This window comes from Thermodesulforhabdaceae bacterium (assembly GCA_037482015.1).
Classification (GTDB): domain Bacteria; phylum Desulfobacterota; class Syntrophobacteria; order Syntrophobacterales; family Thermodesulforhabdaceae; genus JAOACS01.
The window spans coordinates 230,687-288,357 of sequence record JBBFKT010000001.1 but is presented as its reverse complement, the minus strand read 5'-3'; the positions used below and the strand labels follow the sequence as shown (position 1 = coordinate 288,357).

55 protein-coding genes and 4 tRNA genes (1 of these 59 cut by a window edge) are annotated in these 57,671 nt (G+C 43.1%); 33 read left to right on the top strand and 26 right to left on the bottom strand.

From position 1 onward, the window contains the following. From cas10 to WHS38_01235, 11 genes are all read right to left on the bottom strand, one after another. Positions 1 to 2,071, bottom strand: partial view of a type III-A CRISPR-associated protein Cas10/Csm1 gene (gene cas10, locus WHS38_01285; protein ID MEJ5299602.1) — the 5' portion only. Its footprint begins 545 nt before the window's first position; only the first 2,071 of its 2,616 coding nucleotides appear in the window; it begins with the start codon at positions 2,069 to 2,071; its stop codon lies beyond the left edge, outside the window. 183 nt (positions 2,072 to 2,254) lie between these two features. Continuing rightward, positions 2,255 to 2,662 (bottom strand): HI0074 family nucleotidyltransferase substrate-binding subunit, encoded by a 408-nt coding sequence (locus WHS38_01280; protein MEJ5299601.1) that lies wholly within the window; start codon positions 2,660 to 2,662, stop codon positions 2,255 to 2,257. Then, positions 2,641 to 2,946, bottom strand: coding sequence for a nucleotidyltransferase domain-containing protein (locus WHS38_01275; protein MEJ5299600.1), 306 nt, complete (start codon positions 2,944 to 2,946; stop codon positions 2,641 to 2,643). Before WHS38_01275 ends, WHS38_01280 begins: the two co-directional genes overlap by 22 nt. A gap of 62 nt (positions 2,947 to 3,008) precedes the next feature. Continuing rightward, positions 3,009 to 3,836: a bifunctional hydroxymethylpyrimidine kinase/phosphomethylpyrimidine kinase gene (gene thiD / locus WHS38_01270; protein MEJ5299599.1), complete on the bottom strand. Its 828-nt coding sequence runs from the start codon at positions 3,834 to 3,836 to the stop codon at positions 3,009 to 3,011. Then, positions 3,833 to 4,894, bottom strand: coding sequence for a thiamine-phosphate kinase (gene thiL, locus WHS38_01265; GenBank protein MEJ5299598.1), 1,062 nt, complete (start codon positions 4,892 to 4,894; stop codon positions 3,833 to 3,835). The genes thiD and thiL overlap by 4 nt, the downstream gene beginning before the upstream one ends. Beyond that, positions 4,879 to 5,514, bottom strand: coding sequence for a thiamine phosphate synthase (gene thiE / locus WHS38_01260; GenBank protein MEJ5299597.1), 636 nt, complete (start codon positions 5,512 to 5,514; stop codon positions 4,879 to 4,881). Before thiE ends, thiL begins: the two co-directional genes overlap by 16 nt. After that, a complete protein-coding gene (locus tag WHS38_01255; protein MEJ5299596.1) occupies positions 5,511 to 6,683 on the bottom strand; it encodes a PilT/PilU family type 4a pilus ATPase in 1,173 nt (390 codons plus the stop codon). Before WHS38_01255 ends, thiE begins: the two co-directional genes overlap by 4 nt. Positions 6,684 to 6,705: 22 nt before the next feature. Continuing rightward, positions 6,706 to 7,791: a type IV pilus twitching motility protein PilT gene (locus WHS38_01250; GenBank protein MEJ5299595.1), complete on the bottom strand. Its 1,086-nt coding sequence runs from the start codon at positions 7,789 to 7,791 to the stop codon at positions 6,706 to 6,708. A 29-nt stretch (positions 7,792 to 7,820) separates the two neighbouring features. Then, positions 7,821 to 8,495, bottom strand: coding sequence for a metallophosphoesterase family protein (locus WHS38_01245; GenBank protein MEJ5299594.1), 675 nt, complete (start codon positions 8,493 to 8,495; stop codon positions 7,821 to 7,823). After that, a complete protein-coding gene (locus WHS38_01240; protein ID MEJ5299593.1) occupies positions 8,474 to 9,430 on the bottom strand; it encodes a radical SAM protein in 957 nt (318 codons plus the stop codon). The genes WHS38_01245 and WHS38_01240 overlap by 22 nt, the downstream gene beginning before the upstream one ends. 21 nt (positions 9,431 to 9,451) lie before the next feature. Continuing rightward, complete coding sequence (locus WHS38_01235; protein MEJ5299592.1) at positions 9,452 to 10,084, bottom strand: MBL fold metallo-hydrolase; 633 nt, start codon at positions 10,082 to 10,084, stop codon at positions 9,452 to 9,454. 92 nt (positions 10,085 to 10,176) lie between these two features. Here WHS38_01235 and WHS38_01230 point away from each other — a divergent pair, with 92 nt between their 5' ends. The 13 genes from WHS38_01230 to WHS38_01170 all read left to right on the top strand — a co-directional run bounded on the left by WHS38_01230 (position 10,177) and on the right by WHS38_01170 (position 25,305). Then, positions 10,177 to 13,200 (top strand): DEAD/DEAH box helicase, encoded by a 3,024-nt coding sequence (locus WHS38_01230; protein ID MEJ5299591.1) that lies wholly within the window; start codon positions 10,177 to 10,179, stop codon positions 13,198 to 13,200. Next, the gene (locus WHS38_01225) at positions 13,164 to 15,257 is read left to right on the top strand and encodes a molybdopterin-dependent oxidoreductase (protein MEJ5299590.1); all 2,094 of its coding nucleotides are present in this window, start codon (positions 13,164 to 13,166) and stop codon (positions 15,255 to 15,257) included. Before WHS38_01230 ends, WHS38_01225 begins: the two co-directional genes overlap by 37 nt. Before the next feature lie 276 nt (positions 15,258 to 15,533). Further along, on the top strand, positions 15,534 to 16,634 hold the full coding sequence (locus WHS38_01220; protein ID MEJ5299589.1) for a serine hydrolase domain-containing protein: 1,101 nt from the start codon (positions 15,534 to 15,536) through the stop codon (positions 16,632 to 16,634). Further along, complete coding sequence (locus WHS38_01215) at positions 16,621 to 18,057, top strand: Mur ligase family protein (GenBank protein MEJ5299588.1); 1,437 nt, start codon at positions 16,621 to 16,623, stop codon at positions 18,055 to 18,057. The genes WHS38_01220 and WHS38_01215 overlap by 14 nt, the downstream gene beginning before the upstream one ends. A gap of 29 nt (positions 18,058 to 18,086) precedes the next feature. Next, positions 18,087 to 18,671, top strand: coding sequence for an epoxyqueuosine reductase QueH (locus tag WHS38_01210; GenBank protein ID MEJ5299587.1), 585 nt, complete (start codon positions 18,087 to 18,089; stop codon positions 18,669 to 18,671). Positions 18,672 to 18,783: 112 nt separating this feature from the next. Then, positions 18,784 to 18,879 (top strand) — tRNA-Ser (locus WHS38_01205). A 61-nt stretch (positions 18,880 to 18,940) separates the two neighbouring features. Next, a tRNA-Ser gene (locus tag WHS38_01200) sits at positions 18,941 to 19,033 on the top strand. Between the two features lie 20 nt (positions 19,034 to 19,053). Continuing rightward, positions 19,054 to 20,742 (top strand): DNA polymerase III subunit gamma/tau, encoded by a 1,689-nt coding sequence (dnaX, locus tag WHS38_01195; GenBank protein MEJ5299586.1) that lies wholly within the window; start codon positions 19,054 to 19,056, stop codon positions 20,740 to 20,742. A gap of 14 nt (positions 20,743 to 20,756) precedes the next feature. Beyond that, a complete protein-coding gene (locus tag WHS38_01190; GenBank protein MEJ5299585.1) occupies positions 20,757 to 21,083 on the top strand; it encodes a YbaB/EbfC family nucleoid-associated protein in 327 nt (108 codons plus the stop codon). 21 nt (positions 21,084 to 21,104) lie between these two features. Beyond that, positions 21,105 to 21,725 carry a recombination mediator RecR gene (gene recR / locus WHS38_01185; GenBank protein MEJ5299584.1) on the top strand — a complete coding sequence of 207 codons (621 nt, stop codon included), beginning with the start codon at positions 21,105 to 21,107 and terminating at the stop codon, positions 21,723 to 21,725. Beyond that, the gene (locus tag WHS38_01180) at positions 21,722 to 22,036 is read left to right on the top strand and encodes a hypothetical protein (protein MEJ5299583.1); all 315 of its coding nucleotides are present in this window, start codon (positions 21,722 to 21,724) and stop codon (positions 22,034 to 22,036) included. Before recR ends, WHS38_01180 begins: the two co-directional genes overlap by 4 nt. A 77-nt stretch (positions 22,037 to 22,113) precedes the next feature. After that, positions 22,114 to 24,132 carry a PAS domain-containing protein gene (locus WHS38_01175; GenBank protein ID MEJ5299582.1) on the top strand — a complete coding sequence of 673 codons (2,019 nt, stop codon included), beginning with the start codon at positions 22,114 to 22,116 and terminating at the stop codon, positions 24,130 to 24,132. Positions 24,133 to 24,147: 15 nt separating this feature from the next. Then, a complete protein-coding gene (locus WHS38_01170) occupies positions 24,148 to 25,305 on the top strand; it encodes an HD domain-containing phosphohydrolase (GenBank protein ID MEJ5299581.1) in 1,158 nt (385 codons plus the stop codon). Between the two features lie 68 nt (positions 25,306 to 25,373). Here the strand turns inward: WHS38_01170 and lpxC are convergent, their stop codons facing one another. Next, positions 25,374 to 26,336 carry a UDP-3-O-acyl-N-acetylglucosamine deacetylase gene (lpxC, locus tag WHS38_01165; GenBank protein ID MEJ5299580.1) on the bottom strand — a complete coding sequence of 321 codons (963 nt, stop codon included), beginning with the start codon at positions 26,334 to 26,336 and terminating at the stop codon, positions 25,374 to 25,376. Positions 26,337 to 26,479: 143 nt separating this feature from the next. Between lpxC and WHS38_01160 the strand changes: the two genes are divergently transcribed. The 3 genes from WHS38_01160 (at position 26,480) to WHS38_01150 (ending at position 29,134) form a co-directional block, all read left to right on the top strand. Further along, positions 26,480 to 27,259 (top strand): ribonuclease Z, encoded by a 780-nt coding sequence (locus WHS38_01160; GenBank protein ID MEJ5299579.1) that lies wholly within the window; start codon positions 26,480 to 26,482, stop codon positions 27,257 to 27,259. A gap of 223 nt (positions 27,260 to 27,482) precedes the next feature. Next, positions 27,483 to 28,649: a hypothetical protein gene (locus WHS38_01155; protein MEJ5299578.1), complete on the top strand. Its 1,167-nt coding sequence runs from the start codon at positions 27,483 to 27,485 to the stop codon at positions 28,647 to 28,649. A 44-nt stretch (positions 28,650 to 28,693) separates the two neighbouring features. Next, positions 28,694 to 29,134, top strand: coding sequence for an archease (locus WHS38_01150; protein MEJ5299577.1), 441 nt, complete (start codon positions 28,694 to 28,696; stop codon positions 29,132 to 29,134). Between the two features lie 141 nt (positions 29,135 to 29,275). Here the strand turns inward: WHS38_01150 and WHS38_01145 are convergent, their stop codons facing one another. Both WHS38_01145 and WHS38_01140 read right to left on the bottom strand, forming a co-directional pair. Next, positions 29,276 to 29,935 (bottom strand): MazG family protein, encoded by a 660-nt coding sequence (locus tag WHS38_01145; protein MEJ5299576.1) that lies wholly within the window; start codon positions 29,933 to 29,935, stop codon positions 29,276 to 29,278. A 12-nt stretch (positions 29,936 to 29,947) separates the two neighbouring features. After that, positions 29,948 to 30,511 carry a CvpA family protein gene (locus WHS38_01140; GenBank protein MEJ5299575.1) on the bottom strand — a complete coding sequence of 188 codons (564 nt, stop codon included), beginning with the start codon at positions 30,509 to 30,511 and terminating at the stop codon, positions 29,948 to 29,950. A 108-nt stretch (positions 30,512 to 30,619) separates the two neighbouring features. Here WHS38_01140 and WHS38_01135 point away from each other — a divergent pair, with 108 nt between their 5' ends. The 3 genes from WHS38_01135 to WHS38_01125 are packed head-to-tail and all read left to right on the top strand — an operon-like array spanning position 30,620 to position 32,898. Beyond that, a complete protein-coding gene (locus tag WHS38_01135) occupies positions 30,620 to 31,348 on the top strand; it encodes an RNA pseudouridine synthase (GenBank protein ID MEJ5299574.1) in 729 nt (242 codons plus the stop codon). A gap of 52 nt (positions 31,349 to 31,400) precedes the next feature. Then, a complete protein-coding gene (locus WHS38_01130; GenBank protein ID MEJ5299573.1) occupies positions 31,401 to 31,889 on the top strand; it encodes a hypothetical protein in 489 nt (162 codons plus the stop codon). Next, positions 31,882 to 32,898, top strand: a complete 1,017-nt coding sequence (locus tag WHS38_01125; protein ID MEJ5299572.1) for a potassium channel protein — start codon at positions 31,882 to 31,884, stop codon at positions 32,896 to 32,898. Before WHS38_01130 ends, WHS38_01125 begins: the two co-directional genes overlap by 8 nt. Here WHS38_01125 and WHS38_01120 read toward each other — a convergent pair. The 3 genes from WHS38_01120 to WHS38_01110 form a co-directional block, all read right to left on the bottom strand. Beyond that, positions 32,862 to 33,896 (bottom strand): RluA family pseudouridine synthase, encoded by a 1,035-nt coding sequence (locus tag WHS38_01120; protein MEJ5299571.1) that lies wholly within the window; start codon positions 33,894 to 33,896, stop codon positions 32,862 to 32,864. The genes WHS38_01125 and WHS38_01120 overlap by 37 nt on opposite strands. Beyond that, on the bottom strand, positions 33,877 to 34,914 hold the full coding sequence (locus WHS38_01115) for a PIN domain-containing protein (protein MEJ5299570.1): 1,038 nt from the start codon (positions 34,912 to 34,914) through the stop codon (positions 33,877 to 33,879). Before WHS38_01115 ends, WHS38_01120 begins: the two co-directional genes overlap by 20 nt. An 88-nt stretch (positions 34,915 to 35,002) precedes the next feature. Further along, a complete protein-coding gene (locus WHS38_01110; GenBank protein MEJ5299569.1) occupies positions 35,003 to 35,491 on the bottom strand; it encodes a CarD family transcriptional regulator in 489 nt (162 codons plus the stop codon). A 321-nt stretch (positions 35,492 to 35,812) separates the two neighbouring features. Between WHS38_01110 and WHS38_01105 the strand changes: the two genes are divergently transcribed. The 9 genes from WHS38_01105 to WHS38_01065 all read left to right on the top strand — a co-directional run bounded on the left by WHS38_01105 (position 35,813) and on the right by WHS38_01065 (position 45,569). Beyond that, complete coding sequence (locus tag WHS38_01105; GenBank protein MEJ5299568.1) at positions 35,813 to 36,238, top strand: hypothetical protein; 426 nt, start codon at positions 35,813 to 35,815, stop codon at positions 36,236 to 36,238. A gap of 68 nt (positions 36,239 to 36,306) precedes the next feature. Further along, positions 36,307 to 36,705 carry a response regulator gene (locus tag WHS38_01100; GenBank protein MEJ5299567.1) on the top strand — a complete coding sequence of 133 codons (399 nt, stop codon included), beginning with the start codon at positions 36,307 to 36,309 and terminating at the stop codon, positions 36,703 to 36,705. Positions 36,706 to 36,979: 274 nt separating this feature from the next. Then, the gene (locus WHS38_01095; protein MEJ5299566.1) at positions 36,980 to 38,263 is read left to right on the top strand and encodes a sulfite exporter TauE/SafE family protein; all 1,284 of its coding nucleotides are present in this window, start codon (positions 36,980 to 36,982) and stop codon (positions 38,261 to 38,263) included. Between the two features lie 3 nt (positions 38,264 to 38,266). After that, positions 38,267 to 38,971: a hypothetical protein gene (locus tag WHS38_01090; GenBank protein MEJ5299565.1), complete on the top strand. Its 705-nt coding sequence runs from the start codon at positions 38,267 to 38,269 to the stop codon at positions 38,969 to 38,971. A 611-nt stretch (positions 38,972 to 39,582) separates the two neighbouring features. After that, the gene (locus WHS38_01085; GenBank protein MEJ5299564.1) at positions 39,583 to 42,015 is read left to right on the top strand and encodes a vitamin B12-dependent ribonucleotide reductase; all 2,433 of its coding nucleotides are present in this window, start codon (positions 39,583 to 39,585) and stop codon (positions 42,013 to 42,015) included. A gap of 50 nt (positions 42,016 to 42,065) precedes the next feature. Next, positions 42,066 to 42,746: an endonuclease V gene (locus WHS38_01080; GenBank protein MEJ5299563.1), complete on the top strand. Its 681-nt coding sequence runs from the start codon at positions 42,066 to 42,068 to the stop codon at positions 42,744 to 42,746. A 411-nt stretch (positions 42,747 to 43,157) separates the two neighbouring features. Further along, on the top strand, positions 43,158 to 44,600 hold the full coding sequence (locus WHS38_01075; GenBank protein MEJ5299562.1) for a DegQ family serine endoprotease: 1,443 nt from the start codon (positions 43,158 to 43,160) through the stop codon (positions 44,598 to 44,600). Between the two features lie 22 nt (positions 44,601 to 44,622). Continuing rightward, complete coding sequence (locus tag WHS38_01070; GenBank protein MEJ5299561.1) at positions 44,623 to 45,210, top strand: chalcone isomerase family protein; 588 nt, start codon at positions 44,623 to 44,625, stop codon at positions 45,208 to 45,210. After that, positions 45,207 to 45,569: an HNH endonuclease gene (locus WHS38_01065; GenBank protein ID MEJ5299560.1), complete on the top strand. Its 363-nt coding sequence runs from the start codon at positions 45,207 to 45,209 to the stop codon at positions 45,567 to 45,569. The genes WHS38_01070 and WHS38_01065 overlap by 4 nt, the downstream gene beginning before the upstream one ends. Before the next feature lie 236 nt (positions 45,570 to 45,805). On the opposite strand, the gene WHS38_01060 is transcribed toward WHS38_01065, so the two are convergent. Then, positions 45,806 to 46,252 carry a DsrE/DsrF/DrsH-like family protein gene (locus tag WHS38_01060; GenBank protein MEJ5299559.1) on the bottom strand — a complete coding sequence of 149 codons (447 nt, stop codon included), beginning with the start codon at positions 46,250 to 46,252 and terminating at the stop codon, positions 45,806 to 45,808. 167 nt (positions 46,253 to 46,419) lie between these two features. Between WHS38_01060 and WHS38_01055 the strand changes: the two genes are divergently transcribed. The 5 genes from WHS38_01055 to alaS all read left to right on the top strand — a co-directional run bounded on the left by WHS38_01055 (position 46,420) and on the right by alaS (position 51,843). Then, entirely contained in the window at positions 46,420 to 46,911 is a 492-nt protein-coding gene (locus WHS38_01055; GenBank protein ID MEJ5299558.1) for a hypothetical protein, read from the top strand. Further along, complete coding sequence (locus tag WHS38_01050; protein MEJ5299557.1) at positions 46,908 to 47,411, top strand: CinA family protein; 504 nt, start codon at positions 46,908 to 46,910, stop codon at positions 47,409 to 47,411. Before WHS38_01055 ends, WHS38_01050 begins: the two co-directional genes overlap by 4 nt. Further along, a complete protein-coding gene (gene thpR, locus WHS38_01045; protein ID MEJ5299556.1) occupies positions 47,408 to 47,998 on the top strand; it encodes an RNA 2',3'-cyclic phosphodiesterase in 591 nt (196 codons plus the stop codon). The genes WHS38_01050 and thpR overlap by 4 nt, the downstream gene beginning before the upstream one ends. 98 nt (positions 47,999 to 48,096) lie before the next feature. Beyond that, positions 48,097 to 49,149 carry a recombinase RecA gene (gene recA, locus WHS38_01040; protein ID MEJ5299555.1) on the top strand — a complete coding sequence of 351 codons (1,053 nt, stop codon included), beginning with the start codon at positions 48,097 to 48,099 and terminating at the stop codon, positions 49,147 to 49,149. 21 nt (positions 49,150 to 49,170) lie between these two features. Continuing rightward, positions 49,171 to 51,843 carry an alanine--tRNA ligase gene (gene alaS / locus WHS38_01035; GenBank protein ID MEJ5299554.1) on the top strand — a complete coding sequence of 891 codons (2,673 nt, stop codon included), beginning with the start codon at positions 49,171 to 49,173 and terminating at the stop codon, positions 51,841 to 51,843. Positions 51,844 to 52,110: 267 nt separating this feature from the next. Here the strand turns inward: alaS and WHS38_01030 are convergent, their stop codons facing one another. From WHS38_01030 to WHS38_00995, 8 genes are all read right to left on the bottom strand, one after another. Then, positions 52,111 to 52,878 carry an amidohydrolase family protein gene (locus tag WHS38_01030; protein MEJ5299553.1) on the bottom strand — a complete coding sequence of 256 codons (768 nt, stop codon included), beginning with the start codon at positions 52,876 to 52,878 and terminating at the stop codon, positions 52,111 to 52,113. Further along, complete coding sequence (locus WHS38_01025) at positions 52,875 to 53,405, bottom strand: DUF6691 family protein (GenBank protein ID MEJ5299552.1); 531 nt, start codon at positions 53,403 to 53,405, stop codon at positions 52,875 to 52,877. The genes WHS38_01030 and WHS38_01025 overlap by 4 nt, the downstream gene beginning before the upstream one ends. A gap of 2 nt (positions 53,406 to 53,407) precedes the next feature. Beyond that, positions 53,408 to 53,941, bottom strand: coding sequence for a YeeE/YedE thiosulfate transporter family protein (locus WHS38_01020; GenBank protein MEJ5299551.1), 534 nt, complete (start codon positions 53,939 to 53,941; stop codon positions 53,408 to 53,410). 207 nt (positions 53,942 to 54,148) lie between these two features. Continuing rightward, positions 54,149 to 54,226 (bottom strand) — tRNA-His (locus WHS38_01015). A 17-nt stretch (positions 54,227 to 54,243) separates the two neighbouring features. Continuing rightward, positions 54,244 to 54,320: transfer RNA gene (locus tag WHS38_01010), tRNA-Trp, on the bottom strand. Positions 54,321 to 54,412: 92 nt separating this feature from the next. Continuing rightward, positions 54,413 to 54,703 carry a Dabb family protein gene (locus WHS38_01005; GenBank protein ID MEJ5299550.1) on the bottom strand — a complete coding sequence of 97 codons (291 nt, stop codon included), beginning with the start codon at positions 54,701 to 54,703 and terminating at the stop codon, positions 54,413 to 54,415. Between the two features lie 18 nt (positions 54,704 to 54,721). After that, entirely contained in the window at positions 54,722 to 56,653 is a 1,932-nt protein-coding gene (gene selB, locus WHS38_01000) for a selenocysteine-specific translation elongation factor (protein ID MEJ5299549.1), read from the bottom strand. Between the two features lie 116 nt (positions 56,654 to 56,769). Further along, positions 56,770 to 57,657, bottom strand: coding sequence for an aminotransferase class IV (locus tag WHS38_00995; protein ID MEJ5299548.1), 888 nt, complete (start codon positions 57,655 to 57,657; stop codon positions 56,770 to 56,772). Between the last annotated feature and the right edge of the window lie 14 nt (positions 57,658 to 57,671).

The window sequence follows — 57,671 nt, the reverse complement described above, 5'->3', positions numbered from 1 at the left end:
CAACAATGAAGATTGCCAGATCCCTGATTTTATTCCACGGACCAATAAGGAAAAGATCATCTCCTCCGGCAAAGACAGTGTAAACATCACAAAAGGCTCCTTTTTCTTCGTTGCGTAATGCGTATGGAAGATAAAGAGCAAAAAAGTTATTCAAAACTCGGCTCAAAGTTGCCATACGAGACATAGTAAAGCGTTTTCCCCGAAAACCGCAGGAAAAAATTGCTCCCAGATTGTCCACATCGGCTTTAAGAACGCCCAGAGCGTCAATGCCGTAGAGTTTCCCATCGTCCCCAAAAGAAAGAGCTCTGCTGGCAATATGAGCAAAACTCTTGGGATCTCCTTCTCGAATCATGTCAATTAGTTCCAGTTTGGCTTCCTCAGATCTTGCTCCTGCGAGAATTCTTTCATCATGTTCATCATAGGCTTCATAAACCGGAACATAACCATTTACGGGCATAAAGGTTACATCGGTTGGAACAGTGCCATTATCGTAAATGTTCACATCCCAAAATTTCTCAACATTTAAGCCCTTGAGATCTATACTGGTGCTGCCTGGATCTACAAACTTAAGCTGATATTTTCCGAAAAGTGGGGCAACTAAATCCCCCTGTTGCGAATCAATGACCGCTACTCTGTGTTTCTTAACTATCTTCGTTCCTACGAATATATGGTCACGGCAAATTCCACAAGCTGATGCACGTTCATTGGGACGAGCTATAGCTCGGTCGTTTTCAACCTTTTCTTCGGAGGGACGCTTTCCACAGAAGGGGCATAGAGGACGATAAAGGTCGTTACGGAATCGATCGAGAAAATCCTTAAAGACGCCGCCATGTTTAGATAAATCAAAACGGCGGAATTTCTTTTCTTCCATCGCTTCAATGTGTCTTTTCCAGAAAGATTCAAACCTACCATTGAGAAGGTCAGCGGGAGAAAACCCGGTATAAGTGATGCCCAGAGCACTCTCTCCAAATGTCACATCCAGAAGCCAATCGTTAAGCTTTTGAGCAACCTTTTCGATCTTCTTGCGGCTTTCTGCAGTGTTATGAGCTATAAGATGAAATTTACCTCCTGCAGACATAACAACAGACAGAGGAGACAATTTCAAAGATTTTGCAATTTCATGAGCAGCTAGCTCTGTGAGCAAAGAAACTGAAAAAGATCTACCCCTGAGAAGCTTAGACCGACGTCCTCGTTGTTCTCCTCCGACCGAAAATATAAACGACTGAATGCCGTAAAAGTCACCCGAAACAATAAGAAATTTCCGGGGATTTCTGTCCTTTACAGCGTCTTCTCTAAGTGTATCTGTTTCTTCGTGATATCTGTAAAGAGCTACAGCCAGAGCTGCCGTTGTTCGGCTGTGATCATACAGAGAAACATCGTGAACGACATTGCCTACACGGGCTGCCGGGACATGAGAAGTAAAAGTGCGGTAGAGTGAGTCAAGATGCTGAAGCCAGAGAAGAGGTTTATTCTTATGCGCCAGTTCCGTAAAAGCCTTTGAAAAATCTGCATAAAGTTTGCGATAATCCTCGTCACTTCCTTCCGAAGAGTCCTTCTGAGGGAAAATAGTTGTGGCATCAATCGGTTTAATCTGATAACGCCACGAAAAATCGTCTCGGGAAGCATCCGCACTTGAAAAAAGCATTTCAAATACTGGAATAAGCTTCGTTTTTATTGCATCTGATACTGGTATCGCCTTCCCTTCAGTAAACTCATCCCGATCAGAACCGCTACTCAAGCGATCTGCCTCGGCAATTACCCATTGAGCTGGAGTTTCCGGTTTGTGGTGCATGGCTGCCAGGTTAATCAGGCTATCGGGAGCAACTCCTCTAACCGTCGAAGCATTTGGATTCCAAAAACCTTCTGGAATAAAATTCTTCATTGATTCCAGGAAATAGGCTGTAAAAAGAGCGTGAGAATGAGTGTAGTAACGGTTATTCCAAAAAGGTTGATATAAATCAGCATTACGCTCTCTATAGCCTTCGGGCAGGGAAACAGCATACTGAGCAAATTTTCCTACATCGTGCAGCAAGGCAGCAAGTGCTATGGTTGAACTTATCCCAACTTCCATATTTTTCTCCCCTTCATTTGGTTTCACCTCGTGCTCTCAAAAATCTTTAACGGGACAAATTTCCCCTTTTACAAAAATCGTCCTGAAAATTTTTTAGAAACTATGGATATAACGTGGAGACAAAATGGAATCTTTTTGAATTTGCTCATTACAAGGCACGATCATTAAAAGAGGAACATCACGTCACTTATATGACTCTATTTTTCCCTTAATATCTTTGAGCAGCCCCACATATTCGCCTAAACGTGAGTAGATCTCTTCCGCAATTTCTTCCAAATAAGTATGAACAGTGAGGTTTCTATCTTCAAGCATTCTAAACAGAATTTGTATCTCTTCTTCAGATATGAGCCCCAGGCTAAAAAACTCTCTTATACAGCTCCTGGGAGACCTGCAAATGATACCATCTCTCTCCAGAAAGGCCCTCAACGTTTTCCAGAAAATTTCAAATGTAAACTCAAATCTTTGAATCGACGAGTCTCGATAAAAAGAATACTCCCCCGTTAATTTATATTGCTCAGTTTTAGAAACGGATTCATCCAGCCTTGTTAGCGCTCTGGCAAAGTCGCTAATTAGCTTTTCAAGTCTACCCATACTTTGCCTTCTTTAAGAATCTCTTCCTTCATTTCCGGCGGGAGTTTTTCAAATATGACAATATCAACTTTGTAGGGAAGATTAGATTCTTCTACAATTCCTTTTAATTCTACCAGCTCACCTGTTAAATCTGCGTCTGAAATAAGTGCAAGATCTATATCAGAATAAGGTTCGTTTTGGCCTCTTGCTCTTGAGCCAAAGAGGACAATTTTTACCGATATGCCTTTCTGGCTAAAATAAGACTTCAGGAATTCTTTCAGATCCTTTTGTGTATAAATGTCCACAATCGCCTTTAATCCATTAAAGAAACTATTTCACGTCAAAAGCAAATTGCTGGCACAGATCCTCAGTAAACTTCACCTGTTCTACAGTTATAAAAATGATTAAGGGGACCATGTCCTGATCCGATGGGCAAGCCAGCTTTTATAGCATCAGTGACATAGCGCTTTGCCTTTGCTACGGCATCTTCAATTTCTTCTCCCTTTGCAAGAAACGCAGCAAGAGCTGCAGAAAAGGTGCAGCCTGTTCCATGAGTATTTCTGGATGGAATACGATCAGCCTCGAAAATTTTAAAATTTTTTCCATCGTATAACACATCCACAACCTTTTCGCTTTCCACATGTCCCCCTTTGAGAACAACATACCCGGGACCGAGCCTGTGGAGTTGTTCAGCTGCATCTTTCATGTCACTAAGTGATTTAATAACCATTCCGCTAAGGATCGCCTGAGCTTCCGGGGCGTTAGGTGTGATAGCGTAAGAAAGGGGAAAAAGTTCTTTGATAAGAGCTTCCACTGCATCGGGCTTCAAAAGCAAATCACCACTTTTCGCCACCATAACTGGATCCACAATGAATTTTTCAATCTTCCATCTTTTAACAGCTTCAGCCACAGCTTGTATTATTTCTTTTCGATCCAGCATGCCGGTCTTTGCTGAATCTGTGCCGATATCTTCCATAATGGCATCTATTTGTGCCGTAACAAACGAAGGATCGACGGCAAAAATACCCTTAACCGCCACAGTATTTTGAGCCGTTAAAGCCGTAATAACGGTTGTGGCGTAAACTCCGAGAGCAGAACAGGTTTTTAGATCAGCCTGAATGCCAGCCCCTCCGCCAGAATCTGACCCCGCAATACTCATGACTCTGGGCACAGCTTTATTGCAAATTTTCTTCACGCCTTTCCACCTCTAAAATGATCCCAACCACCTTTAGATATAAAAACTTCCGAAGGTATTGTTTTCCCATCACGGTCTCTCAAAAAAACTCTGCCCGAACCTTCTAAAAAAAAGCCTATTGAAGTAATTGGGGTTTCAGTCTCAAAACGAAAATCCTGTTCCATCAACTTAGAAACCTGCTTTTCGGGCACAGCAAAAAGCAATTCATAGTCTTCTCCACCAGTAAGAGCCCACAACAGGGGATCAACTCCCTTAATTTTCGCAATTTCTTCGCAAATCGGATCTACTGGAATTTTCGAAATATCCAGAACAACATCCAGCTGGTTTTCCCTAGCCAGGTGACCAATATCCTGAAGCAAGCCGTCACTGATATCTATCATAGCCGTTACACAGCGGGACTGAGCCAATCTTCGTCCCTCAATTATTCTAGCTTTAGGTCGAAAAAAAAGCCGCCTTGCCTGATCAATAATGTTCTTATCGATATTGGCGGCGATTTCTTTTTCCAAAACTACTTCAAGTCCCGCTCTGGCTTTACCAAGAGTTCCTGTAACAAAAACAATGTCCCCAGCTGACGCTCCTCTTCTCTTGATAAGCTGATTCTTCGGAACACTCCCCACAAGAAACAGATCTATGACCAATTCCTGCTTTGTCCGAGCGCAATTACCGCCTACGAGGTGAGCTTCCATGTGGGAAAGTGAGTCCCCAACGCCAGCATAAAATTCTTCAAGAAATTTTAATGAAGTATGGGCAGGCACATTAAGCCCTACAAGAGCCCACCTCGGCATTCCCCCCATAGCCGCCACATCGCTTGCATTAACTTCGACTATACGACATCCCAGGTCATATGGTGAAATGAGCTCAACCGGGAAGTGAACATCTCCTATCTGGGCATCACAGGTTACAAGAAGATATTCCGATGTTCCAACATCTATAACCGCCACATCGTCACCAATACCAACAATGATCCCCGAATGGGTTGATACAGGGAACTTCGAGCGTAGAATCTCAATAAATCCAAATTCGCCTACATCGGCAAGAGTCTTTACTGTTTCTTCCATAGAGCTTTAAGCCTTCGAGCCGATTCTTCAGGATTTTCTGAACCCAGTATAGCCGACACAACACATATGCCTTTTATACCAGTTCCTGCAAGCATCTCCACGTGATGCTCTTTAATGCCTCCAATAGCCACACAGGGCAGATGAGCCTTCGAAGCCAACGATGCCACTCCTTCTATACCCAAAGGAGTTTTGTGATCTGGCTTTGTGGTGGTAGCAAAAACTGGTGCAAAAGAGAGATAATCTATATCGTAGCGTTCTGCTTCCACGAGTTCCTCTTCGTTATGGACCGTAAGCCCAATGATCTTTCCGGATCCAAGAATGCGGCGGGCGATAGCAGGGGGCATATCATCCTGCCCCAAATGAACCCCATCAGCATCAACAGCCAGAGCTACATCAATTCGATCGTTCACCAGAAAGAGCGCATTGTAAGAACGGCAGATTTTCAGAAGTTCCGTAGCTTCTTCTACCATTACTCGAGTTGAAGCCAGCTTTTCCCGATACTGAACAACCGTTACACCACCTCTTAGAGCATCCTCAACGGATTTGATCAAGGATCGGTTACCTACAATGGTTCTATCAGTTACAAGGTATAAGCTCCAATCCACATCGAAAGACTTCATCGGATAATTCTCCTGGAATAATCCACATCAAGTCTAAGACCTTCAATATCAGTCGTCTTTTCGCCTCTAGCAGCCTTAATGTTATCTATACCTCGTTTTACTACAGCTCTTTGAGAAGCATAGGCTATGGCAGTTTCCTCGGTAATTAAACCATCTTTGTAGAGATCAAGAATCCAGGCGTCGAAGGTCGTCCAACCAAAGGGTCTCTTTTGCTCCATCATATCGTAGAAAGTCCTGCCTTCTGCTTCACCATGCACAATAGCTTCACGGACTCTAAGGTCAGAGCCCATGATTTCGAAAGCCGCAATCCGTCCACCTCCAACCTTCGGAAGCAGGCGCTGTGAAATGATCCATCTTAGAGATTCGGCAAGTCGGATGCGAATGAGCCTTTCTTCATCCAGTTCAAACATGCCTATGAGACGATTTACCGTGTGTCCCACATCAATTGTGTGTAAGGTGGTAAAAACGAGATGGCCTGTTTCACAGGCAGTCAGAGCAATTTCAGCCGTTTCTCTATCCCGCATTTCGCCCACAAGAATAACCTTGGGAGCCTGACGGAGAGCAGCTCGAAGGCCATTAGCATAAGTGTCGAAGTCTATTCCTAATTCGCGCTGGTTAAAGGTTGCTCTTATGGGTTTGTGCATAAATTCCACAGGATCTTCAAGAGTGATTACGTGCACCGGAAAATGAAGATTTATTTCGTGGAGAATGGTCGCCAAAGTCGTTGATTTACCACTTCCGGTTGCACCGGTTACAATCACTATGCCGTTTTTTTCCTTTGCCACTTCTTTAAGAATTGATGGAAGCCCCATCTCATCTATGGATGGAACACGAGTAGGAAGTTGTCTCATAACAACGGAAAAATGCCCCTGTTGAGAAAAAACGTTTACACGAAATCGAGCCTTACCGGGGATGGAGTATGAAAGATCAGCAGAACCATGGGTAATAAGATGCTGGATTAAACGACGATTTCCTCCAATGAGAGCCAGGGCTATTTGTTCCGTGTGATAAGGAGCAAGTTCACGTATGCCAAATTCAAGAAGGACCGGTCTGAGCACCCCATCCACTTCTGCCTGAGGAGGATGGCCAACGGTAAAGTTGATATCTGAGAGGTGAGGATAATCATCCAAAATCTTAGACAGCAAAAAATCTAGATCCTCTCTTTTCATAAGACCATTCCTCTCTTGATTTCTATACTACTTCCGTAAAATCCACAGGAGCTTCTGTCAGGAAAGGACGGAACATTTCTTTATTTGCGCACTTAAGATAAGCCTCCTGAGGAGAAATCCGTCCTGCCTGAAGATGCTCCATAATTGAATCGTCCAGGCTTTGCATACCGTATTTTTTCCCTGTCTGAATAGCTGAAAGAATATGCTGGGTCTTCTTTTCTCGAATCATGGCTCTAACACCGTGAGTAGCAACAAGTATTTCCACGGCGGCGGTACGACCAGGTTTGTCAGATCTTTTAAGAAGAGTTTGTGATACTACAGCTCTTATAGCGTCCGCTAACATTTGTCTTATCTGTTCCTGTTCATCAGTTGGAAATACTTCGATAATTCTATTCACCGTCTTGGAAGCATACTCTGTGTGAAGTGTGGAAAAGACAAGGTGACCGGTAGCAGCTGCTTCTAGAGCCAGTCTCATTGTCTCTAAATCTCTCATTTCACCAACAAGTATTATGTCCGGGTCTTCTCTAAGCGCAGCACGAAGGGCTTTAGCAAAAGATCGTGTATGAGTTCCAACTTCTCTATGACTAATTACACAGCTTTTACTTGTATGAACAAATTCTATAGGGTCTTCAATCGTTATGATATGATCTTTCCTGAGGCGGTTAGCTTCATCTATGATTGCAGCGAGAGTGGTAGATTTTCCACTACCTGTGGGACCGGTAACCAGAACAAGCCCTCGAGGAAGTAAAGCTAACCGCTTAAGTATGGGAGGCAAACCAAGCTCGTCGACCGTCTTAATCTCCTGAGGAATCTCTCTGAAGGCTGCAGCAATGCCGTCTTTATGCATGTAGTAGTTTGCTCTGTATCGTCCCAATCCCGGAATTTCATAAGCAAAGTCAACGTCACCCGTTTCTTCAAATTCCTTTATTTTCTCCTCCGGCGTTATTTCATAAAGCATAGCTCGAAGATCGTCGTTATCCAGCACCTTATATTTTACTCGTTCAAGATCGCCGTGAATTCGAAGAACCGGCTGCTGTCCCGCAACCAGATGAAGATCCGAAGCGTTATATTCATGCATAAGCTTGAAAAACGCATCAATTTTCGCCATAGCTCAATCCCCTTTCAGAAAAAATACAACTATCGCACCCAATAAAAAATCTCCTCCGGAAGCTGAATGCAGGTAAGCTTCCTGCCGTAGCCGGCTCCAGTATCAATACCAATTTTGTCTTCCATAACAAGTGGCTCATAAAAAGGAGTATGTCCAAAGATAACTTTCTTTTCTAGCCCAGAAGGTGCAAAAATAAATTCATGACGGATCCAGAGAAGATCTTCCTCTGTTTGTTCGCTTAATGGCACTCCAGGACGAATTCCTGCATGAACAAATATATATTGGTCAGTTTCCACCATACAAGGTAGAGACTCAAAAAAGTCTATATGGCTAAACGGCACGAAAACTTCATACTGCCCTTCTTCGTCCTCCTCATAGCCGTAACTTTCGAGCGTCGCCCGACCACCATTGAAAAGAAAAATTAGAGGATCTGCTCCATTAAGAAAATCCAGAAACATCTGCTCGTGGTTTCCTCTGAGACATATCACTCGATCACTCTGCCGCTGCAGCTCCAGCACCATCTCAACCACATATCTCGATCCGGGACCACGATCGATGTAGTCCCCAAGAAAAACCAACAAATCTTGAGACAAATCGCAGGGAATTTCGTTAAGCAGTTCTCTTAGTCTTCTAACCTGACCATGAATATCTCCTATAGCGAAAATGTGCCGGTAAGGGATTGTTACCGTTCTCGAAAGAGCCATCTGAGAAAGCTCCGACGATCATCAATTCTTGAAAGTCCAAATTCTTGAGCTATCTGCAAAGCTTTAAGATACTCCTCGTGTTTAAGCATCCTCAGAAGACGCATGTCTATTTCATCACGCTCCCGTCTTTCCAGGACCTCTCCCATAGGACGATACTGATTCATGATGTTAATGTAAGTATCTGGAGAAATTTCCTGAGCAACGAATCGAATAATCTCTCTTGAGTCGTCCAGACAACCGGGCATTACAAGATGTCTTACCAGAAGTCCCCGCTTAGCAATTCCATTTTCTATGATCAGGTCGCCAACCTGACGATGCATTTCCTTCAATGCCAATCTTGCTCGTTCCGGGTAATCTTCAGCATCGCACCATCTCTTGCTCAAAGAAGGATCCCAGAATTTGAAGTCCGGCATGTAGATATCCACTATACCGTCAAGAAGTTTCAGAGCCGATACTCTGTCGTAGCCGCTGGAATTATACACTAGCGGCACTTCAAGACCTTTCTCCACGGCGTAGGGAAGACTTTCAAGAATTTGAGGTATAACATGACTTGGGGTAACGAAATTTATATTATGACAGCCCATCCGCTGAAGTTCTATCATGATATCAGCAAGTTGAGGAGCAGAAACCACATAACCGTCATTCGTGTGACTTATATCGTAGTTCTGGCAAAAGATACAACCGAGGTTACAACCAGCAAAAAAAATCGTTCCTGAACCCTTCTGTCCCACAAGGGGTGATTCCTCCCCAAAATGAGGACCGTAGCTTGCTACAACAGCATATCTCCCAATCAGACATCTGCCCTGCTCATTCTTGAGCCGGTTAACCTTGCACATTCGAGGGCACAGAGTGCACTTGCTCATCCAGGAAAGAGCTCGCCTGATTCTATCCTGGAGCACCCCCTTAGCGTAAGCTTCACGGTAAAGAGGGATCATTGTCGGGAACCTTTTCAAACTTTACATTTTTTTAAGAATGACCACGGGAATCTGACCTTCGAGAGCCCTGGCAAAATTCTCGGCGTCTTTAGCGGAACCTACTATGGATCCGTAATGCATTGGCACAGCAACTTTGGGCTTGATCGCTCTGGCTGCTTCAACGGCTTCCTGAGCCGTCATCACATAGGTTCCGGATACAGGAAGAAAAGCTACGTCAACGTTTAGATTTTTCATCTCTTCGATGAAATCGGAATCTCCAGCATGATAGTAGCGAACTCCGTCCATTTCCACCAAAAAGGAAAGCATGCCAGCATTTTTAGGATGAAACTGCTTGTTAACATTATAGGCAGGATAAACTTCGATGTTAACACCCTTTACGGTTATTTTGTCCCCCGGCTTAACTACTCTGACATCACCGGAAAGCTTTGACGAAGAGGCTTTGTCGGTAACAATTACAGTATCCGGTTTTTTTATTTTGGAAACATCCTGCGGGGAGCAATGATCAAAATGTTCGTGGCTTATAAGAATTATATCGGCTTTGGGAGCAGATTCGGAAAGCTCATAAGGATCGAAAAACACGGTTTGAGACCCTTTAATGCAGATAGCATCATGCCCAAACCACATAACGTTTTTTACCAAATCTTCCGGTTTCATCTCTTGCCTCCGCGACTATTTTGGGACAAAACTGACTTTGAACAGACAAACCACAGAACAATTCTCGATAAGTATAAATGCAGGAAACAAAAATGGCAATTCAACAGTTCATTAAGAGTCTGAAAAGTCATCGAGAAACCAGATGGGAAATTGTTCATCATGCTATTCTCAAGGATCAGCCCCCAGATATAGTTCCGCTGGAAAGTGCCCTACCCAGGGAACTGAGTCAGCTTCTCAGAAAAGCTCTGTCTTCAAGAAGCCAGAGTATCAGAGTTAATACTCTCCAGGGGTTGTATCACCACCAGGCGGAAGCCCTTAAAGCAATTCGATCGGGAAAACACGTTGTTGTTTCTACTCCCATGGCAAGCGGCAAATCACTCATATACTACCTGGCTTTCGCCGAAGCTCTTTTGAAAGATCCCCAAGCAAAAGCCCTTTTTATATTTCCTATAAAGGCTCTAAGCCGCGATCAACTCGATGCAGCATCATCCTTTTTTTCAGCCCTTTTTCCCGAAAAGGGATGGTCACAAAGAACATCACCCGTGCAGGTCTATGATGGAGATACATCTACCAGGGAAAGAGCCCTGATTAGAGATGCCGTTCCACCGATCATCATCACAAATCCGGACATGCTCCATTATGCTTTCCTCCCCTATCACTCCAAGTGGCAAAATCTCTGGAAAAATCTTCGACTGGTAGTTCTTGACGAAATTCACACCTATCGGGGAGTTTTCGGAAGCCATGTAGCTCAGATTTTAAGACGCCTTCAACGTATTCAAAGGCTCTACAGTCAGACACCCAATTCTCTACAGTTCATACTTCTCTCAGCTACCATCGGAAACCCTCAGGAACTCTCTTCCCAACTCACCGGTATCCCCGAAGAAGAAATAGTGCTCGTTAACCGCTCTTCAGCCCCTCTTCCGCTCCGACATTTTGTTTTTCTAAAGAGCGATTACCCCATGGCTCTCACGGCTTCCTGGATCCTTGCTGAAGCCGTAGAAGAAAATCTCAAAACAATCGTTTTTACTCGCTCCAGACGCATGACAGAGCTTATCTTTTTGACATTTCGACAGCGCTTCCCCAAACTTGCAAAACATGTGAGTTCTTACCGAGCCGGGCTTTTGCCATCCGACCGGCGAGAAATCGAGAGAAAGCTCTCTCAGAAAAAAGGTCTTCTAGGCATTATCAGCACCAGCGCCATGGAACTTGGTGTGGATATCGGAGATCTGGATGTATGCGTGCTTGCTGGCTATCCCGGAACAATCATGAATACATGGCAGAGAGCCGGGCGAGTTGGTAGAAGCGGGCAAGAATCGGCAATCATATTGCTTCCTCAGGCTGATGCTCTGGACCAATACATCATATCCCATCCGGATCACATCTTATCAGGAAAGGCTGAAATAGCTGTTGCCGATACCAGAAATTTCCGAATCAACACTGATCACATCCTTTGCGCCGCTGCAGAATATCCTATCCAGGCTGACGAACTGGAAAGGAAACCCCACTGGTTTGAACCGCTCAGGTTTCTAAAAGCTACAGGGAGAATCGTTCAAAATGGAGGAAACGGATCATGGAGCGCCACATCCTTATACCCGCACAGACTGGTTGATATTCGCCAGACGGGAAATGGATTCACTATCCTGCTAAAAGCCGGAAGTGAGTCACCAGTTTTACTGGGGTCTATTGATGGAGTCCGAGCATTTAAAGAATGCCATCCCGGTGCGGTTTACCTTCACCTTGGAGAAACTTACGAGGTTACAGAACTTGACCTATCTTTCCGCCGCATCACAGTTCGCCCTTTTTCCGGACCTTACTTCACCATGGCTATAACCACCAAGGAAACGGAAATCCTCGAAGTCATCAGGAGCAGAAAGGTCCGTAATTTTGTCTTGAGGCTCGGTCGCTTAAAAATAACAGAACAGGTAGTAGGATACGAAAAAAAGTCAGTAAAAACTCTGGAAGTTCTGGGTCGAGAAAGTCTCGATCTTCCGCCACAGTGTTATGAGACTGTGGGGCTGTGGATCGAAATTGACCCCTGGATTCAGGAACTGGTCAAAAAAAGAGACCTTCACTTCATGGGCGGCATCCATGCTTTAGAACACGCTCTTATCAGCATGTTTCCATTGCTTATCCTCTGTGATCGCGGCGACATTGGCGGTATTGCCTATCCCTTCCACCCAAAAGTTCAAAAAAGTGCCGTTTTTATCTACGACGGATATGAAGGTGGAATCGGTATTTGCGAAAAAGCGTTTGATATGATAGAATCTTTGTTTGACAAAGTCATATGTCTTCTTGACGCTTGCGACTGTGCTGAAGGATGTCCTATGTGCATTCATTCTCCACGCTGTGGCTCAGGCAATAAACCTCTTGACAAGGAAGCAGCAAAGTTGATTTCAAGAGCTCTCTTTGAGTTTGACAAAGCTGAAGCAGAAAAAACCGATGCGAAAATTGATCCCGAGCCGTTGAATCAGCCTGAAAATTTCCGGGAACGTTCTCCTTTAGTTATTAGAGACCGACCCAACATAGCCTTTTTCGATCTTGAAACTCAATTTCTAGCACACGAAGTGGGAGGATGGAACAATGCCCATCTTATGAGAATTTCTGTGGCTGTTATCTATGACGAACTCCAGAGCAACTATCTAACCTACCGCGAAGAAGAGATAAACAAACTCATAGAAAGACTGTCCAGGTATGATCTCGTCGTGGGCTTCAATATCATCGACTTTGACTACAAAGTTCTTGCGCCTTATGCACAATCTGACCTTAAACGACACCTTCCAACCTTTGATATGCTCAAAGACATCCATCGTGTAATCGGACGCAAAATAAGCCTTGATCATCTTGCAGCTGTAAATCTAAAGGAATTCAAACTTGCTGACGGAATTCAGGCAGTGCGGTGGTTCAGAGAAGGAAAGTGGAACACTCTGGTCGATTACTGTTGTCAAGACGTTATGCTTACAAGGAAGCTCTTTTACAAAGGGATCGAAGAAAAAAAGCTCAGCTATCTTGATAAAAAAGGCGTCCTTAGAGAGATTGCGGTTTCATGGTCGTTGGATGAAATAGTAAAAAGGAGCAAATCATGCATAACAACGGAGATGCAAATATCCACGAAATAAAAACTCATTGTGGTCGAATGGATCACGGAGGATGTGGGTTAGTCGTTAAAGTTAAGGACAAAGAAATCATTAGCATAACAGGCGATCCTGAAGCGCCTTTAAGTAGAGGCTACATCTGCCCTAAAGGGATCGCTTCTTTAGAAAAACTTCGTCATCCTCAGCGACTTCGCTTTCCACTGAAGAGAATTGGGGAACGCGGAGCCAACCAATGGGAGCGTATAAGTTGGGAAGAAGCTCTAAGAGTAGTTTCGGAAAAACTTATTGAAACCAAAGAACGTTATGGCGCTCGGTCTGTGGCTTTTTGTCAGGGCATGCCCAAAGGACTCGAACATTTTGTGCTGATCCGTCTTGCAAACCTCTTTGGTTCCCCAAATGTTGTGGCTGTGCAGGACGTTTGTCATGCTCCCCGGGAAATTACCGGGCTTCACATGTGCGGATTTTATCCTGTGGTGGACTTCCGTCACAAAAGTAGTCTTGTAATTCTGTGGGGAAGTCATGCAACAGCAACCAACGAAGAAGGAGCCATTGGAAAGCTTCTACTTGATCAGCTTAAAGAAGGCACCCGCTTAATAACTATCGACCCGCGAAAAACTGATCTTGGAAAACGTTCTGATCTTCACCTTCAGCTTCGCCCTGGTTCCGATACGGCTCTGGCTCTAGGAATGCTCAATGTCATAATTGAAGAAAAACTATACGACGAATACTTCGTAGAAAACTGGACTCAAGGATTTGAAGATCTCGCAAGACACGTCAAAGCATATACTCCAGAAGAAGTATCCAGAATCACCTGGGTTCCAAAGGAACAAATAATTCAGACGGCGCGGCTTTACGCCACGTTAAGACCGGCGGCAATTCATTGGGGAAACGCCATAGAACAAACTCGTAAAAATTTCGATACTGCAAGGGCTCTTATTGCCATTATGGCAATCTCTGGCAATCTAGACAGTCCCGGCGGAAACATTCAGCCTCTCGATCCACCTATAGCTCCGTTGGGGAAGTTTGTTCGAGCATCGAAAATTCCCGAAAAGCCCAAAGAAATGATTCACGCTCATTTTGGGACCATCCCGCGGCTTATGACCGTCCCACCGGCTTTCTTCAGAAAGGCTGTGCTTGATGGCATTCCCTATAAGGTGCGAGCCGCCTATATGCAGTGCACAAATCCTCTTTTAACCTGGGCAGACAGTGAACTAACCGAAAGAACTCTGAAAAGCCTCGATTTCCTCGTAGTCTCAGATATTTTTATGACTCCGACGGCTCTTTATGCCGACATAGTCCTTCCAGTCGCAACCCAGTTCGAATTTAACGATATTGGACACTACGGCTTAGGTCACGGCTATATCCTGGCACGCCCCAAGATAGCAGATCCCCCTCCTGAATGCCTACCGGATATGGAAATTCTGAACGAACTTGGCAAGCGAATCACCGACCCATCGGAATGGTATGATAATTACGAAGGATTTCTTGAAGAAGTTCTGGCTCCGGCGGGAATGACCTATAAGGAGTTTGTAGAGCGCGGATATTTAGCAGGAGAAGAAAAATTCTTCAAATACCGAAATAGCGGCTTCAAAACTACGAGCGGCAAAGTAGAACTTGTGATGCCTCAGGCTTCCCGATGGGGTGCCGATCCTCTTCCTGATGGGAAGACTCTTCCTGACGAAACCGATGATAATTTCCCGCTCGTTCTAACCAGCGCCAAAGACAAAGTTTATCTTCATTCATCCTACCGATGGATAGAAGGTCTCCGCAAATTGAGCGATCATCCATGCGCAGAAATCCATCCCGAAACAGCTAAACGCTACGGAATAAAGGACGGTAGCGATGTATTGATTGAAACCAAACATGGAAAGATCATCCAGAAAGCAAAAATTACAGACTCCGTGCATCCATTTGTTGTTGTAGCCGCCTACGGCTGGTGGTTCCCGGAAGAAGGCGCTCATAAACACTACGAATGTAAGAAATCAAACTTTAATCTCCTGACATCCGCTTCCAACCCCGGTCAGGCTTTTGGAACCTGCGATTTAAAAGGCATTGCATGCAGAATCTCACCAATTGATTGAATAAAACAAAGATGTTTGGCTAGGAAAAGTTTGTGGCTAACTCCTGATCACCGCGTCTTATTTCTGCGACGCACCCGGTCCTGACGTATTCATGAATGCGCTGGGACTGAAGGTGCTCCGTTTTACTAACGTAGAAGAGTCCGAAAAACTGGAAGGCGTGCTTGAAACAATTCGCAGGACACTGAATGAAACTGAGCTTTCGGGAGACCACTACCTTTACCTTTTTAGACGGAATCAAAGAATTTTCCAAACACACTCTTTTAAGAAGGTTTTTCTATGAGCAATTCAAACATCCTCGACCTGCTTAAGAGTGCCGCTGAAGATCGATTATTTACTGCAGCATCAGTTATAATTTCCCGTGGGGAAGATGTTCTTTTCGAGGCGCACACAGGTTACGAAGAAGAAAACGGGCTTCCTGTCACCTGTAATCACCTTTTCGACCTTGCTTCTCTCACAAAACCCATCGTTACAGCCACAGCCTTCATGAAACTTTGCTCTGATGGTATCCTGACGCTTGATGAACCGCTCCATTACTTCTTTCCATCAAAACGGATTCATCCTGATCTCCGCAATGTGCCTTTGCGGGCGATTCTCTCTCATGCAGGTGGCTGGAAAGATTATGAGCCATTCTATTTAGCCCTTCCAGCAAACCGAGATAGAGAAACAGCTAAAAATTATATCTTGAGAGCTATTCTTGAAACACCCCCGGCATATACACCACTCAAGCAATCCTGTTATAGCGACCTGGGTTACATTTTGCTTGGCTTTATCCTTGAAGAAATTAAAGGCGTAAAACTCGATGTTCTGTGGACTGACATTTGCAGAACTCTTTGCCCAGAACCTAATTTGATCTATCTATCCAAGGAAAACCTTCAAAGTCACAGAATAGATATTTTAACGGTTTCTACGGGATGGTGTTCCTGGAGGAAGAGATGGCTCAAAGGCGAAGTTCACGATGAAAATTGCTTTGCCATGGGAGGAATTGCCGGTCATGCAGGTCTGTTTGGCACAGCTCAGGCTGTGTCAGGCTGGCTCAAAGAACTCTTCAGGACATGGAGTGGCAACTCGCCTAGACTTCCAATTAAAAAAGACATAGTGCGATCTTTTTGGGAAAGACGGAAGGAAATCCCTAACTCAACCTGGGCTCTTGGTTTCGATACGCCGTCTACGCAAAACTCCACTGCAGGACGGTTCTTTTCCCAGACCAGCGTTGGACACCTTGGTTTTACAGGCACATCCTTTTGGTTAGATCTTACCGATGGATTCTCTGTTGTTTTACTCACAAATAGAGTTTACTATCCCGGCACGAAGGACAGGATGAAGCTTTTTCGGATGGCAATTCATGACTTGGCGAGGACGGAATATGGGGGAAACTGAAAAACTATACTTCATGGGAATAGGCGGCGTAGCGATGGGAAACATGGCTGCTGCCTGTAAAGAGCTAGGTTATCAGGTGATAGGATCAGATGCGGGGCTTTATCCTCCTACAAGCACCCTGATAGAAAAACTTGGAATCCCCGTTTTCATACCCTACGATGCGGAAAACATCTCGCGAGCAAATCCAGACAGAGTCATCATTGGAAACGTAATCAGAGCAACCAATCCAGAAGTTCAGCGTATATTTGAGCATAAAATACCCTACATGAGTATCACAGACCTGATAGATAAGGTTTTTCTGTCACGACATAAAAGCCTTGTCGTGGCGGGAACTCACGGAAAAACTACCACCACAGCCCTCCTCGCCTGGACTCTTACTGAAGCAGGCTACGATCCATCGGCTCTGGTTGGAGGATTCGTTAAGCAATGGGACTGTGGCTACAGACTGGGTAACGGCGATTGGGTAGTGCTTGAAGGAGATGAATACGATACGGCTTTTTTCGATAAAACTCCCAAGTTCTGGCATTATCGTCCCTACGGGGCTATCGTTACCAGTGTAGAATTCGACCATGGAGATATTTACCCAAACCTGGAAGCTGTAAAGAATGCCTTCAAGACTTTCGCAAGTCTCATCCCACCTGAAGGATTTCTTGTAGTGAAACATGAAGACCCTCACAGAGAAGAGTTAGCAAAAGTCTGCAAAGGACGGATCATTTCATACGGAGTCGAAGATGGTGCTACCTTCAGATTGATTTCTGTCATTCCTCAACAGCAAAGCGCCATTGTGACTTATCAACGCAAAGAAGGTCGAATCGCATCCTTCAGGCTCCCCTTAATTGGAAAACATAATGCTCTCAATGCTCTTGCCGTTTCAGCCGTTTTAGAGGAACTAGGAATAGAACCCGGGAGATTTTCTGAGCTTTTTGAAAAATTTCCAGGAGTAAAGCGCCGTCAGGAAGTCATTGGAGAATGGACGGATGGAACAGGGAATATCACACTCATTGACGATTTTGCTCACCACCCAACAGCCGTTAAGGAAACTATCCATGCAGTAAAAAACCATTACATTGGACGTCGCATTGTGGTTGTATTCGAACCAAGAACAAACACGAGTAAACGAAAATTCTTTCAAGACGTTTATCCTAATGCTTTTACCGGATCTGATTTAGTTTTTTTCAAGGCGCCGGCTGACTATGAAACTATTCCATCTGAAGAAAGGATAGACATAGAAGCGATCGCATCATCTGCAAAGAATAACGGACAGACAAAAGATGCTCGCTCTTTTTTCAATACTGACGAACTGGTTGAATATCTCTCGAGAGCAATCCGCCCTGGCGACGTTGTATTATTTATGAGCAATGGATCGATGGACGGAATTCCACAAAAGACAAAAACCGTTCTGGATGAACGGCTGGGTCGTTGATCAAGAATTATAACGCAGGAGTATTCTCAATGCGCATTCTTCTCCACACCTGTTGTGGTCCCTGCACGATTTTTCCTCTGAGAAGTCTTCGGGAAAAGGGTTTTGAAGTGTTCGGTTTTTACTACAATCCGAACATTCATCCTTATCAGGAATGGCGGAAAAGACTTGAAGCTCTTCAGGAAGTAGCCAGAGTAGAAAGCGAAGATAAGCCTTTTCATCTGATTGTAAGGCATGATTATCCTCTCGAGGAATTTTTAAGAAATGTCGTCTTTCGCGAAGAAAATCGCTGTATCTACTGTTACACAATAAGACTGGAAGCCACAGCCAGAGCAGCCAGGAAAAGCGGTTTTGATGCTTTCACCACGACTCTTTTATACAGCAAAAGGCAGAGACATGAACTCATAAAGGAGATTGCTGAGAGTGTTTCCAGGCGGTTTTCCATAGCTTTTTACTATGAAGACTTCCGAAAGGGATGGAAGACAGGGCAGGAAGAAGCGATAAGGCTGGGAATTTATCGGCAACAGTATTGTGGGTGTATCTACAGCGAGAAGGAAAGATTCTACAAAAAGCCCAAATTAGAAAAAGAGTCTGATGAGATCCAATGGTTTCTGTAGCCTATGAACCGATTTTCGTTATCTGAACACACCTAAAGCCGATTTTGAAACATCCTTTTTCAACGGTTGATTCTCGGTAAACCTTGCTGTATAAAAATAGATGGTTGGTTTTGGAGAGGTACCGAAGTGGCCGTAACGGGGTCGACTCGAAATCGACTTGTCCGGTGAAGAGCCGGGCACGTGGGTTCGAATCCCACCCTCTCCGCCACCTAATTTAACAAAAAGGTTGCCTTTTTAAGCCAATTCTTTTATAGAAATATGCACTTTGCGGAGAGATGCCCGAGAGGCCGAAGGGGCACGACTGGAAATCGTGTGTCCCGCCAAAAACGGGACCGTGGGTTCGAATCCCACTCTCTCCGCCATCCCACTTTAGGACTCAATCATGTCATACCTTGTTCTCGCACGGAAATGGCGTCCTCAGAATTTCGAAGAAGTTGTTGGGCAAAACCATGTTACTAAAGTTCTTCAGAACGCTATTCGTCTTAACCGTGTCGCTCATGCTTATCTCTTTAGCGGACCAAGAGGTGTAGGAAAAACATCGGTTGCTCGAATTTTTTCCAAAGCACTAAATTGCGAAAAAGGTCCCACCCCTACCCCCTGCGGCGTTTGCTCTCAATGTATAGAAATGGCTTCCGGGAAATCTGCGGATGTGGTGGAAATAGATGGAGCCTCACATAGAGGCATAGACAACATCCGTTCCCTTCAAGAATCCATAGGATATAAGCCTATCAAGGGCAGGTTCAAAATCTACATAATTGATGAAGTTCATATGCTGACCGTGGAAGCCTTCAATGCTCTTTTGAAAACCCTTGAAGAACCTCCCCCTCACGTGCGTTTTATTTTTGCCACAACGGAAGTCCATAGAGTGCCTCAAACTGTGCTCAGTCGATGCCAGCGCTTCGATTTTCGGCGAATACCGACTAAAGACATAAGCCTTCATCTGGAGCGCATAGCTAAAGCCGAAGAGATTCCTGTTGCTTCATCGATTATAGAAGCAATAGCCGTTGAAGCTGACGGAAGTCTCCGGGATGCTGAGACGCTTCTCGAGCAAGTAATCGCCTTTCATGGGGAAGGGCTTGATGATGAAGAACTTCTAAAACTTCTTGGAATTGTTGACCGAACAAGTCTTATTAACGTTCTGAAGGCTGTCGTAAACGGTGATAGAAAAGCCTGCCTTCAACTGGTTCAAGAAATTTACGAAAGCGGCTGTGACGAAGTTAAATTTCTTAATCGCCTTCTTGACCTGGTGCATCGACTTCTTATCGTTAAAACCATGTCTGATAATCCTTCCTCTCTTACACGACGCTTTACTATATCAGATCATGAGCTTGAAATCCTCTCTAGCCTTGCAGAAAAAGTCTCTGCCGAGATTGTGGATACATACTATCAAATATTGATTCGCGGAATTGAATTAGCACGTCGATCTTCTCAACCTCATTTTGTGCTGGAGATGACGATACTCAAAATGGCTAGCGTTCCAAACGTTCTTCACATGCCTGACATAATAAAATCAGTCAAAGGGCTGATGGAAGGTAAAGTTTACCAACCACCGTTAGAAGCCCTTGATCACCGCAAGGATGCACTTCAAAAAACAACTCTGGTAGAACATCAGCCAAGCGAAAAGCCCCTCGTCAGACGTTCTCTAGACGATATCGTGGCTGAATGGGAACAATTTTTAAACTGGCTTACATTACACGATCAGATTTTAAAAGTGCAGCTTGCGAACAGCATTGCAGAAAAAGGGCAAAACTCTAGCGAATTGGTAATTTCGGTAATACCCGTTTATAGCGACATCTTAAAAACAGAATCATCTTTTGATCGTTTAAAAGGGGCTTTGCATGAATTTTTCGGAATACCTGAGCTTGTTTTAACTATAAAAGGCGACGATGAACTTGCTCAGAATGCAAAGCAAATTCAAAATAACCTGGAAATTAAGCGCATGGAAAGGGAGCTTAAGAATCACTCAATGGTTAGAGAAATTCTTGAGCTGTTCAACGGATCTATTGTAGATGTGCGCATGAATGCTTATTCTCAAGATGTCTTGGAAGGAGAAGCTGATTCTGACGGATAAGGTGAGGTGGAACTATGATTAAAGGACTGGATATAATGGGGCCCATCAAAACTCTTCAGGAAAAAATGGCGAAAGTGCAGGAAGAATTGGAACAGCGAACCGTGGAAGGATCGGCTGGCGGTGGGATGGTAACAGTTGTAGTAAATGGCAAATTGGAAGTAATAGACCTCAAAATTGATCCCCAGGTTGTAAATCCTGAAGACGTTTCTATGCTAGAGGATCTAATAATTGCCGCTGTGAATGAGGCTTTAAGGCGAGCTCAGGAAATCATGGCGGAGGAACTTTCAAAACTGGCTGGCGGACTAAACATATCTGGTCTCAAGCTCCCAGGGTTATTCTAAATTTTAAGCGAGGGTTTCGTCATGAAAGCTTATCCTGCGGTAGTTCTGGACGTCATTGACAGGATAAAGCGACTCCCGGGGTTTGGTGAAAAGAGCGCCGCACGGCTTGCTTTATATTTAATCAATGCTCCAGACAGAGAAGCAGAAGATCTTGCCGAAGCTATCCTCAGGATGAAGCGCGAACTAGCTCTTTGCAAAAAGTGCTTTCATATTGCTGAAGGAGATCTATGCACCATTTGTTCTGATCCATCCAGAAATAAAGAAGAAATCTGCGTTGTTGAAACTATCTCTGACTTGATAGCTATAGAGCAAACTGGCGCTTTCAAAGGACTTTACCATGTCCTTCATGGTGTTCTAAATCCGCTTGACAACATCGGACCAGATGAAATTCGTCTAAAGGAACTAGTAGATCGCATACAGACAGAACCGATCAAAGAGGTCATTATAGCTACAAATCCGTCAGCTCAGGGCGAAGCAACGGCTCATTACATTCTTAGGCTTATTAAAAAAGACACTGTAAAGGTTACTAGGATTGGGCTTGGCATTCCCATGGGGGGCGATATAAAATATATTGACAAAATGACAATAACCCAGGCTATGCTGGGAAGGAGGCCCTTAGATAAAGAGGAGAACAAACGGTGAGTCACACTTCCAGAATCGCAAATCTCAAACCAGAAGAAATTGAAGCGATAAAGCGTCTGGAAGAAAGCCTTGGGAATAGATTCTGCTTATTAGCGGTTGAAAAAATTGAAAGTCTTTACGTCCTTGAAGCCAAGATTGCTCCAAATGTGTGGGAACCCGTTCATAGAGTTTATCCACAGATCGAAGGACTCAAAGCTTATTATTGCTCCGAGGAAGACGCTAAATTGGCGAAGTCAAGCCTTAAAGCTTTTCTGACCGGAAAACTTAAAGGTTCTCTTGAAAAGCGCCCTATTCGTATCCGTAAAATCTAGAACTGGGTAGTGAAACCAGTTTAAACTTTTGCTTAATTATAAAAGCATCTTATCTACTACCGTGGAAAGGCAGGCCAATGCGGAATCTATATCTAATAGAAGGAGAAAAAATTGAATTAACTGATATTCTCAAAAATATTCTCCCTTCCCTAGATTTGGTTTTTTACAGGGGGTTTCTGGATTGGTCATTTATTTTCTGGGGACAAAGAATTAAACAAATCACGGGCTATGATCCACAGGAGTTTTCAACCGGAAGGAAAAATTGGAAAGATATAGTTTTTGCTGAAGATTTAGAAAAAATCATAACGATAACTAGGGAAGCCATTAAGCATAAAAAACTTCAATGCCTCCGAACATATCGCATTGTTACAGCTAGCGGCGAAATTAGATGGATAAGCGACCGTGGTTCGCTAATTTACGATTCTAATGGCGAACTTCTATGGATAGACGGAATTATTTTTGATATAACCAAAGAAAAACAACTTGAATTAACATTAGAAAAGGGAAAACAGGAATGGCAACTCACTTTCGATAGCGTTCCGAACCCGATTGTAATTGCCGAACCAAGTGAGCACTCCTGCATATACAGCCGAGTAAACAAAGCCTTTGCGGATCGGCTAGGGCTACACCCTAGAGATATTGTAAAAAAGCGTTGTAAAGATATTCTAGGAGGATCCCTTTTCAATGATTTACCGATGCTATCTAAATCTAAAGTTACTTTTGAAAGGGATGTTGAAGTTCCTGCTCTGGGAGGATATTTTCATGTCACAAATGTGCCTGTGCTGGATTCTAAAGGAAACATTGAAAAAGTCATTTGTCTGTTTACCGACATAACAAACATCAAAAAAATTGAAGAAAATCTGAAAACGCTTACCAGAGAACTTTCTTTCGTCATTGATTCGGTTTCCGTTGTGGTCATAGGAGTCAATGAACAAGGGATAGTTTACAGGTGGAATCGTGTTGCAGAAAAGATATTTATGACATCAGCATCTGATATTCTTGGCCGTCCACTTAAAGAACTCTCCTTCCCTGGAGACTTTACGAGCAGACTCATACCAGCTTACGAACAATGCTTGGAAACCAAAAGACCTGTTCAGATTGATGAAATAAGACTCTACTCAGAAGAAGAAACACGAATCTTAAATTTTTCCATTAAGCCTTTCTTCACACCTGATAATAGGCTTTGTTTTTTTATAACGGGATTTGATGTCACGAACCAAAAAAACCTTGAAATGATGCTGGTTCATTCTCAGAAACTTGAGGCTATAGGAACTCTTGCTGCCGGAATAGCTCATGAAATTAACACTCCCTGTCAATGCGTGCTCTCTAACTTGAATTTTATTCGAGAAGAAATCCATCAAATAATGGAGTTGGTCGAATGTTGCAAAAATTTAGTGAATTCGATAAAGGCTCAATGCAGTGATGATGGTCCATTGTTTTGGCTGGAAAAAATTGGAAAAATCATGAACAACCTTGACTTGCCTTTCTTAATGGAAGAAATTCCTCAGGCTCTAAGCCAGAGTCTTGATTGTCTTCAAAGAGTGATTAAAATTATAGACTCTATCCGAGAGTTTTCTCATCCGGGATCCCAGACCAAAATAGTCACAGACATTCATAAGCTTCTCGAAAGCGTAGTGACTATATCAAGAAACGAATGGAAATATGTAGCTAATGTGGAGTTCGATTTTGACCCAAGCATTCCCCCTATACTCTGCTACCCAGGCGAACTTTCACAGGTATTTCTAAACTTAATTGTTAATGCTGCTCAGGCAATAAAAGAAGCCATTGGCGATCGGCCTGAAAATAAAGGCTCAATAACTATTCGGACAAAGCGAAAAGATCCATGGTGCGTGGTAAGTGTGACCGATACGGGCACAGGGATTCCTAAGGAAATACGCCATAAAGTTTTCGAACCCTTTTTCACAACAAAACCAGTTGGTAAAGGCACAGGACAGGGGCTCGCCATAGCCCAGGCAGTTATAATGAAAAAGCATAATGGACATATTTATTTTGAAACTAAAGAAGGTAAAGGAACAACTTTCTTTGTCCTATTGCCTCTCGGTGAAATAGAAAAAAGCCATGATATTATAGGATGAGGTGGGAAAAGTCCTATGGTGCAAAAGATATTCAAAGTGTTATTCGTTGATGATGAACCAAGTGTGCTTTTAGCAATGAAAAGAGCCTTTTATAAAATTCAGAATATCAAGATCGATACAGCGGAAAGCGGGAAAGAAGGAATCGAAAAGATTAAAAAGAACGGTCCTTATGCATTAGTGATTTCTGATCTGCGAATGCCCGTTATGGATGGAATTCAATTTCTCACCAGGGTAAAGGAATTATCTCCAGACACTGTCAGAATTATGCTTACCGGCTACGCCGATATCCAGACAGCCATTGAAGCGATTAACTCTGGAAATGTCTTTAGATTTCTAACTAAACCTTGCAGTTCTGATACTCTTTTACAGGCTGTAGCTGCAGGTGTCGAACAGTATAAACTCATCAAAGCAGAAAAAGAACTATTAGAAAATACCCTGAAAGGTTGTGTAAAGACCTTAATGGAAGTATTATCGCTTTCCAATCCTGAAGCTTTTGGGCGAGCGTCGCGAGTGACCCGCTATGCACTCTGGATTGGTAGAGAACTTCAATATCAACCAATGTGGAAGCTGGAAACTGCTGCCAGGCTTTCTCAACTTGGATGCTTTATAGTTCCAGAAGAAGCCTTTATAAAAATGTATCGAGGAGAAAAACTCCAGGGTGAAGAAAAACAACTTATGGAAATGCATCCATCTATTGCCGCAGATCTAATAAGATATATTCCACGACTTGAAGAAATTGCAGAAATTATAACTTACCAAGAAAAACATTACGATGGAACTGGACTTCCTATCGATTCTGTGAAGGAAGAAGAAATCCCTATAGAATCCAGAATCCTTAAGATAGCCCTTGATTTTGATTTATTTCTTTACCGCAATCACAAACCTTACGAAGCATACGAAATAATGTCCAAACGCTCAGGAGTCTATGATCCCAAGATTCTTCCTGTTCTAAGAAAAATCGTCCATATTCAATCCGAATACGAACCGGCTCTGGTAAAAATAGAAGAACTCAAAGAAGGCATGATTATTTCCGAGGATCTCTTTACCGTCGACGGAAGACTCCTTATTCGCCAAGGGCACGAAGTATCGGCACCTCTCATAGAAAAACTAAAAAACTTCGCAAAAACCATTGGTGTGGAAGAACCCATAAAGGTTCTAAGACCACGGTCTTAGTTAAATGTATCTAGGATTAACGACACCAGCGTTTTAATTACAATGATCTAAACTTCTCTAGGGTAGTTTTAAGTAGCTTGTATCCTTACCTCGGTATGAGCATTATACAATTTGAACAACTCTTCAGGTGGGGGAGGTAAAAAGCTTGATACTAGACATTCGATTTTCTCCTGGGGGACTTCCTCTAAAAACGGCATAATTTCCTTAAGTAATTTATGATGCAAACCATGTCCGGCCTTGTGGATAACAAAATGTCCAATAATAGGTTTTCCAACAAGCATAATATCACCTAGAAGATCCAGAACCTTATGTCGAACACATTCATCAGCAAATCGAAAACCTTCTGGATTCAGAAGTAAATGCTTATCGAAGACCAGAGCATTTTCCAAAGACCCACCTAATGCAAGTCCTTGAGATCTAAGCTTTGTCACATCCTCAAGAAAACCGAAAGTTCTTGCTGGAGCAATCTCTCTCAAAAATCGTCTAGAATCAAAGGTCCACCTTATAGACTGTTTGCTAATCAAAGGGTGAGGAAACTCAATAGAATAGTCAACGGTTAGAGAGAAAGATTCAGAAGGTAAAACCATCAAATAGGCATCACCCTCTTTTAATTCTACGGATGAAGTAATAGCATAAAATCGGCGTGGAACGTTTTGAGGCACCACACCAGCTTCTAGAATCAGTCTAGCATAAGTCAAAGCGCTACCGTCAGCGATGGGTATTTCGGGACCATCAACTTCTACAAAGGCATTATCTACGCCGCAGCCTAAAAAAGCAGCCAGAAGATGCTCAACTGTTGATACCCCTGTTCCGTTAAATCCTATAGTGGTCGCCATGATAGATCGAGAAATATTTTCATAAGAAGCTTTTACCGATTCTGAAAGAAATTTTCTGGATCTTATAAATATAATCCCCGTTGAGGGTGGTGCCGGCTTAATAACAACCCGGGTTATTTTCCCGGTATGTAAACCAATACCTTCATATTTTATTTCGCGCCCCACAGTATGTTCTAGGAGTTTCCAATCTCCCACCCTTTCCTCCTTTTTATAACACCCCCGTTGATTGTAACTTTCAGATATTCCTTTTACGAAATTTTTTGTCGCAAGGTCAAGAAAAGGGTTACAATTCTAAAAATTTTTATCGTCTCTAATTACATCAAGAGTGGAGGAAACATATGAAAATAACCTTTTTAGGCGTAGGAGAAGCCTGTGACGAAAAACATCCTAACACATCAATCCTGTTAGAAATTAAAAACGCCAAGAGTGAAACTATTACGGTGCTTATGGATTGTGGATTTTCTGTGCCGTTTCAGTTCTGGAAATATATCTCCGATCCGGAAAAGCTCGACGCCGTATGGATTTCACACTTTCACGGCGATCACTTTTTTGGAACGCCTCTTCTTTTACTGCGCCTTTGGGAAATGAAAAGACAAAAACCCTTGACCATAATTGGCCAGAAAGGCATCGAGTCTGTCATTGATAAAGCTCTCGATCTTGCCTATCCCGGTTTTAGAAGTCGGTTTGCCTTTGAACTCTTTTTCGAAGAAATAAAAGAAGGCGAAGCGTATCACTTTTTTAATCTAAACTGGATAAGCGCTCCAACTGAACACAGCCAAAAAAACCTTTCCGTCGCCATTGAAACACCCGAAGGAAAAGTTTTTTATAGCGGAGATGGAAAGCCAACTAAAGAAACTGAAGAAATAGCTAAGGAAACCCTTCTTATTATTCATGAGGCATTCCACATTGAACCTTCTGTTCCAGGCCATGGCACAGTTAGGGGCGTATTAGACATGGCTGAAAGAGCCAGAGCTCATTCTGTTGCCTGTGTTCATGTTCAGCGAGACGTGAGAAGGAATTACGAAACCCAGATCAGGCAAATGCTTCTTGAAAGAAAGTCGTTGATACAGGCATTTCTTCCTGAAACCGGTGAAATTATTGAAATCGGAAAAAAGTGATGCAAAACTTTTCTAAATGGGATAAATTTCTAAGTGTCCGACCGTTAAGAAGTCCCTTGGGAGGAGAACTATTTAGGCACAAAGATAAATCGCTGTATTCCTGGGGGAAAGAGTTAATTGAGCGTTTGTGTTGCATAAATACTAGGGGGATGAATTCCCCCATGTTAATCTAAGAGTAACAATATTACGTAAGTGAAGCTTCTGAAGGTTTAAGGAGGATGATATGAACATATTCCGGCAGGAAACTCTGAAATGGCTCAAAGAAAGGGCTCCAAAAGAAGGATCTCCTGTTCTTAGCGTTTATCTCAACATTGACCCTTCCCTTCCAGCTAACGCTAAAGGGGGTTACAAAACAGTATTGGATCAGATGTTAACCAGAATCGAAAAAGAAATAGGTAACGATGGAAACTTAAAAGCTCACTTTAAAGATGACAGCCAGTGGATTCTAAAAGAGGTAGAAACTCTTATACCAGCAGGAAAAACTTTTATAGCTTTTTGCGATATATCAGAAAAATTCACTTATAAAGAGGAAATCCCTCTTCGCTTACCTAATCTAGTGTTTTATGAAGAAGCGCCCTACATAAGACCTGTTCTGGAAACTATTGATGAATACGAACGCTATATCATATGTCTCTTGGACAGCGAGAAGGCACGTCTCTTTCTTTTTTCTTTTGGGCAGATAGAAGAAATACAGGATACGGTAAGCCTTGCGCCTGTAAAGTATCGAAAAACTGTGGGAACAGATCATATGAGATCTCAAACAATCTTTCAACGTCGCGCAGAAACATGGACGAACTGGTTCCTGAAGGATACAAGCAATCGCATTTATGATTTGATAGAAGATTCCAAAGCTCAATATATTATTCTGATGGGACCAAGCGAAATCACATCGGAGCTTTTTCGTCTGCTTCCCAAGGCTCTTCAGGAAAAGGTAGTGGCAAGATTAAGAATGTCTACTAAAGCAAAGTCAGAAGAAGTGCTGGAGGTGGTCCTGCCCGTAGTAGAAGAAAGGGAGCGAGCAACCGAGCTAAGGATCGTAACAGACCTTATTACTACAGCAAACAAGATCAGCCCTTCTTCGGATAAAGCTGCGATTGGCGTAAACCCGACTCTGGATGTAATAAATCAGGGGCGAGCATATCTTCTGGTGTATCCAACAGGAACACAACTTAAAGGTTATTTCTGTCCTAAATGCGAGGTGCTCCTCGATCATCCCCCCGAAGGTGGTAAATGCCCTTATTGTTCGCAATCTCTTGAAGCGGTTGATGATCTCATTTGGTTTGCGTCAGAAAAAGTACTTGCGTCGGGAGGAAAAATCGAAGAAGTTCGCTCAGAAGACGCATGCAAACAGCTTCTTGCTAATGGCATCATTGGAGCTTTCCTTAGATAGATGAAGCCACGGCTTTTAATGTCAGTCAATGGGGGTTTTAGCCTATGCCGTATGCATACTTAGAAGATAGAGCTACGGCAGATGTTGCTTTCAAAGCATGGGGAAAAACTTTGGAAGAACTGTTTGCATCCTGCGCCGATGCTTTACTTGCTATTATGGTTTCTAAGCCGGAAAATATTTGCCCCGCTGACGAAAAAACAATTAATCTCCAGGCCGAAACGCTGGATTTCTTGCTACACCAGTTTCTTCAAGAAATCATATATCTTAAGGACGCCCAACAACTTTTTCTGAAAGTTAAAAGTATCTCCATAAAACCCATAAAAGACGATAAAGGTTTGTGGAATCTCCAAGCCATATTGATAGGGGAACCTATAGAGATTCATAAAGACGATCTTCTGGCAGATGTAAAAGGTATAACCTTTCACGACTTCTCGTTAGAAAAAAAGGGAAATCATTGGGAAGCCACGATAACTGTTGATGTGTAAAATACTTTGTCTAGGGGCGAAAGATCATCGCCCCTAAGAATTTCTATGTTTTTTCATCCCTGGCTTCATGTTGAAGATATATTAAAAAGCCATTGCGTAATAACATGTCCCTGAATTTTTTAACATCCTACTCGGTGTATATCACGGGCTATTTTCTCTCTCATCTAGACGTTTTTGCAACAAATCTTCAGGGCGAAAGCCTCTCAAGCGAGCCAACTGACAGAGATCAATCACAAGATCAGCAAAACACTGAGGAAAATCTTCCTTTGGAGCATGAAATATTTTCTCTAATTTTTTCCCAACGGAATCGCTCACTTCATATTCTAGTTCAGCGACTTCAGGATGAATCGCTTTTCTAGACAGCATGCGGTAAGCTCTCACAAGAGCCGGAAGCGTTTTCGGGATTTTTGTTTCATTTCCCCGCTTTTCTTCCCGTTTTATCTTCTCCCAGTTATCCTTAACATCTTCGGCAGAATTTACACGAAGATCCCCGAAAACATGAGGATGACGACGGATCATTTTCTCTTCAACCCGAGCACCAACATCCTCAAGTCTAAAAATTCCAGATTCTTCATAAAGGTGGACCATAAAAAGCACCATAAATAGAAGATCTCCAAGTTCTTCCATCACTTCCTCAGTAGATCCTGAACGAATAGCAGCATAGGCTTCATGAGCTTCTTCCACAATATAGGTCTTTACGGATTCGGGGGTCTGCTTGCGATCCCAGGGACATCCGTTTTCTCCTCGAAGCTTATCAATAATAGCCCATAGATTTTCAATGATTTCAGCTTTAGTCCCCATAAGCTTCTCTCCTCAGTTGGTTCCGCCTTTGGATTGTTCCTCCCAGTATTTTTTGAGAGCATTACGGCGCTTAGAAAGCTCATCGCCAAGGTGCTTTGACAAAAAAGCATACAAAGTGGCCGATGATTTGCTTACATATGGAGCCAGTAGGGACTCTCTCAGAATAGGGTTAGTTGGTTGAAGGAACAGGGTCAAACCGGAAAAAATCATACCTTGAACGGCAACGGCAAGAACTAGTCCAATGAAACCGCCGAGGAGGCGATCGAAAAACTTAAGCTTAACAGCGGCAAATAATTTGCTCAGCCAATGTCCAACACCTCCAATTACAAACCAGGATAGAAGAAAAAGAACAATAAAAGCCACAAGCTCTGGTTTGGACAGTGAAGGCACAAATGATTTAACGAGCAATGACAACTGAGGATAAAAATGGATCGCAACAAAAAAACCACCAAAAAAACCCAGAACATTAAATAAAATAACAATCCCACCTCGCCATAGTCCTCTAACAACGCAAAGTACCAGCACGGTAAGGAATATGTAATCCAGAGTATTGAGCCTATCTAACGGAACAACCATCACGAAAACTCCACAATATTTTGTGTTAGCTTTGCCAAATGCTCAGTTGTGCTATAACTTACTAAGCCGAAAAACTTCAATGAAAATCAATCACGGGAGTTACTCAAGATGGACGTTATGAAGAAGTTTATCGAAGATTTTCGTTCGGGGTTGGCAATCGTTCATGAAGACAACGATCTAATTGTGGTTTCAAAACCCTGCGGTATAGCATCAATACCGGAGAGACAACCAACAGGGAACGATCTTCTATCAATACTGTCTCGGGAGATGAACAGAAAACTTTATGTAGTCCACAGGCTCGACAAAGACGTCAGTGGCGTAATTATTTTTGCAAAAAATCCGGAAACACATAAGTTTCTTAACAGACTCTTTGAGTCCAGAATGGTTGAAAAGACCTATGTGGCTTTAGTTTACGGCTGCGTATCGGAGAAGGAAGGTTTCATCCGAGCCCCGCTAAGGAGATTTGGCTCTGGTAGAGTCGGGGTTGACTACAAAAAAGGGAAGGAAAGTCTGACATATTTTCGGGTTCTCAAGAGATATAATTTTTGCACTCTACTTTCAGTATCACCCAAAACTGGGCGAAGCCACCAAATAAGAGTCCACCTCTACCACATTGGACATCCCATAATAGGTGATCCCCTTTACGGCAAAATAAAGGCAACCCAAATGGAATCGGAGGTAGGTGCGTTGAACTACTTCAATCACCCAAGACTCATGCTTCATGCGCTTTCTTTAAGATTTACAATTGATGGAACATCCCGGCGTTTTTTTAAATCTTCCCTACCAAACGATTTTCGTTATATATTGAAAAAAATCTTGGCGTGTGGGGATATATAATTCTGTTATGTCCCTATGGATTGTAAACATTAGGCGATGGAGGAAAAAGTCCATGAAAAGGAGAATAAAAGTTCTGGGGCTTGTAATGATATGTATGGGGCTTTTCTCCTTGTCTTCTTGCTATTTTCACGGGAAAACCTTCTATGGAGGACCATACCCTAAAGCTTACGTATCAATTTTAACCAATATTAAACCCTTTGATTATCCGTGGCATAACCCACCATCGGATACAACGGGAGTTCATATTATGGCTGTAGATGGACGGGAGGTCCCAAGTTACGTTAGAGGAGGACCTATTCTTCAGGAAATTGAGGTCATGCCTGGAAAGCACCGCTTAGAATTAAGCCTCTTAAGAAGTATAGGACATGCAGGAAATATTACTTCTCACGACACCGCAACCATAGAAATTGAAACAAAACCTGACAGAACTTACCTCGTTGATGCCAGAATAGATCCAGTTTCTAATAAATGGTATCCAATAGTGGTTGACATGTATGAAGCTGGTCTCAAAGCTAGATCCTTTATAGGAGCACATGAGTAGAAGCATTGTGAGTAATCGGATTATCTTCGTTTCAGCAGTTTCCGCATCGATAGTTCTTTTCGGAACTCTCGGCTACATGTTCATAGAACAATATTCCTTTCTTGAAGGTCTCTACATGACTCTCATCACTCTTACAACTATTGGTTTTGGTGAAGTAAGACCTCTCAGCGAAAAAGGCAGGATCTTTACAATCTTCCTAATCCTTGTTGGAATAGCTTTTGTAGCCTCACAATTAGCTGCCCTTGGAAACTATATTGCTGATGGACAATTCCTTCAAATGTATCGGAGGCGTAGAATGAAGAGAAGACTCGCTCAAATTCGCAATCACTACATAATCTGCGGTTATGGACAGATGGGAAAGATTGTTGTAGCTGAACTCATAAAACATGACTTTCCGGTCGTTGTTATAGAAAAATCCGAGGAAGAAGCCATAAAACTTGAAGAGACAGGAATTCCCTATCTCCTCGGCGATGCTACGGAAGAAGAAATTCTTATTGAAGCCGGGATTAATCGAGCAAAGGGACTTGTGGCTTTAGTTAGCAAAGATACTGACAATGTCTTCATTGTTCTTACAGCAAGGGATCTTAATAAAGATCTTCTTATATGTGCTAGAGCTGGAACATCTGGAGTAGAAAAACGACTTAAGAAAGCCGGAGCAGATCGGGTAGTATCTCCCTACGCAAGTGGGGCTATCCGAATCGCACACAATATAATCCGTCCAACCGTAACTGATTTTCTGGAATTAGCCCTCTCTGGCGAAGGCATGGAACTAGGTATGGAAGAAATAAAGCTCACCGAGGGATCTTCCATCATTGGAAAGAACCTCATTGAATCCAACATAAGAAGTTCCTACAATTTGATTATCGTGGCAATAAAAAAGCTGGATGGATCAATGATTTACAACCCGGCTCCATCGGAAATACTCAACCAGGGCGATATTCTTATCGCTATTGGACCCAAGCTTAATCTTGCTCAATTCGCTACAAACATAGCTTCAAAGAGACCATAGCGAGATGAATGTGATGAAGATAGAGTTGTAACGACGGAAACCATATCTTCAGGTGGTAATGCTGAAAAAGAAAGGCGTTCTCCTGATATGGGATGATTAAAAGCAATGGAAGCGGCGTGTAGCATTTGATGATCAATATTCATCACAAGTCTTCGTAACTTCTCGTCCTTTAAATTCTTACAAAGGCTTTTATGATTACTGTAAAGTTCATCTCCAACAACAGGGTGATGAATATAACTAAAATGAACTCTTATTTGATGAGTTCTTCCTGTAACTGGTTTTGCTTCCACCAGAGAAAAAACCCCCCAACTTTCTAAGATCTTCCAATAAGTAATAGCCTCACGTCCCTTAGTTTTCGAAACAGCCATCTTCTTTCTGTTAACAGGATGGCGATCTATAAGGGTTACAATGGGCGACAATTCTGTTTTAGGAACCCCCCAGACAAAAGCTAGATACTTTTTCTCAACCGTGCGATTTTTAAATTGGTCGATCAGCTTAAAGTAGGCTTCATCCGTTTTTGCCACCACCATAACTCCTGATGTTCCTTGATCAAGTCGATGAACAATACCGGGGCGAAGGGGAGCGCCGACGGAAGCTAGTGATTCACAATGATAAAGAAGTCCATGAACAAGAGTGTAATCAGCTTGGCCTGCACCCGGATGGACAACAAGTCCCGGGGGCTTGTTAACCACAACAATCCACCTATCTTCGTAAATAATGTCCAGTGGTATAGCAACTGGTTCAATCACCGCATCGGTGGAAGGGGACAATTGAGCAAGTTCACAGCGAACCACATCGTTTATCCGCAAGATATAACCTGGTTTTTGAATGCGATCGTTTACCTTAACATAACCAGCCTGGATTAGTTTCTGAACTCTGCTTCTTGAGCATTCCACCAGTTCACTAGACAAAAACACATCCAGCCGTTGTCCAGTTCTAGACTGGTCAATAACGAAAACTCGAGTAATTGTGTCGTCTTTAGCGCTGACGTCCGTCATCTGAAGTCTTAAGAGCCGTAAAGATCATGCGACCTACAGGAGTCTGAAGCACACTCGTTACGGAAACTTCCACTTCCTGCCCCAGGTATTTGCTTGCATTTTCAACCACCACCATGGTGCCGTCCTCAAGATAAGCTATACCCTGACCGTGTTCCTTGCCTTCTCTAAGAATCTGAAGCTTCAACACTTCCCCCGGCAAAACGGTGGGTTTCATAGCGTGAGCAAGTCTATGCATGTTCAAAACCTGGATACCGTTGACTTCTGCAACTTTTGCCAAGTTTGCGTCATTTGTGAGTATCTTAGCCTGAAGCTTGAGAGCAAGGTTAACAAGCTTGGTATCTACATCACCGCCTTCCTTTATAGAGTGGCGATCAATGCGCACTTCAATTTGCTTGTTTTCCTGAAGGCGTTTAAGAATATCCAATCCACGTCGTCCCTTTGCTCTCCTGAGTTGATCCTGGCTGTCGGCGATGTGCTGAAGTTCCTGAAGGACAAAATCCGGCACCACAAGAGGTCCTTCTAAAAATCCTCCATCTACCACATCTAAAATCCGACCATCAATAATCACGCTAGTATCCAGAACTTTAGGAATACTACTGCCGCTTTTAACGACGCCCCCCTTACCAAACCATGGCAGGTTAGGAGCGACCTCGGCAAATTTGATACTTCCCAAGACTGTTCCTATGTAACCAAAAAGGCAGCAGAGAATAACATAAATACTCACCTGAACCGTTGGATTCTGAAGACTAGTAAAACTTCCGCCTATAAGCCTAGCGATAAAAAGTCCAAGGATAAGTCCTAAAGTTCCACCAAGAATCCTCTTTAGAGGAAGCCTCCTGATGACATTTTCAAGAGCTATAACGATTGAAGCTATAAGTCCAGCAATAAAAGCCCCTGCAAAAGGTGCCCATGAATATGATGCAAAGTAATCAATTTGTGCTGTAATAAAATACCCACCCACTCCACAAACAACAATTATAAATAGCTTAAGAACTGTCCAGATCCACGCAATATTCATCCTTCCTCCTATTTAATTGAAGATGACAGACATGCCATCAACGGCAGTAAAATCTTAATAAACAGCAAGAGCTTTATATCAATTGCCCTTACTTTCCCGCATCTAATAGCTGATAGATCATCTCTTCAACAGTGTCCTCAGAATTTCCTGTTACTAAAGAAATTTCTTTCACTATTAGAGACTTAGCCATATCAAGCATCTTCTTCTCTCCGAAAGAAAGGTTTTTGACAGTTTGAGTTAAGTAAAGATTCCTGAAGACTTCCGCCAATTCATAAATAGATCCAGATTTGATCTTTTCTCTATACTCTCGATAGCGCTTATTCCAACTGGAAGACACAACCGAAATTTCCCGCTTTTTTAGCACTTCAAAGATTTGAGGAATCTCTCCTTGATCCACTAAAGGCCTAATCCCTACATGGTTGGAGTTGGTAACAGGAAGGAGGATTTTCATATCGTTTTCCAAAATGCGAACCACCAGAAAAAGCCGTTCTTCTCCATCAACTGACTTAGTCTGAACGTCCTCAATCCGGCCAATTCCGTGAGCCGGATACACAACTAATTCTCCCTTTTTAAACATCTTCTACCCCTTTAGTCTTTTCAGGTTTTAAATTATAACACAATATCCATACCAGGGAAATATCAGGAAAATATTCTATGGGGCCGGCAAGAAAACAGGCAGGAACTAAATGGTGTCCGGTATTTTTACAGTTTGAAAAAATCTTTTTCATCCGTCCTATGTCAGAGACCACGGCGCACCTTGTTAATTAGAGATACCACCTTGTTATACTCATCCTGTCACAATGCATAACCCATCCCAAGTTATTATTCTTCTAGCATGGCATATTCATTGCTTAATCATTGGGTGGCATGGACAGTAGATTACAGAAGGAGACCCAGGGTGGGAAAAAGGCTTCTCGTGCTGGATAGAAACCGCAACATTAGAGCCCTACTGCAGAGAGAACTTTTGAGGGAGGGATACGAAGTGGTGCTTTTTAGAAATTATTCTGAGCTAAGAGAACATCTCAAGATCGACTCTAATTACGATCTCATCATTCTTGATACCGATTCCTTTGAAACAAGTCCTTCCCAACTTCCTTCCTGGATAGACGAAATCAAAGTTCCCGTCGTGATTCATTCGTGTCTTCCCGGTTCATGGATGGATGACCACTTTAGCGTAAACTTAAATAAGGAGCGTCAACCTGTAGTGATTGTGGCAAAAGAAAACGTGGAAGAACTAAAAAGAGTTGTGAAAAAGATAATAGCCCTATCGGAACGCCAAAGCGATCAAACCCAACTTGCAGGCGAGACAGGTAATAAACCGTGAACTTTCTAAATGAAGCTAGAAAAACCATACAATCACCCTGGAATTACTACAAAAGGAGTCAAGGTAATATGGAAGAAAACAAATGCAGAGTGCTTCTTGTGGACGATGAAGAAGAATTTTTGAGAACCCTGATCAAGCGACTTAGAAAACGAAATTTTATTGTAGATGCCGTTCCGAGTGGAGAAGATGCCCTCGCATACATCAAGGACCATCCCGTTGATGTAGTGGTGCTTGATGTCCGTATGCCCGGCATGGATGGTATTCAAACTCTCAACGCCATTAAATCAAATCACCCATTGATCGAAGTTATTATGCTCACAGGGCACGCCAATGTGGAAGTTGCTGTAAGAGGCATGGATATTGGAGCCTTCGACTATCTTATGAAACCAATGGATATTGATGATCTGGTCTACAAAATCGAGGACGCATACAAGCGGAAAAAGCTTAAAGAAAAGCTTGAGAATTAGGAGTAACAGACTGTGAAGATCAACCCTTACCCTTGTGGAAATGTAGATATCGTCTTCCTAAGAACGCCTAGCGATCTGATCTTATCTTCTTCGCTTCCTAACCCACGTGGTGTTTCTTTATGCGGATCCTCCCTGTCCATGCTAGCCCATCACCCCCCGGTAGGGACACAGCACTGCCTGTGGCCCTACCTCAATGGCAAATACACGGCTAGGTTTTATAAAGCCGTTTATTGTGAAAGAGCTATCAATCACACAATAAAGGAGGTATGGTAACATGAAAAGATTTCGAACAGTAATGATGTTTTTATCAGAAGCATCAAAAGCACACGCTAAATGGGAGATTGATACGGCAAGAACCATCCTAAGCAGCAAAAAACGGCTTTTCATCCTATTTCTCTTAATGCTTCCCGCAATCCTTTTTTCTATAGCCGTTGCAGCAGATGCTTTGCCATCCATCATTGGCGGCAAGGAAGCCTATGGACCTGCTTTCTACAGCACTAAGGTGTTCATAGTTTCAATGATTGTAGGACTTTGCGCTGGTCTTATCACCGGATGCATAGGCGCTGGTGGCGGTTTTATCATAGCCCCGGCCCTTATGACTGTTGGTGTAAAAGGTATCCTCGCGGTTGGAACAGACCTATTCCACATCTTTGCTAAAGCTATAATGGGAACTGCTGTTCATAAAAAATTGGGAAATGTTTCGGTAGGCCTCGCCATAGCTTTCCTCGTAGGGTCAATCATTGGAGCTACGGGAGGCGGGTTGTTAAACCGCACACTTTACAACATAAACCCAGTGCTGAGTGATGCATTCATCAGTTTGGTATATACAGTTCTCCTTGGCTTCCTTGGAATCTATAGCCTAATAGACTTCCTAAAGCTAAGAAAAGCTCCTGATGAAGTTGGAGCCGTCCATGGAGAAAGTCCCAAAGGAGCCGTTGCAACATCCGGGAAAGTAGGTCTTCCAGCTAAACTCCAGGCATCAAAAATCCCCCCTCTTATTCGGTTCGATGAAGATTTAGTGCCCGGTGGTAAAACCATTCCGGCTCTTTATGTAGCCATAGCCGGTCTTGTAGTAGGGCTTGCCGCGGCTATCATGGGTGTAGGCGGGGGCTTTCTTACTTTCCCAATTTTCGTATACGTCCTTGGAGTATCATCATTCACAACAGTTGGAACTGACATTCTTCAGATTATCTTCACTGCAGGATATGCTTCCATCACTCAATACGCTATTTACGGATTCGTCTTCTATACTCTCGCTATGGGTATGCTCCTTGGATCTCTTATCGGGATACAAATAGGCGCTCTTACAACCAAGGTGGTCAAAGGAATTTACATCCGTGGCTTTTATGCAGTTTCTATCCTGGCAGGTTTTCTAAACCGAGGTTTCTCATTGCCTGGAAAACTCACCAGCCTCAAAATAGTCTCTATTCCCAAGTCCACGCTGGCTGTCATCGATACACTGGGAACCTGGATTTTCTTCATAATTATCGGATTTTTCACCCTTTGGGTAATGAGCAAGTTCTTCACCAACATTCCTTCACTACGAGAGGAGGTATAAACCATGATTCGCCATACAAAAGACTTTGTTATAGGGGTAATTTTGACCCTAGGATTCTTCGTGGTGCTATGGGTAATATTCAGTCCTGTATTCGGAGGAAAGAACGGGCTTCAGGCCGCTGACGATCTTTTCAATTCCATAGCTAAAGGATCGGCATATTACATGAAGGAAATAGCGGAAAAAGCAAAAACCTTAAAAGGTCAGGAAATGTCCCTCAATGTGAAGCTTCCTTCCGAACAACTTGCTCAAAACGTTGAAAAAATACTCGTTGCCCGGAATTTCATCGTCACCAGATCCAAGGATCAAATAAAGGTTTCCGGCGATGTCGGACTTTTACTTCAATATGCCATAGATGACTCTGAGATAATGTATAACAACAAAAGCGATTCGATAAGATCTCTATATGGAATTCCAGAAAAAGAAGCCATGTTTGCCTGGTGGAATTTCCTAAAAGGAGCTCAAAAAGCTCTTATGGAACAAAAGCAATTCGCCCAGGCAAAAGTAATGAACGATGTCATAACAAAAGCTGTTGAAGTAGGATATAACTTCTACGGCATCACCGCAAAGAGCATAAAAGAAAAGGCTGGTATTGCTACATTTGCTCTTATCTTCTACGTAATTTACACAATGTGGTGGGGGTATGCTATTTACTTCTTGTTTGGAGGATTAGGTCTTGAGATGAAAGCATCCAAGAAAAAAGAAGTCTAGAGCCTATAGAGTGAGCCCCACCCCAGCCCTCCCCGTCAACGGGGAGGGGGAAGAAATCCCCCAGCCGACGGGGGATTTAGGGGCTCAACTCTCGATAGGGGCAGGTTTCAAATCTGAATCTACCGATAATTTGTTTTTCTAAGAAAAAACGCCTTTGAAAGAGATTTACTCGTAACTTAATCCTATTTTACCTTTCAAAAATCCGCTAAGCCCTCATTTACATGATAATTTTTCACTTCTAAAAAGCTGTGGCGACATAAAAAGTTACTTCTTTTATCTTTCTAACTTTCTGGAGTTCCTAGATGATTTGAAATGAAAATATTAAGTATAAAAATCACTAAAATCGTTTTTGACGGAGTCGGATTCCCTGATTTAAATATCGGAAAGCTGAGTCTAGGGTAGTAGCCTCCTGAACATCCGGGAAGAGCTTCCAAGTACTCAAATTCCATAGAGGTGGTGGTTATTCTAGCATTTAGGTAGTTTAAAAAGACGAGCGAATAGCCGCTTTGGATTAGCTTTGGTAAAAGTAATTGAAAAGGAACTATAAGCTAATTGGGGGTAAGAGACGGGGATATTAAAGCCCACTGTTACTCACCATAAGGGAGGGCAACGTGGCAGTAACGACGGCAAAAGATAGCTTGTCCACAAACACGATGACGCACAATAAATCGCTTCTGCCATCTTATCTTGAACCAATGCCGACATCTGTAAGTCTATCCTCTAACGCTCTTGTCGTGCTCAAAAAACGCTATCTAGCCAAAAACGAACAGGGTGAAATCATCGAAACGCCCGAAGAACTTTTCTGGCGTGTAGCCCGCTCCATTGCAAAAGCTGACGCCATTTATGGAAAGTCCAAAACCGAAATTGCTAAAACCGAAGCTAAATTTTATGCTTTAATGACAAAAGGCTACTTTCTTCCCAATTCTCCAACTCTTATGAATGCTGGGCGAAGCCTTGGGCAGCTTTCAGCATGCTTTGTTCTGCCTGTAGAAGATTCTATGGAGGGCATTTTTGATGCCGTAAAATGTGCCGCATTAATCCACAAATCTGGTGGTGGAACCGGTTTTAGCTTCTCTCGTCTTCGTCCCAAAGGAGATATTGTTGGTTCAACGTCCGGAGTCGCTTCAGGTCCTGTTTCCTTCATGATGGTTTTCGACACTGCTACAGAAGTTATCAAACAGGGAGGACGTCGCCGAGGTGCCAATATGGGCATCCTTCGGGTGGATCATCCAGATATTGAAGAATTTATCACCTGCAAGGAAGACAACAGCCGTTTTACCAATTTCAACATATCAGTTGCTATAACCGATGAATTCATGGCGGCATTGGAATCAGACGGCTTTTACAGCCTAGTAAACCCTAGAACTGGGGAAAGGGTAAAAGAATTAAAAGCAAGAGAAATTTTCGACCGTATTGTGGAAGCTGCCTGGCGAAATGGAGAACCCGGTGTTGTGTTCATAGATCGCGTAAATAAGTCAAATCCCACTCCACATCTAGGACAAATTGAGTCAACAAATCCATGCGGCGAACAGCCGCTTTTTCCATACGAGTCCTGCAATCTTGGGTCCATAAATCTCGCCAAAATGTGCAAGCGTAAAGGCGACAAAATGGTTGTTGATTATGATAGGTTACGTAACGTAGTCTGGGATGCGGTTCATTTCCTGGATAACGTCATCGACGTCAACAAATACCCTCTACCCGAAATCGAACGCATGACTCTTATGAATCGAAAAATTGGACTGGGGGTAATGGGCTGGGCTGATCTTCTTATTCAGCTGGAAATACCCTACGATTCTCCTGAAGCCGAAAAGCTCGCTGAAGAAGTGATGAGTTTTATTCAGACGGAGTCCAAGAAGGCTTCTGCAGAGCTAGCAAAGGAGCGAGGTAATTTCCCGAGCTATAAAGGCTCCATATGGGATAACCCTGAGACGCCTTACATGAGAAACGCTACTACTACCACCATAGCCCCAACTGGTTCCATTTCAATCATTGCAGGATGCTCCAGCGGCATTGAGCCTATATTTGCCGTAGCTTTCGTAAGAAGGGTTCTGGACGGGACGGAGCTTGTGGAGGTAAATGAACACTTCGAACGAATTGCGAAAGAGCGCGGATTTTACACCGAGGAACTCATGCGAAAAATTGCCGAAACAGGACGCCTGGAAGATGTAGAAGTGCCGGATGACACTAGACTTATCTTCAAAACAGCTCATGACATATCACCCGAATGGCACGTGCGTATTCAAGCAGCCTTTCAGCGTCACGTAGACAATGCTGTGTCGAAAACCATCAATTTCCGAAACACGGCTACAGTGGATGATGTGAGAAAAGCCTATCTTCTGGCCTACTCTCTAGGCTGTAAGGGAATTACAGTTTACAGAGATGGTAGCCGTGAACAACAGGTGCTTTCCGCGGGCAAAAAACAGGAATCAACCCCTAAAACCACAGTCCAATGTGGACCTATTCAAGTTGAACCTCGTCCCAGACCAGAGGTCACTCAAGGCGTTACAGTTAGAATCAATACAGGCTGTGGCAAACTCTACGTCACCATTAATGAAGACGAATACGGCATCTGTGAAGTGTTTGCTCAGATGGGCAAAGCTGGTGGATGCGCCTATTCTCAGATAGAAGCCACAGGAAGGCTTATTTCTCTTGCTTTGCGTTCTGGTGTAAAGGTTGAATCTATTATTAAGCAGCTAATGGGTATCCGTTGCCCTTCACCGGCTTGGCAAAATGGTAGCAGTGTATTGTCGTGCTCGGACGCTATTGCCAGAGCTCTCAGAGAATATGTAGAGGGAAAGACCAGACAAAAGATCGCAGGAATTCAAGAAGCGTCCAGTAAAATAGGCTGTCTCTCACACACTACGGTGAGCGATAGCAATATGCTTTTAGATGAAAACTCCATATCCCTGTTGACATACGAAATAATTAGTAAAGGACGATGCCCAAGCGAGCAAATGGGTGCATGTCCTGAATGCGGCGGGGCTGTCGAACACGAAGGAGGATGTATAGTTTGCAGATCCTGTGGATTCTCAAGATGTGACTAATAATGTAGGGGCAGGTTGACAAACTGCCCTTATGTAAGCGGATTTTCAAAATGCGCCTGGCGCTCGCTCTGAAACTTCAGCAAAAACTTGCTAAAAAGGTTATCATATGTCCTTTTGAAAAGCTGACATACCCAAGCGCAAAATCGCCTTCCTCACTTTTAATCGCAGCAACAGATTTGGGCATTCGCAAAGACTCTTTTACTGCGGCGATAGCCGTATATGAATTAACCATACACCCTGACAGATCGCCTAAACTGAATCTAGTTGAAGAAACTGTTCATGTAGGTGATGCCAAGTCTATTCGCTTTCCTTACGTGCCAGGTTTTCTTTCCTTCAGAGAAATTCCACCCCTTTTACAGGCATTTAAAAAACTTACCGTTTCACCCGATGTAATATTATGTGATGGGCAAGGAATCGCTCACCCTAGAAGAATTGGACTGGCAAGCCATCTCGGCGTTATCCTTAAAAAACCTTCTGTTGGATGTGCGAAAAACAAACTATGTGGAACTCACGCTTTATTACCAACCGCCAAAGGATCATGGGTCGATCTTTTGCACGAAGGGCAAACCCTAGGGGTCGTTTACAGATCCAAAACCGGTGTAAAGCCAATTTATATATCACCTGGACATCTCATAGACATCCCATCCAGCATAGCACTTGTTGAGATGTGCCTTGGAAAATACAGAATTCCGGACCCCCTGAGAAGAGCTCATGCTTTAACCAAAGCATGATTTTAAAAGTAAAGTTTTTTCCAGAATTGGTGGTTTCAAATAGCAACACCCCAAACAATAACAGATTTAATATAGAGTTTGAGTTTTGCAAACATTTAGAAACTCTGAAAAGGGTAAGACATGTATGGGCGTGGAAGTGCCTTGAGCATAACAATATAATACTCATGTGAGAGTTATACCCCACTGCTTTTTTGGACACTTTCAAAGCTAGAATAAAAAATGGGGTGGCAGACTAAGGCTGTAGGGTGTTAGCAGTTGAAAAATATCTTGCCTTTTATGCTCTCTAAACCTAAAACGTAGCCTGGCAGGCTCTTAAGCCTGCTCTACCGCGAGGCTCGCGGGAATGGGAAGTGGGTGCCTAAAGCTATTAAATTACTAATTCGGGCACAAACCTTTGAAGGAGGTTGGTAAATGATAAAAAAAGTTTTGGTAGGAATGTGTATAGGGATTCTGACATGGATCCTACCGCTTAAAGGCAATTGTTCCTGGCCCTTTGCCGGCGGCTCACAGGCTCCAGCTTCTTTTGCTGACCTAGTAGAAAAAGTTAGAAAGTCAGTTGTTAACATATCCACTACCCAGGTAATTAAAGACCATCCTCTTCAGCCTTTTTTTGGTCCCGACTCACCGTTTAGAGATTTCTTTGGTGATGATTTTTTCAAACGATTTTTTGGGGATATGCCAAAACAAACTTTCAAAACCCACTCTCTAGGCTCAGGTTTTGTAATAAGTTCTGAAGGTTATATTTTAACCAACAATCACGTTGTTGAAAAAGCTCAGGAAATAAAAATAAAGCTAGAAAACGGCAAAGAGTATGAAGCAAAGGTTGTGGGTAAAGATCCAAAAACAGATATTGCCCTTTTGCAAGTAAAACCCGACAAGGATTTTCCAGAACCGGCTGTTTTAGGCGATTCAAATACTATTCGAGTAGGGGATTGGGTTATCGCGGTTGGAAACCCCTTTGGGTTGGGGCATACGGTAACTGCGGGTATCATCAGTGCGAAAGGACGTATAATTGGAGCAGGCCCCTATGATGATTTCATCCAAACCGATGCTGCTATCAATCCTGGAAATAGCGGCGGACCTCTTTTCAACATGAAAGGAGAAGTTATAGGCATAAACACTGCCATTGTTGCTAGAGGTCAAGGAATTGGCTTTGCTATCCCGATTAATATGGCCAAAGACCTTCTCCCGCAACTTAAAAAGGGAAAGGTTATCCGAGGCTGGATAGGCGTTATGATCCAGGATGTTACACCCGAAATCGCCAAATCCTTTGGCCTTGAAACCCCTAAAGGAGCTCTCGTTGCTGACGTAATTTCCAACGGACCAGCAGATAAGGCTGGTATTCAAAGAGGTGACATAATAACAAACTACAATGGTAACGAAGTTGAGGACTACCACGCCTTTTCGAGAATGGTGGCCAACACTCCACCTGGCACAAAGGTGAAGATACAGTTGGTAAGGGATAAACAGATTAAAACTGTCGAAGTCACAATTGGAACGATGCCCGAGGGTGAAGTCAAACTTTCTGAAAAGGAATCCCCCCTGGGAGACAAGGTAAAAGGATGGGGAATTTCTGTGCAAAATATTACTCCAGAAATTGCCAGACAATTTGGATGGAATGAATTAGAAACAGGCGTTGTAGTTACAGGAATTGAAGAAGGAAGTCCGGCCGAAGAATCTAAGCTAAGACCTGGGGATCTCATCAAAGAAATAAATCGACGTAAGATTCAAAATGTGCGTGATTTTAAACAGGCTATCGATAGTGCTAAAAAGACAGAAAGTCTTGTGTTGCTTGTCAAGAGAGGAGATCACACTTTCTATGTAGTATTACCACCTTTTGAGTCACAAAAATAAAAAGTCAAGGAGGGCAAAACCTATGAAAAGAGTAATTGACGTTCAAATTGTTCTTACGATTATCATCGGAACACTACTTTTCGCCTTTTCACTGGCAGTAGCTAAAGAATTTAAAGGTGTAAATTTTCCTGACTCCATAAAAATAGGAAATGAGACATGCCTGCTTAACGGAGTCGGCATAAGAAAAAAGATGATGATCGAAGGATACTACGCAGGCTTATACATCAAAACCCCCAGTAAAAACGCTAAGGAAGTTATATCATCCGACGAACCTAAGGCCGTTTTGATTCATGTGGTTTATAAGGAAATCCCCGCCGACAAGTGGCAAGAAGGTTGGAAAGAAGGTTTTGCCATTACGGCACCTCAGGCACAAGGTGAACTTAAAAAGCAAATCGAACAATTTATTGGATTCTTTAATGAACCAATAAAAAAGGGAGAGCAGATTTTAATAAGTTATGATCCCGCGAAAGGAACCGAGATTATAATAAAAGGGAAATCCAAGGGAGTATTACTAGGAAAAGAATTTATGCAAGCTCTATGGGGCATATGGTTTGGAGATAAACCCGCCTCAGCAGAGTTAAAAGCTGGTATGTTAGGTGAGTCGAAATGAGTGAATATTACTTTCTTGTAAGTGTTACACCCGAGTTTATAAAAAAGGAAAAAGAAAAGGCTAGAGCTTTAAGAAAGACAAGATGGTGGCAGCGCAAGATATCTAAAGGACATTGCTACTACTGCGGTGCCGCTGTCCCACCAAATGAATTGACGATGGATCACATTGTCCCATTAGTTAGGGGAGGACGTTCAACCAAGTCCAATATTGTGCCAGCCTGCAAAAGCTGTAACAACAAAAAGAAATATTGGTTACCCTGTGAATGGGAAGATTATTTGTCAAACACAACGCAAGCGAAAAAGGTTCATGAAAATGGAACGGCTCAAGATAGGGCAGGTCAATCACGAGAAATGTCGTGATTGCGATTATGCAGTGTATTGTTATACTAAACCATCTCTATGGGTTTTTAGAACTCAGGAGGAAATGGAGAAAAAAATAGCATATATGAAATTGTGCCCTATAAAAAAGGATCTTTGCTCTGATTGCGATCAAGAAGATTCTGATGACATCAGTAATTTATCAAAGAAATCATCAGTTTGAGACAGGACATGGGCGAGCATCAGACTCGCTCATGTCCCTGTCCCTTAGTGAATCATTAAATAAACATGTTAATTTGACACTTACTTGCGTGTTTTAAATATTCTTCGGCAGTTTGAATACTTACTCCATCAATAAAATCACTTTCTTTTAACTCCATCATATCAACCGTCATCTTACAAGCAACAAACTTAACACCTTCCATCTGAGCCATTTCAATTAACTCTTCAAGAGATGGTATGCCTGCTGCATCCATTTTTTTCTTCATCATCTTGGTAGCTATAGCTGCCATGCCTGGAATGGCTCCCATAAAACCAGGGGGAATAAATTTACATTTTTTAGCACCATTTTTTTTGATTACATTAATACCCATGAAAGTAAAAAAGACGGTAGCGTCCATACCAAGACGACGAGCATTAATTGAAAGAATAAGAGGAGGAATTGCACCGTCATAGGTATCTCTCGCACAAATGAAAGTGCACCCTGTTTTTTCTTTTTCTTCCATAATATACCCCCTCCTGATTGTAAAATTTTTACCGTCAGCCTATTAATTAAACCAAGTATCTGTGTCAACAAATTTTTCTATGGAAAATCTTAAAAAACAATTCTATATTAAACTTGTTGATAAATGGTTATGATAAAAACCAAACATCATAAGGAGGGCAAGACACTATGGATACTCAAGAAATGGTAACTAAGCTTTTATACGAGTTTAAAATTACTATCAGTTCAAGAGACCTAGAATCGATAAACTCTTTTGCAGGGGAAATTTTACAAAAAGCTACTAAACTTGGAGTTGATAGCGTAAGTGTTAGTATAAATACACTTACAAAAGAGACCACAATTAAAAAGGGATCTGAATTAAAGCCGCTAGAACTTAAGCAACAGATGCCCCAGAAAAGAGCCAAAAGACAGAGGGCTCGTGTTGCAGATGGAACTAGCGAAATGAAAGTCGCCATTCAGAAATTTTTTGAAGAAAAAGGAAAATCAGAAAGAAAAGAACTAATGGATTTTCTTAAGGAGCGATTTAAGGATCTGTATAAAGAAACAACCATCACACAGAAAGCCGATATGATTATAAGAGAATTCTTGCAAAAAGGCATTCTTGCTAAAAGTTCCCGCGGGATTTTTGAAATAGCCACAACTGGCGGTGCAACTGTTTGATAATTGAAAAAAGTCATATGGAGACACTTTCCACACTAGTAGGAAAAATTGGAAATTTGCTAAAAGCCAGGGGATGGAAGCTTTGTATAGCCGAGTCGTGCACAGGAGGGTTGCTTGGAGGATTTATTACATCCATTTCTGGAGCATCTGATTATTTTGACCGAGGTTTTATAACTTACAGTAATGAAGCCAAAATTGAGCTTCTTGGCGTATCAGCTCAAGCCATTGAGACTTTCGGAGCTGTAAGCGATGTAGTGGCTCGAGAAATGGCTGAGGGAGCTCTAAAGCATTCACGAGCCAATGTAAGCATTAGCATAACAGGAATAGCTGGCCCCACAGGGGGCACCCCCCATAAACCTGTGGGCACTGTTTATATCGCCTGTGCAATTCCAGAAGGCGTTAAGGTTAAACACTTTAAATTTGACGGAAACCGCGAAGAAATTCGCCGCCAATCGGTTGAAGCAGCATTGGTGCTACTATGGGAAGAAATTCAAACATGATACGAACTTTTATAGCCATTGACCTTCCGGAAAGCGTCAAGAAAGATCTAAAAACTCTCCAAAATTCTCTAATACCTTCTGCCACCAAAGAAATTCGATGGGTAAACCCGGAAGGTATTCACCTTACTCTGAAGTTTCTTGGCGACGTGGAGTTAAATCGCATATCGGAAATTGAAGCGGTTATCGCCGATATTTCAAAGCAACATAAACCTTTCGAACTTACGCCTCAGGGTTGTGGAGTTTTCCCTTCCTGGAAATCTATAAGGGTTATATGGGTAGGGCTGGTAGGCGATTTAGATCCTCTCAAGGCTCTTTATGCAGAAATTGAAGAAAGACTTGAACACCTTGGATTTGCCAGAGAAAATCGGGAATTTACCCCACATCTCACGATAGGAAGGGCCAAAAACATTTCTCGAAGTGAAAAACTTAGCCAGACACTAGCTAAGTTTACAACTTTCAAATCATCCCCATTTGTCGTTGATGAAATTGTCCTTTTTAAGAGCACGCTCACTCCTTCCAGAGCAATTTACCAAAAACTTTCATCCGCTAGTTTCGATCTCCCAAGCTCGCATGACAAAAATATTTGAACAGATTCCCCCATCCTTGTCATAGAAACAAATAGATGGTAGAGTAAGGCGGGCTATTTGTGCAGACTAACCTGAATCCTGGGAGGCATTAATAAAACATGTCAGACGATCGGCAGAAAGTCATTGACGCAGCCTTGTCGCAGATAGAAAAACAATACGGCAAGGGCACAATCATGCGCCTTGGTGAAAAAGCCCATGACGCGAGCATTTCTGTAATACCAACCGGAGCGCTTTCTCTGGATCTTGCTCTGGGAACTGGTGGAGTTCCTCGAGGACGCATTGTAGAAATCTATGGACCAGAATCTTCAGGAAAAACTACCCTTGCTCTTCACATCATAGCGGAAGCCCAAAAACAGGGTGGGGTCGCAGCTTTTGTTGACGCCGAGCATGCGCTTGACGTTAATTATGCTAAACGGCTTGGAGTAAATGTTGAGGATCTCCTCATCAGCCAGCCCGACTATGGAGAACAGGCTCTTGAGATAGCAGAGATACTTGTCAGAAGCAATGCCATAGATGTCATCGTAATAGATTCGGTGGCAGCTCTTGTTCCGCAAGCAGAAATAGAAGGCGATATGGGCGAGAGCCATGTTGGGCTTCAAGCACGACTCATGAGTCAAGCTCTAAGAAAACTAGTGGCATCAATTAACCGTTCAAAAACCTGTGTGGTCTTCATAAATCAAATACGGCAAAAAATCGGGGTAACCTATGGTCCTTCTGAAACCACCACTGGAGGAAACGCTCTAAAATTCTACGCATCAATTCGGCTTGATATCAGACGTGTAGGATCCGTAAAGGAAGGAAATGATATTATTGGAAACAGAGTCCGAGTTAAGGTAGCTAAAAACAAACTTGCACCTCCATTTAGAGAAACAGAATTTGATATTCTCTTTCAGGAAGGCATATCAAAAGAAGCTGACATACTTGACCTTGCAACCAGTCTCGGCATAGTTAATAAATCAGGCGCATGGTATTCCTATGGTGAAACCAGACTCGGCCAGGGTCGTGAAAATGCTCGAAAGTTCTTAAAAGAGCGTAAAGACATTCTTGAAGAAATTGAAGGCAAGGTTCGATCCATACGATCGCTTCCGTCAGCTTTTACAATCATAGGTAGCACGAGTTCAAACAGTCTGGAAGCCGTTGAAGAGGAGTAAAACCACGTCAGAGGGATGGGCATGGAAAGAAAAAAGGCGAGGAAAATTCGAGCAGAATTTTTGGATTTTTTCAGGGAGAGAGGACACACGGTTGTAAAGAGTTCCTCACTTATCCCAAAAGATGACCCAACTCTTCTTTTTACAAATGCCGGCATGGTGCAGTTCAAAAGATGTTTTTTGGGCGAAGAGAAACGCTCTTACACCAGAGCAACATCCAGCCAAAAATGTATGAGAGCGGGTGGGAAACACAACGACCTTGAAAATGTTGGTTATACAGCTCGCCACCATACTTTTTTTGAGATGCTTGGGAACTTCTCTTTTGGAGACTACTTCAAAAAAGAAGCTATAGAATTTGCCTGGCATTTCCTCACAGAAAATCTTGGACTTCCAAAAGACAAACTATATGCCACAGTGCACGAAGGCGATCAGATTATGGGTATAGGTCCCGATGAAGAAGCTCGTAAACTGTGGGCTCGTTATCTTCCCGAAAACAGGATCCTCGCCTTTCCTACAAAAGATAACTTCTGGATGATGGGTGATACTGGACCGTGCGGTCCCTGCTCAGAAATCATCATAGATCAGGGTGAAGCCTACGGTTGTGGCAATCCGGATTGCAAGCCCGGCTGTGATTGCGACCGCTATCTTGAATTGTGGAACCTTGTTTTCATGCAATTTAATCGAAAATCAGACGGCTCCCTAGAACCTTTACCCAAACCCAGCATAGATACCGGTATGGGACTTGAGCGAATAGCCGCCGTGGTGCAAGGTATGCCGTCTAACTACGATACCGACCTTTTTGCCCCTATCATGGCCAGGATTGAAGAAATAAGCGGACATGCCTATGGAACCGATAAGCGCCACGATGTTTCTATAAAGGTTATCGCTGATCATGCTCGAGCTGCCACTTTTCTGATAAACGATGGAGTCCTTCCATCTAACGAAGGTCGGGGTTATGTTTTACGTAGAGTCATCCGCCGAGCTCTAAGGCATGGACGATTCCTGGGACTTGACAGACCGTTCCTTTACGATGTCGCCCCGGCTGTAGCAGAAACTATGGCTGATGCGTATCCCGAAGTTGTGGAAAATCTTTCTTACATTCAGGAAGTTATCTCCCACGAAGAAAAAAGATTCAGTGAGACTCTAGACTTTGGACTAAAACTCCTTCACCAAGAAATTGAACGCCTACAGGATGCCGGACAAAAAGAAATCCCCGGGGAACTTGTTTTCAAACTATACGATACTTACGGATTCCCAACCGATATAGTAACCGACATGGCAAAACAACTGAACTTCTCTGTAAACCTTGCACGTTACGAAGAACTTATGACTATTCAGCGAGAGCAATCCAGAAAATCGTGGAAGGGGAGCGGAGAACAGTTACCCGCTGAGGCTTACAGAGAATTTGTTACCGAACATGGATCAACGATCTTCCTTGGTTACACAACCACTAAAGCCCGAAGCCGCATTATGGCTATCGTCTGCAATGGACAAATGATTGAAGAAGCTTCAGCCGGCGAACAGGTTGAAATTGTAACTCGGGAAACCCCCTTTTATGGAGAATCGGGCGGACAGGTTGGAGACAGAGGAACTATTGGAGGACCAAAAGGCATCGTTGACGTAAACGACACGAAAAAGCTACCGGGTGATTTAATTGTTCACATTGCTCAAATTCGAGAAGGTCAGATAAAAGTTGGAGATGAAGTTGATCTTATCGTTTATGAAGATTTGCGCCGTGATACGGCTCGACACCATACTGCAACTCACATTCTACATGCCGTGCTAAGAAAAGTGTTGGGAGATCACGTCCGCCAGGCTGGATCTTTGGTTGCGCCGGAACGATTCCGGTTCGACTTTACCCATTTTAAGGCTCTCACGGAAGAAGAACTTCAATTAATTGAAGATCTCGTAAATGAAGAAATCCAAAGAGATAGACCTGTCAGCGTTAGAGAAATGGCATTCGATGAGGCACTTTCGTCAGGAGCTATTGCACTTTTTGAGGAAAAGTATGGTGATCGTGTAAGACTTGTGGAAATTGCCGAACTAAGCAAAGAACTCTGCGGCGGCACACATACAGGCAGGACATCTGACATAGGCATGTTCTTTATTCTAGAAGAAACAAGCGTTGCTGCGGGGGTTCGGAGAATAGAAGCAGTCGCAGGTAGAAGGGCCATCGAAACTGCTAGAAACTGGAGAAAACTTCTTAAAGAAACCGCAAATCTTGTAAAAAGCAGGTTAGATGATGTACCCAGTCGTATCGAAAAGCTCATGGAACATCAAAAGCTACTTGAAAAGGAAATAGAACGTCTAAAGCAAAGCCTTATTGCAACTAAATCTCAAGATATTCTAGAGCAGCCTCAGCAGATCGGAAACATTACAGCTATCATTGCCGAAGTGGATGTTGAAGATCCCAAAAGACTACGCGAAATATACGATAGATTTAAAGAAAAATATCTAGAAAGAAGCGTGCTTGTATTGGGAAGCCGTCATGAAGGAAAGGCACTGCTTCTGGTGGGGGTTTCACAAGACTTTACTAAAACATGCCACGCTGGAAACATGATAAAGGAACTTGCTGAAATTGTTGGAGGGCGCGGTGGAGGACGAGCTGATATGGCACAGGCCGGGGGAACTCAACCTGAAAAACTCCCCGATGCCTTAGAAAAAGCTAAAGAACTTATAGCCAATATGGCGCGATAGAAACGAAGATGTTATAAAAACTTCCCTTATGGAGTGGCGAAACACAGGAAAGGCAGGGACGAAACTTAGCTTGGAAGACATTCCCAGATTCAGGTAGCTAAAAAATTACCTCAATATATAATTCACCACATAACGGTAAGGGCGACGCATGCGTCGCCCCTACAATTTATTACGGAGTTTTTTAGAACTCTCTCGCGATAGAAACTGGAAGGGGCGAAACTATTCGCCCCTTCCCTTTCCCACCAACCAAGTTGCTCAGTAAAGTCTTTATTCTCGAACTTGCCTTAACAAATTCAAGACATTCTCACGCACTATCTTATCCTTTTCTAATTCAGAAATGGGAAGGTCCATTATCTTACGAAGTTCCCTTTTTGGATTCCCGAAAGGAAAATCCGATCCAAAAAGAAGTCTCTCTACGCCGTAATTTCTTACGTAATCTTCAATGGTGAATCTATCGGCAAGAGCTGTATCGGCGTAAACATTAGGGAGATCCCATAATCCTTCGCTTTTTATCCTGCCGTAACCTCCATTAAGCAGCCCAAGATGAGGAATAATAACCTTCACTCCTGCGGCACGTTCCCGAACAAAAGCCACTGTTTCGGTAAATTCTTCTTCCAGCACCACAGGCATTGAACGTTTGCAAATTTCATCAATCATTATTTTACATTCGGGATCATCATAATTGTATCTCGGTTCGTCGGCGTGGCGGTGCCATTTAATACCCTTAAATCCTCGATCAAGTTCTTTCCAGGCAAAGTCGTTCCATACAAAAAGAAAGGGATAAACAATAAAATCTTTCATAGATGAAGCAAGAGCCAGAAGGTAATCATGAGCTCGACGTCTTACTACCTGCCATTCAGGCGAATCAACAAATAAAGGATCGTATCTATCGTAAACCTCGCTAACTGGTGGAAAAGCCACCACGCCCCCTATAGGTGTTCCCTTACAAGCCGCCCTATAGGATTCTATATCCTGCGGAGGAAATTTATCCTGGATGCCGCAGTGAATGTGAGAATCTATTACTTGCAAATTCATATGCCCTTTTTCTCAAACCATGCAAAAAGTCCCAGGGAAATAACCCAGATTGCAATAACTACAACCCAGGGAGAAACGTTCAGCACCTCGGGTAGTCCTATTTTACCAAAATCTTTCCACGCCAGGATCGTGGTTTTAAAGACAGGAAAAAGCTCGGCATAAATGGCCGCCCCCACTATCATGCCTATAACTGCAAATATAGCGTGTAACCGGCCTTCAGCAATAGCACCTATGGATGTACCGGGGCAAAACCCCATTATACCCCAACCGATTCCGAAGAGACTTCCACCGATCAGGACAGCTCCCAGGTTCATTGGCTTATGATTCAAGGTTATAATACCCTGCTGAGATAGCAAAGTGATACCTACCGATCCCACCATAATAGCTGAAAGCATGAATTTAAGTATAGTCATGTCCTTAAAAAGCATCGCGGCTATCTGCTTGTCAAATCGTAACACTCTTCCTTTTTGAAGCAAAAATCCAAAAATAACACCCGTAGCCAACCCGAGCCAGAGTTCCTTTTCCATGGCTATTTCCTCCTGTAGATAATGTTAGCAACTATGACACCAAAAAGGAAAAACATCGTAAGTGCTACGAAAGCGCTTGCAGAAAGCTGCATCATCCCGCTAAGGCCGTGACCACTTGGACAACCATCAGCCATCCTGGCTCCAATCATTGCAATTATTCCCCCGATAAAAGCAGCAATGGCTCTTTTTAAAACCGAAGGACCAAAACGTTCAGCCCATGTTGGGGGAACAAGCTCGACTTTAAAGCTCCCATCTGCAAAAGACGCAAAAAACGCTCCTAAAAAAATGCCAACAATCAACATAAATTGCCAATCAACTTTTACTTTTTCTTTTTTGAAATACTCATTAGTTGCAACGTGCTCCGGCGAAATAGATTTTTCAACTAACCCCGCAGCTCTTACGAAGGTTGTTGATGATCCAAGATAGGTTGTTTTCCCAAGAAGGTGAGTAGTTGCTATAGCCGATACAATGGCAAGAATGCCAACAAGAGCCCCAGCCAGATATGGGCTCCAGCCGTTACGACGCTTATTTTCCATGATTTATTCCCCTCCTGTTTTGATAAACTGAGAAAAATAATAATCGCTTCCGATATTTTATATTCATCAAGGTCTATAAACATCTATCAACGGCCGGTCAAGCAAGGGCTATAATTAAGGACGTCTTTCATAGCAATACACACATGGCAAAATAAAAATAGGAGCGATTTATGGGTCGCTCCTATAGGCAATTCTTCTTGGTAATTATGGGGTGAGTGAGCGGACTTGAACCGCCAACCCCTGGGGCCACAACCCAGTGCTCTGACCGTGTTGAGCTACACTCACCGCCACGACTTCCAATCTGGCAGGCCAGGAGGGATTCGAACCCCCAACCCCCGGATTTGGAGTCCGGTGCTCTAGCCGTTCGAGCTACTGGCCTACCGGCTGAAAGCCTTTTTAATATAGCCTTATTTTGCAATTGTTGTAAAGAAGAAAATGTCCCGTCCAATCTACGTCATAAGAACAGCGGCACTAAAACTCAAAATCTACCGCTATGATTTGCTCCGCAATGGCTCGAACCTGCTGAAGAACCTTTATGTGATCAGGATGGACTCGATACCGCTCAAGTGCTTCTAAATCTTGAAAATCCGAGACGAGTGCAAAATCGTAAGACCGTTCAGATCTCACTACATCTCGCCCGAATAAGAACCCTTTTATTTCGGGAATGATGGAAGGAAGCTTGCCAAGCATTTCTTCAAACCGTCTTTTTTCATCTTCAGACACATCAGACTTAAACTTGATAACAATAACATGTTTGATCATCTTTCTTTCTCCTCTTTGCTATTCCCTAAGACGCCTTACATCACCAACTCGAAGCGTTATCTTTTCACGGTCACAATATTCAAGCAAAGGAATTGCGTACTTTCTGCTTGCCCCGATCAATTCCTTAAACTGGGTGGGTGAGATCTCACCATGAGATTTCAGAAATTCCACAACTCGGTTTTTTAGCTTCTCAAGAACCTTTGAGTGAAACACAAGGTCTTCTTTTACTCGAACAAGAATACCTTCGTCCACCATCCAGGCAAAAACCGTTTCGGCTACATTTTCCGCCACACCAAGTTGAGGAACCACATCTTTAAAAGCAGGAGGCTGGTAACCAGCCTCAAGATAAATCCGATCAATAGCATCGCTTGCCTTGCGTTCTTTATCACCGAGCTTTACAGAATGAGTCGCTAGAGCAACAAGTTCCTGTCGAATAACAATAGCTTTTCTACTAACAAGCTGATCAAGCACCAGAACAAAGACCTTCTGAGGGTAATTCTTTGCGACTTGATAATATAAAAGATCTTTCGACATTCCATGTTTCAGAGGATTATCGCGATGATAAGCCGCTAACCTCTCAAGTATTGCCTTCTCGAGTTCTTCACAGGACTCCTTACAAACGTAACACTTCAAATCCTTATCGAAATTAAAAACTTCCCTGCGTTCTTCAAGGGTGGATACGATATTTTCAAGCTGCTTTCCATAAATACCGGTTTTAACCTGCAATTCTTTGAAAGAAATACCCTTTTCTCCGCTTTTAGATATTTGCATCCGAACAATTTCTTCCTCATCAGCCACAAATAGATTTTGCAACATCGCTGCAGCTTCCAGCCTCATGCGCCTTCGGTATCGTTTTGGAAGCGGATCCACAATCACTCCACCGCCAATGGTCATAACTGGTGAGTAAGACCTCAAGACGAAACGATCACCTCGAATCACCGGCACAGGGTGTTCTAAATGTATTTGGGCAAAGAAGTGATCCCCCGGCATAGCCTCCATACCTTCTAATAGGAACATCCGACCAAGGTGTTCAGCCGTTCCGGTATGAAAGCGAAGAACGGATCCGTGTTTTACAGGGTGCTTTTCGTCCGGTAAGAGTTCAACATACACATCCAGTGTTTTTGACGGAATAAGAGATTCCGGGGTGGCTACAACTTCACCCCTTTGCACTTCGTTTTTTTCAAGTCCTTGAAGGTTTATTGCTACTCTCTGCCCTGGTCCAGCTTCTTCAACTGATTCTCCATGCACCTGAAGGCTCCTTGCTCGAGTAGCATGTCCGGAAGGATACACCACCAGAGGATCAGCAAGTTTCACTATCCCTGAAGCACTGGTTCCTGTGACAATGGTTCCAAAACCTTTTATGGTGAAAACTCTATCTATGGGAAGCCTGAAAGGACCATTTTTATCTCTATCAGGCACTGTTTGAGCGATTTCAGAGAGAACGGCGATCAATTGCTCCATTCCTTCGCCAGTTGCGGATGATACTCTCACAATAGGAGCATTCTCCAGAAAAGTGCCGCGCACTACCTCACGAATATCCTCTTCAACCAATTCAAGCCAGTCTGAATCCTCAACAAGGTCGATCTTAGTAAGAACGATCAAACCACGGGGAATGCGCAGGATTTTGCAAATGTCGAGATGTTCTCGAGTCTGGGGCATGACACCTTCGTCAGCGGCAACAACGAGAGCAACAATGTCCATTCCTGTTGCTCCCGCAACCATGTGATGCACAAAACGTTCATGGCCGGGAACATCAACAATGCCTAAACGGATGCCATTAGGCAAAGTAAAATGGGCAAATCCCAATTCTATAGTTATCCCACGCTCTTTTTCTTCTTTGAGACGATCTGTATCTATACCGGTCAGAGCGCGGATAAGGGATGTTTTGCCGTGATCAATGTGTCCTGCTGTTCCAAGGATAATCTGTCTCATGGCAAGCCTTTCTCGCATTTAGCCCGCTTCTTTATGCGTATGGTTTTACCAGGGAAGTTACAATAACAAAGAGAAGGCAAAATCATCAAGCTTTAACAATTTACAATGATAAGGCTTAATTTCGTTTATCTGTCTTATGATCTGGTAAACAACCTTTGCCGAAGCTCTGATGCGTATTCAGCCATAGTTTCAGGCACGACACGATTATCTATCTGGCGAACTGGCATAATACCTATCATTGAGTTAAGAAGCCATACTGCATCTGCCTGAAAAAGTTCTTCCTTAAAAAGAGCCCTTGATTCTACGCTCTCGTCATTATCTTTTAGCAATCGCAAAACAAGGCGTTCTGTAACACCTGCAAGCTTCCAACGGCTTTGAGGAAAAACCCAAACGCCATTCAATAACACCGCAAGACTTGCTGTGGAAGCTTCAGCGATATGTCCGTCTATGTCTTCAATAATGGCTTCATGAAAGCCCTCTCGCTTTGCCTGCTCCTTCGCCCAGAGGAAAAATAGATAATTCAAAGTCTTATGAGTCCCCATAGGCGGGGCATAAGGCTCCTTAAGAATGACAGCAGTCCACCCTTTGTTATAATCCTCATCCGACGGCGGGACATAAGGCGTAACCATAAATAGAACTGTTGGGACACTCTTTTCGGAACTCTGTTCAGTAAAATCGCCCTTGAAAGCCGGCTCAGGAAGTCCCAGAGATGATACAGTTCCTCTTGTTACTATTATCTTCAAACGAGCTATTTTTCCGAGATGAGGATTTGATCGATAGAGTTCATCAATAATTTCACTTGTGCGACTTATGGTGAAAAACTCAACAACGCTTCCCATATTGAGAAATAAAAGCCCTCTCCTGAGACGCTCCAGATGTTCCGAAAGCCACAGAGGCTTTCCATTCTGGAGTCTTATGGTCTCAAAGAGCCCATCCCCATATAGAAACCCCCTATCGAGAGGGCTTATTTTAACCGAGTCAACAGGACATAAAGAGCCGTTCCACCACACTGTTTCTATCATGATCTAAAATCCAC

What these genes read in the sequence shown, in the direction of transcription:
- WHS38_01280 (MEJ5299601.1), bottom strand. Translation starts at nt 2,662, where the DNA reads ATGGGTAGACTTGAAAAGCTAATTAGCGACTTTGCCAGAGCGCTAACA.
- thiL (MEJ5299598.1), bottom strand. Translation starts at nt 4,894, where the DNA reads ATGGAAGAAACAGTAAAGACTCTTGCCGATGTAGGCGAATTTGGATTT.
- thiE (MEJ5299597.1), bottom strand. Translation starts at nt 5,514, where the DNA reads ATGAAGTCTTTCGATGTGGATTGGAGCTTATACCTTGTAACTGATAGA.
- WHS38_01255 (MEJ5299596.1), bottom strand. Translation starts at nt 6,683, where the DNA reads ATGAAAAGAGAGGATCTAGATTTTTTGCTGTCTAAGATTTTGGATGAT.
- WHS38_01250 (MEJ5299595.1), bottom strand. Translation starts at nt 7,791, where the DNA reads ATGGCGAAAATTGATGCGTTTTTCAAGCTTATGCATGAATATAACGCT.
- WHS38_01245 (MEJ5299594.1), bottom strand. Translation starts at nt 8,495, where the DNA reads ATGGCTCTTTCGAGAACGGTAACAATCCCTTACCGGCACATTTTCGCT.
- WHS38_01240 (MEJ5299593.1), bottom strand. Translation starts at nt 9,430, where the DNA reads ATGATCCCTCTTTACCGTGAAGCTTACGCTAAGGGGGTGCTCCAGGAT.
- WHS38_01235 (MEJ5299592.1), bottom strand. Translation starts at nt 10,084, where the DNA reads ATGAAACCGGAAGATTTGGTAAAAAACGTTATGTGGTTTGGGCATGAT.
- WHS38_01230 (MEJ5299591.1), top strand. Translation starts at nt 10,177, where the DNA reads ATGGCAATTCAACAGTTCATTAAGAGTCTGAAAAGTCATCGAGAAACC.
- WHS38_01225 (MEJ5299590.1), top strand. Translation starts at nt 13,164, where the DNA reads ATGCATAACAACGGAGATGCAAATATCCACGAAATAAAAACTCATTGT.
- WHS38_01220 (MEJ5299589.1), top strand. Translation starts at nt 15,534, where the DNA reads ATGAGCAATTCAAACATCCTCGACCTGCTTAAGAGTGCCGCTGAAGAT.
- WHS38_01215 (MEJ5299588.1), top strand. Translation starts at nt 16,621, where the DNA reads ATGGGGGAAACTGAAAAACTATACTTCATGGGAATAGGCGGCGTAGCG.
- WHS38_01210 (MEJ5299587.1), top strand. Translation starts at nt 18,087, where the DNA reads ATGCGCATTCTTCTCCACACCTGTTGTGGTCCCTGCACGATTTTTCCT.
- dnaX (MEJ5299586.1), top strand. Translation starts at nt 19,054, where the DNA reads ATGTCATACCTTGTTCTCGCACGGAAATGGCGTCCTCAGAATTTCGAA.
- WHS38_01190 (MEJ5299585.1), top strand. Translation starts at nt 20,757, where the DNA reads ATGATTAAAGGACTGGATATAATGGGGCCCATCAAAACTCTTCAGGAA.
- recR (MEJ5299584.1), top strand. Translation starts at nt 21,105, where the DNA reads ATGAAAGCTTATCCTGCGGTAGTTCTGGACGTCATTGACAGGATAAAG.
- WHS38_01175 (MEJ5299582.1), top strand. Translation starts at nt 22,114, where the DNA reads ATGCGGAATCTATATCTAATAGAAGGAGAAAAAATTGAATTAACTGAT.
- WHS38_01170 (MEJ5299581.1), top strand. Translation starts at nt 24,148, where the DNA reads ATGGTGCAAAAGATATTCAAAGTGTTATTCGTTGATGATGAACCAAGT.
- WHS38_01160 (MEJ5299579.1), top strand. Translation starts at nt 26,480, where the DNA reads ATGAAAATAACCTTTTTAGGCGTAGGAGAAGCCTGTGACGAAAAACAT.
- WHS38_01155 (MEJ5299578.1), top strand. Translation starts at nt 27,483, where the DNA reads ATGAACATATTCCGGCAGGAAACTCTGAAATGGCTCAAAGAAAGGGCT.
- WHS38_01150 (MEJ5299577.1), top strand. Translation starts at nt 28,694, where the DNA reads ATGCCGTATGCATACTTAGAAGATAGAGCTACGGCAGATGTTGCTTTC.
- WHS38_01145 (MEJ5299576.1), bottom strand. Translation starts at nt 29,935, where the DNA reads ATGGGGACTAAAGCTGAAATCATTGAAAATCTATGGGCTATTATTGAT.
- WHS38_01140 (MEJ5299575.1), bottom strand. Translation starts at nt 30,511, where the DNA reads ATGGTTGTTCCGTTAGATAGGCTCAATACTCTGGATTACATATTCCTT.
- WHS38_01135 (MEJ5299574.1), top strand. Translation starts at nt 30,620, where the DNA reads ATGGACGTTATGAAGAAGTTTATCGAAGATTTTCGTTCGGGGTTGGCA.
- WHS38_01130 (MEJ5299573.1), top strand. Translation starts at nt 31,401, where the DNA reads ATGAAAAGGAGAATAAAAGTTCTGGGGCTTGTAATGATATGTATGGGG.
- WHS38_01125 (MEJ5299572.1), top strand. Translation starts at nt 31,882, where the DNA reads ATGAGTAGAAGCATTGTGAGTAATCGGATTATCTTCGTTTCAGCAGTT.
- WHS38_01120 (MEJ5299571.1), bottom strand. Translation starts at nt 33,896, where the DNA reads ATGACGGACGTCAGCGCTAAAGACGACACAATTACTCGAGTTTTCGTT.
- WHS38_01115 (MEJ5299570.1), bottom strand. Translation starts at nt 34,914, where the DNA reads ATGAATATTGCGTGGATCTGGACAGTTCTTAAGCTATTTATAATTGTT.
- WHS38_01110 (MEJ5299569.1), bottom strand. Translation starts at nt 35,491, where the DNA reads ATGTTTAAAAAGGGAGAATTAGTTGTGTATCCGGCTCACGGAATTGGC.
- WHS38_01100 (MEJ5299567.1), top strand. Translation starts at nt 36,307, where the DNA reads ATGGAAGAAAACAAATGCAGAGTGCTTCTTGTGGACGATGAAGAAGAA.
- WHS38_01095 (MEJ5299566.1), top strand. Translation starts at nt 36,980, where the DNA reads ATGAAAAGATTTCGAACAGTAATGATGTTTTTATCAGAAGCATCAAAA.
- WHS38_01090 (MEJ5299565.1), top strand. Translation starts at nt 38,267, where the DNA reads ATGATTCGCCATACAAAAGACTTTGTTATAGGGGTAATTTTGACCCTA.
- WHS38_01080 (MEJ5299563.1), top strand. Translation starts at nt 42,066, where the DNA reads ATGCGCCTGGCGCTCGCTCTGAAACTTCAGCAAAAACTTGCTAAAAAG.
- WHS38_01075 (MEJ5299562.1), top strand. Translation starts at nt 43,158, where the DNA reads ATGATAAAAAAAGTTTTGGTAGGAATGTGTATAGGGATTCTGACATGG.
- WHS38_01070 (MEJ5299561.1), top strand. Translation starts at nt 44,623, where the DNA reads ATGAAAAGAGTAATTGACGTTCAAATTGTTCTTACGATTATCATCGGA.
- WHS38_01065 (MEJ5299560.1), top strand. Translation starts at nt 45,207, where the DNA reads ATGAGTGAATATTACTTTCTTGTAAGTGTTACACCCGAGTTTATAAAA.
- WHS38_01060 (MEJ5299559.1), bottom strand. Translation starts at nt 46,252, where the DNA reads ATGGAAGAAAAAGAAAAAACAGGGTGCACTTTCATTTGTGCGAGAGAT.
- WHS38_01055 (MEJ5299558.1), top strand. Translation starts at nt 46,420, where the DNA reads ATGGATACTCAAGAAATGGTAACTAAGCTTTTATACGAGTTTAAAATT.
- thpR (MEJ5299556.1), top strand. Translation starts at nt 47,408, where the DNA reads ATGATACGAACTTTTATAGCCATTGACCTTCCGGAAAGCGTCAAGAAA.
- recA (MEJ5299555.1), top strand. Translation starts at nt 48,097, where the DNA reads ATGTCAGACGATCGGCAGAAAGTCATTGACGCAGCCTTGTCGCAGATA.
- alaS (MEJ5299554.1), top strand. Translation starts at nt 49,171, where the DNA reads ATGGAAAGAAAAAAGGCGAGGAAAATTCGAGCAGAATTTTTGGATTTT.
- WHS38_01030 (MEJ5299553.1), bottom strand. Translation starts at nt 52,878, where the DNA reads ATGAATTTGCAAGTAATAGATTCTCACATTCACTGCGGCATCCAGGAT.
- WHS38_01025 (MEJ5299552.1), bottom strand. Translation starts at nt 53,405, where the DNA reads ATGGAAAAGGAACTCTGGCTCGGGTTGGCTACGGGTGTTATTTTTGGA.
- WHS38_01020 (MEJ5299551.1), bottom strand. Translation starts at nt 53,941, where the DNA reads ATGGAAAATAAGCGTCGTAACGGCTGGAGCCCATATCTGGCTGGGGCT.
- WHS38_01005 (MEJ5299550.1), bottom strand. Translation starts at nt 54,703, where the DNA reads ATGATCAAACATGTTATTGTTATCAAGTTTAAGTCTGATGTGTCTGAA.
- selB (MEJ5299549.1), bottom strand. Translation starts at nt 56,653, where the DNA reads ATGCGAGAAAGGCTTGCCATGAGACAGATTATCCTTGGAACAGCAGGA.
- WHS38_00995 (MEJ5299548.1), bottom strand. Translation starts at nt 57,657, where the DNA reads ATGATAGAAACAGTGTGGTGGAACGGCTCTTTATGTCCTGTTGACTCG.